This window comes from Thaumasiovibrio subtropicus, assembly GCF_019703835.1.
GTDB lineage: Bacteria > Pseudomonadota > Gammaproteobacteria > Enterobacterales > Vibrionaceae > Thaumasiovibrio > Thaumasiovibrio subtropicus.
The window spans coordinates 576,715-633,764 of sequence record NZ_AP023054.1 but is presented as its reverse complement, the minus strand read 5'-3'; the positions used below and the strand labels follow the sequence as shown (position 1 = coordinate 633,764).

57 protein-coding genes and 1 other RNA gene are annotated in these 57,050 nt (G+C 48.6%); 14 read left to right on the top strand and 44 right to left on the bottom strand.

What is annotated here, in order from left to right:
- Nucleotides 1-31 precede the first annotated feature (31 nt).
- The 3 genes from mazG to rlmD form a co-directional block, all read right to left on the bottom strand.
- Complete coding sequence (gene mazG, locus TSUB_RS03030; RefSeq protein WP_087023779.1) at nt 32-835, bottom strand: nucleoside triphosphate pyrophosphohydrolase; 804 nt, start codon at nt 833-835, stop codon at nt 32-34.
- 106 nt (nt 836-941) lie between these two features.
- On the bottom strand, nt 942-3,158 hold the full coding sequence (relA, locus tag TSUB_RS03025; RefSeq protein WP_087023781.1) for a GTP diphosphokinase: 2,217 nt from the start codon (nt 3,156-3,158) through the stop codon (nt 942-944).
- 81 nt (nt 3,159-3,239) lie between these two features.
- Nucleotides 3,240-4,553, bottom strand: a complete 1,314-nt coding sequence (gene rlmD, locus TSUB_RS03020; protein ID WP_087023783.1) for a 23S rRNA (uracil(1939)-C(5))-methyltransferase RlmD — start codon at nt 4,551-4,553, stop codon at nt 3,240-3,242.
- Nucleotides 4,554-4,666: 113 nt separating this feature from the next.
- Here rlmD and barA point away from each other — a divergent pair, with 113 nt between their 5' ends.
- Nucleotides 4,667-7,444: a two-component sensor histidine kinase BarA gene (gene barA / locus TSUB_RS03015; protein ID WP_087023785.1), complete on the top strand. Its 2,778-nt coding sequence runs from the start codon at nt 4,667-4,669 to the stop codon at nt 7,442-7,444.
- Nucleotides 7,445-7,499: 55 nt separating this feature from the next.
- Here barA and acpS read toward each other — a convergent pair whose 3' ends face one another.
- The 11 genes from acpS to rpoE form a co-directional block, all read right to left on the bottom strand.
- Nucleotides 7,500-7,880, bottom strand: a complete 381-nt coding sequence (gene acpS / locus TSUB_RS03010; protein WP_087023787.1) for a holo-ACP synthase — start codon at nt 7,878-7,880, stop codon at nt 7,500-7,502.
- Nucleotides 7,880-8,611, bottom strand: coding sequence for a pyridoxine 5'-phosphate synthase (gene pdxJ, locus TSUB_RS03005; protein WP_087023789.1), 732 nt, complete (start codon nt 8,609-8,611; stop codon nt 7,880-7,882). Before pdxJ ends, acpS begins: the two co-directional genes overlap by 1 nt.
- Nucleotides 8,608-9,318: a DNA repair protein RecO gene (recO, locus tag TSUB_RS03000; RefSeq protein ID WP_087023791.1), complete on the bottom strand. Its 711-nt coding sequence runs from the start codon at nt 9,316-9,318 to the stop codon at nt 8,608-8,610. Before recO ends, pdxJ begins: the two co-directional genes overlap by 4 nt.
- Nucleotides 9,319-9,326: 8 nt before the next feature.
- On the bottom strand, nt 9,327-10,232 hold the full coding sequence (era, locus tag TSUB_RS02995; protein ID WP_087023793.1) for a GTPase Era: 906 nt from the start codon (nt 10,230-10,232) through the stop codon (nt 9,327-9,329).
- Nucleotides 10,229-10,903 (bottom strand): ribonuclease III, encoded by a 675-nt coding sequence (gene rnc / locus TSUB_RS02990; RefSeq protein WP_087023795.1) that lies wholly within the window; start codon nt 10,901-10,903, stop codon nt 10,229-10,231. Before rnc ends, era begins: the two co-directional genes overlap by 4 nt.
- Before the next feature lie 10 nt (nt 10,904-10,913).
- Nucleotides 10,914-11,816 carry a signal peptidase I gene (lepB, locus tag TSUB_RS02985; protein ID WP_087023797.1) on the bottom strand — a complete coding sequence of 301 codons (903 nt, stop codon included), beginning with the start codon at nt 11,814-11,816 and terminating at the stop codon, nt 10,914-10,916.
- A gap of 13 nt (nt 11,817-11,829) precedes the next feature.
- Nucleotides 11,830-13,626: a translation elongation factor 4 gene (lepA, locus tag TSUB_RS02980; protein ID WP_087023799.1), complete on the bottom strand. Its 1,797-nt coding sequence runs from the start codon at nt 13,624-13,626 to the stop codon at nt 11,830-11,832.
- Between the two features lie 67 nt (nt 13,627-13,693).
- Nucleotides 13,694-14,191: a SoxR reducing system RseC family protein gene (locus TSUB_RS02975; protein WP_087023801.1), complete on the bottom strand. Its 498-nt coding sequence runs from the start codon at nt 14,189-14,191 to the stop codon at nt 13,694-13,696.
- A gap of 88 nt (nt 14,192-14,279) precedes the next feature.
- Nucleotides 14,280-15,266, bottom strand: coding sequence for a sigma-E factor regulatory protein RseB (rseB, locus tag TSUB_RS02970; RefSeq protein ID WP_414718370.1), 987 nt, complete (start codon nt 15,264-15,266; stop codon nt 14,280-14,282).
- Between the two features lie 5 nt (nt 15,267-15,271).
- Nucleotides 15,272-15,898: an RseA family anti-sigma factor gene (locus TSUB_RS02965; protein ID WP_087023941.1), complete on the bottom strand. Its 627-nt coding sequence runs from the start codon at nt 15,896-15,898 to the stop codon at nt 15,272-15,274.
- A 65-nt stretch (nt 15,899-15,963) separates the two neighbouring features.
- The gene (gene rpoE / locus TSUB_RS02960; RefSeq protein WP_087023804.1) at nt 15,964-16,545 is read right to left on the bottom strand and encodes an RNA polymerase sigma factor RpoE; all 582 of its coding nucleotides are present in this window, start codon (nt 16,543-16,545) and stop codon (nt 15,964-15,966) included.
- 446 nt (nt 16,546-16,991) lie between these two features.
- Between rpoE and nadB the strand changes: the two genes are divergently transcribed.
- The gene (gene nadB, locus TSUB_RS02955) at nt 16,992-18,611 is read left to right on the top strand and encodes an L-aspartate oxidase (protein ID WP_087023805.1); all 1,620 of its coding nucleotides are present in this window, start codon (nt 16,992-16,994) and stop codon (nt 18,609-18,611) included.
- A gap of 11 nt (nt 18,612-18,622) precedes the next feature.
- On the opposite strand, the gene TSUB_RS02950 is transcribed toward nadB, so the two are convergent.
- Together TSUB_RS02950 and TSUB_RS02945 are read right to left on the bottom strand one after the other, a co-directional pair.
- Complete coding sequence (locus tag TSUB_RS02950; RefSeq protein ID WP_159064973.1) at nt 18,623-19,051, bottom strand: protein YgfX; 429 nt, start codon at nt 19,049-19,051, stop codon at nt 18,623-18,625.
- On the bottom strand, nt 19,020-19,280 hold the full coding sequence (locus TSUB_RS02945) for an FAD assembly factor SdhE (RefSeq protein ID WP_087023809.1): 261 nt from the start codon (nt 19,278-19,280) through the stop codon (nt 19,020-19,022). Before TSUB_RS02945 ends, TSUB_RS02950 begins: the two co-directional genes overlap by 32 nt.
- A gap of 273 nt (nt 19,281-19,553) precedes the next feature.
- Between TSUB_RS02945 and ygfZ the strand changes: the two genes are divergently transcribed.
- Both ygfZ and TSUB_RS02935 read left to right on the top strand, forming a co-directional pair.
- Nucleotides 19,554-20,522 (top strand): tRNA-modifying protein YgfZ, encoded by a 969-nt coding sequence (ygfZ, locus tag TSUB_RS02940; RefSeq protein ID WP_087023810.1) that lies wholly within the window; start codon nt 19,554-19,556, stop codon nt 20,520-20,522.
- 3 nt (nt 20,523-20,525) lie between these two features.
- On the top strand, nt 20,526-21,008 hold the full coding sequence (locus tag TSUB_RS02935) for an aminoacyl-tRNA deacylase (protein WP_087023812.1): 483 nt from the start codon (nt 20,526-20,528) through the stop codon (nt 21,006-21,008).
- A gap of 9 nt (nt 21,009-21,017) precedes the next feature.
- Here TSUB_RS02935 and TSUB_RS02930 read toward each other — a convergent pair whose 3' ends face one another.
- Together TSUB_RS02930 and TSUB_RS02925 are read right to left on the bottom strand one after the other, a co-directional pair.
- Nucleotides 21,018-21,776: an ABC transporter permease gene (locus tag TSUB_RS02930; protein WP_087023814.1), complete on the bottom strand. Its 759-nt coding sequence runs from the start codon at nt 21,774-21,776 to the stop codon at nt 21,018-21,020.
- Nucleotides 21,776-22,468, bottom strand: coding sequence for an ABC transporter ATP-binding protein (locus tag TSUB_RS02925; protein ID WP_087023816.1), 693 nt, complete (start codon nt 22,466-22,468; stop codon nt 21,776-21,778). Before TSUB_RS02925 ends, TSUB_RS02930 begins: the two co-directional genes overlap by 1 nt.
- A 123-nt stretch (nt 22,469-22,591) precedes the next feature.
- Between TSUB_RS02925 and TSUB_RS02920 the strand changes: the two genes are divergently transcribed.
- Both TSUB_RS02920 and TSUB_RS02915 read left to right on the top strand, forming a co-directional pair.
- Nucleotides 22,592-23,524: a LysR family transcriptional regulator gene (locus TSUB_RS02920; protein WP_087023818.1), complete on the top strand. Its 933-nt coding sequence runs from the start codon at nt 22,592-22,594 to the stop codon at nt 23,522-23,524.
- Between the two features lie 366 nt (nt 23,525-23,890).
- Nucleotides 23,891-24,094, top strand: coding sequence for a DUF1107 domain-containing protein (locus TSUB_RS02915; RefSeq protein WP_087023820.1), 204 nt, complete (start codon nt 23,891-23,893; stop codon nt 24,092-24,094).
- Nucleotides 24,095-24,147: 53 nt separating this feature from the next.
- Here TSUB_RS02915 and gcvH read toward each other — a convergent pair whose 3' ends face one another.
- The 4 genes from gcvH to TSUB_RS02895 form a co-directional block, all read right to left on the bottom strand.
- Nucleotides 24,148-24,540, bottom strand: a complete 393-nt coding sequence (gene gcvH / locus TSUB_RS02910) for a glycine cleavage system protein GcvH (RefSeq protein ID WP_087023822.1) — start codon at nt 24,538-24,540, stop codon at nt 24,148-24,150.
- 141 nt (nt 24,541-24,681) lie between these two features.
- The gene (locus TSUB_RS02905; protein ID WP_087023824.1) at nt 24,682-25,887 is read right to left on the bottom strand and encodes an FAD-dependent 2-octaprenylphenol hydroxylase; all 1,206 of its coding nucleotides are present in this window, start codon (nt 25,885-25,887) and stop codon (nt 24,682-24,684) included.
- Nucleotides 25,888-25,894: 7 nt separating this feature from the next.
- Nucleotides 25,895-27,061 (bottom strand): 2-octaprenyl-6-methoxyphenyl hydroxylase, encoded by a 1,167-nt coding sequence (gene ubiH, locus TSUB_RS02900; protein WP_087023826.1) that lies wholly within the window; start codon nt 27,059-27,061, stop codon nt 25,895-25,897.
- 26 nt (nt 27,062-27,087) lie between these two features.
- Complete coding sequence (locus TSUB_RS02895; protein WP_087023828.1) at nt 27,088-27,660, bottom strand: UPF0149 family protein; 573 nt, start codon at nt 27,658-27,660, stop codon at nt 27,088-27,090.
- A 223-nt stretch (nt 27,661-27,883) separates the two neighbouring features.
- Here TSUB_RS02895 and zapA point away from each other — a divergent pair, with 223 nt between their 5' ends.
- From zapA to serA, 5 genes are all read left to right on the top strand, one after another.
- Nucleotides 27,884-28,186 (top strand): cell division protein ZapA, encoded by a 303-nt coding sequence (gene zapA, locus TSUB_RS02890; RefSeq protein ID WP_087023830.1) that lies wholly within the window; start codon nt 27,884-27,886, stop codon nt 28,184-28,186.
- 50 nt (nt 28,187-28,236) lie between these two features.
- Nucleotides 28,237-28,418, top strand: a non-coding RNA gene (gene ssrS / locus TSUB_RS02885) — 6S RNA.
- Nucleotides 28,419-28,452: 34 nt separating this feature from the next.
- Complete coding sequence (locus TSUB_RS02880) at nt 28,453-29,049, top strand: 5-formyltetrahydrofolate cyclo-ligase (RefSeq protein ID WP_087023832.1); 597 nt, start codon at nt 28,453-28,455, stop codon at nt 29,047-29,049.
- Between the two features lie 164 nt (nt 29,050-29,213).
- Nucleotides 29,214-29,873 carry a ribose-5-phosphate isomerase RpiA gene (gene rpiA / locus TSUB_RS02875; RefSeq protein ID WP_087023834.1) on the top strand — a complete coding sequence of 220 codons (660 nt, stop codon included), beginning with the start codon at nt 29,214-29,216 and terminating at the stop codon, nt 29,871-29,873.
- Between the two features lie 256 nt (nt 29,874-30,129).
- Nucleotides 30,130-31,359, top strand: a complete 1,230-nt coding sequence (gene serA / locus TSUB_RS02870; protein WP_087023836.1) for a phosphoglycerate dehydrogenase — start codon at nt 30,130-30,132, stop codon at nt 31,357-31,359.
- A gap of 110 nt (nt 31,360-31,469) precedes the next feature.
- Here serA and TSUB_RS02865 read toward each other — a convergent pair whose 3' ends face one another.
- Nucleotides 31,470-32,153, bottom strand: coding sequence for an SIMPL domain-containing protein (locus TSUB_RS02865; protein WP_087023838.1), 684 nt, complete (start codon nt 32,151-32,153; stop codon nt 31,470-31,472).
- A 51-nt stretch (nt 32,154-32,204) separates the two neighbouring features.
- Nucleotides 32,205-33,110 (bottom strand): LysR family transcriptional regulator ArgP, encoded by a 906-nt coding sequence (locus TSUB_RS02860; protein WP_087023840.1) that lies wholly within the window; start codon nt 33,108-33,110, stop codon nt 32,205-32,207.
- A 129-nt stretch (nt 33,111-33,239) separates the two neighbouring features.
- Here TSUB_RS02860 and TSUB_RS02855 point away from each other — a divergent pair, with 129 nt between their 5' ends.
- Nucleotides 33,240-33,869, top strand: a complete 630-nt coding sequence (locus TSUB_RS02855; protein WP_087023842.1) for a LysE/ArgO family amino acid transporter — start codon at nt 33,240-33,242, stop codon at nt 33,867-33,869.
- Here the strand turns inward: TSUB_RS02855 and TSUB_RS02850 are convergent.
- The 18 genes from TSUB_RS02850 to epd all read right to left on the bottom strand — a co-directional run bounded on the left by TSUB_RS02850 (nt 33,851) and on the right by epd (nt 50,141).
- On the bottom strand, nt 33,851-34,513 hold the full coding sequence (locus tag TSUB_RS02850) for an OmpA family protein (RefSeq protein ID WP_087023844.1): 663 nt from the start codon (nt 34,511-34,513) through the stop codon (nt 33,851-33,853). The two genes, TSUB_RS02855 and TSUB_RS02850, sit on opposite strands and share 19 nt — an antisense overlap.
- Nucleotides 34,514-34,572: 59 nt before the next feature.
- Entirely contained in the window at nt 34,573-35,844 is a 1,272-nt protein-coding gene (locus tag TSUB_RS02845; protein WP_087023846.1) for a TadE/TadG family type IV pilus assembly protein, read from the bottom strand.
- Nucleotides 35,845-35,853: 9 nt separating this feature from the next.
- Nucleotides 35,854-36,414 (bottom strand): tight adherence pilus pseudopilin TadF, encoded by a 561-nt coding sequence (gene tadF / locus TSUB_RS02840; protein ID WP_159064974.1) that lies wholly within the window; start codon nt 36,412-36,414, stop codon nt 35,854-35,856.
- Complete coding sequence (locus TSUB_RS02835) at nt 36,398-36,901, bottom strand: TadE/TadG family type IV pilus assembly protein (RefSeq protein WP_087023849.1); 504 nt, start codon at nt 36,899-36,901, stop codon at nt 36,398-36,400. Before TSUB_RS02835 ends, tadF begins: the two co-directional genes overlap by 17 nt.
- Entirely contained in the window at nt 36,888-37,628 is a 741-nt protein-coding gene (locus TSUB_RS02830) for a tetratricopeptide repeat protein (RefSeq protein ID WP_087023851.1), read from the bottom strand. Before TSUB_RS02830 ends, TSUB_RS02835 begins: the two co-directional genes overlap by 14 nt.
- Entirely contained in the window at nt 37,625-38,497 is an 873-nt protein-coding gene (locus tag TSUB_RS02825) for a type II secretion system F family protein (RefSeq protein WP_087023853.1), read from the bottom strand. The genes TSUB_RS02830 and TSUB_RS02825 overlap by 4 nt, the downstream gene beginning before the upstream one ends.
- Entirely contained in the window at nt 38,494-39,426 is a 933-nt protein-coding gene (locus TSUB_RS02820; protein ID WP_087023855.1) for a type II secretion system F family protein, read from the bottom strand. Before TSUB_RS02820 ends, TSUB_RS02825 begins: the two co-directional genes overlap by 4 nt.
- A 2-nt stretch (nt 39,427-39,428) precedes the next feature.
- Nucleotides 39,429-40,703 carry a TadA family conjugal transfer-associated ATPase gene (locus tag TSUB_RS02815; protein ID WP_087023857.1) on the bottom strand — a complete coding sequence of 425 codons (1,275 nt, stop codon included), beginning with the start codon at nt 40,701-40,703 and terminating at the stop codon, nt 39,429-39,431.
- An 8-nt stretch (nt 40,704-40,711) separates the two neighbouring features.
- Complete coding sequence (locus tag TSUB_RS02810; protein ID WP_087023859.1) at nt 40,712-41,947, bottom strand: CpaE/TadZ family protein; 1,236 nt, start codon at nt 41,945-41,947, stop codon at nt 40,712-40,714.
- A gap of 6 nt (nt 41,948-41,953) precedes the next feature.
- The gene (locus tag TSUB_RS02805; RefSeq protein WP_087023861.1) at nt 41,954-42,442 is read right to left on the bottom strand and encodes a hypothetical protein; all 489 of its coding nucleotides are present in this window, start codon (nt 42,440-42,442) and stop codon (nt 41,954-41,956) included.
- On the bottom strand, nt 42,439-43,767 hold the full coding sequence (locus TSUB_RS02800) for a type II and III secretion system protein family protein (RefSeq protein WP_087023863.1): 1,329 nt from the start codon (nt 43,765-43,767) through the stop codon (nt 42,439-42,441). The genes TSUB_RS02805 and TSUB_RS02800 overlap by 4 nt, the downstream gene beginning before the upstream one ends.
- Nucleotides 43,768-43,776: 9 nt before the next feature.
- A complete protein-coding gene (gene cpaB / locus TSUB_RS02795) occupies nt 43,777-44,574 on the bottom strand; it encodes a Flp pilus assembly protein CpaB (RefSeq protein ID WP_087023865.1) in 798 nt (265 codons plus the stop codon).
- A gap of 16 nt (nt 44,575-44,590) precedes the next feature.
- Nucleotides 44,591-45,052: an A24 family peptidase gene (locus tag TSUB_RS02790; RefSeq protein WP_087023867.1), complete on the bottom strand. Its 462-nt coding sequence runs from the start codon at nt 45,050-45,052 to the stop codon at nt 44,591-44,593.
- Complete coding sequence (locus TSUB_RS02785; protein ID WP_087023869.1) at nt 45,052-45,267, bottom strand: Flp family type IVb pilin; 216 nt, start codon at nt 45,265-45,267, stop codon at nt 45,052-45,054. The genes TSUB_RS02790 and TSUB_RS02785 overlap by 1 nt, the downstream gene beginning before the upstream one ends.
- Nucleotides 45,268-45,562: 295 nt before the next feature.
- A complete protein-coding gene (gene mscS / locus TSUB_RS02780; protein WP_087023871.1) occupies nt 45,563-46,447 on the bottom strand; it encodes a small-conductance mechanosensitive channel MscS in 885 nt (294 codons plus the stop codon).
- A 178-nt stretch (nt 46,448-46,625) separates the two neighbouring features.
- Nucleotides 46,626-47,702, bottom strand: coding sequence for a class II fructose-bisphosphate aldolase (fbaA, locus tag TSUB_RS02775; RefSeq protein ID WP_087023873.1), 1,077 nt, complete (start codon nt 47,700-47,702; stop codon nt 46,626-46,628).
- 149 nt (nt 47,703-47,851) lie between these two features.
- Complete coding sequence (locus tag TSUB_RS02770; protein ID WP_087023875.1) at nt 47,852-49,015, bottom strand: phosphoglycerate kinase; 1,164 nt, start codon at nt 49,013-49,015, stop codon at nt 47,852-47,854.
- A 91-nt stretch (nt 49,016-49,106) separates the two neighbouring features.
- Nucleotides 49,107-50,141, bottom strand: a complete 1,035-nt coding sequence (gene epd, locus TSUB_RS02765) for an erythrose-4-phosphate dehydrogenase (protein WP_087023877.1) — start codon at nt 50,139-50,141, stop codon at nt 49,107-49,109.
- A 236-nt stretch (nt 50,142-50,377) separates the two neighbouring features.
- Here epd and TSUB_RS02760 point away from each other — a divergent pair, with 236 nt between their 5' ends.
- On the top strand, nt 50,378-52,177 hold the full coding sequence (locus tag TSUB_RS02760; protein ID WP_087023879.1) for a hypothetical protein: 1,800 nt from the start codon (nt 50,378-50,380) through the stop codon (nt 52,175-52,177).
- Entirely contained in the window at nt 52,174-53,211 is a 1,038-nt protein-coding gene (locus TSUB_RS02755) for a glycosyltransferase family 2 protein (RefSeq protein WP_087023881.1), read from the top strand. Before TSUB_RS02760 ends, TSUB_RS02755 begins: the two co-directional genes overlap by 4 nt.
- Here the strand turns inward: TSUB_RS02755 and TSUB_RS02750 are convergent.
- On the bottom strand, nt 53,159-54,835 hold the full coding sequence (locus TSUB_RS02750) for an LTA synthase family protein (protein ID WP_221274553.1): 1,677 nt from the start codon (nt 54,833-54,835) through the stop codon (nt 53,159-53,161). The two genes, TSUB_RS02755 and TSUB_RS02750, sit on opposite strands and share 53 nt — an antisense overlap.
- 92 nt (nt 54,836-54,927) lie before the next feature.
- On the bottom strand, nt 54,928-56,922 hold the full coding sequence (tkt, locus tag TSUB_RS02745; RefSeq protein WP_192867867.1) for a transketolase: 1,995 nt from the start codon (nt 56,920-56,922) through the stop codon (nt 54,928-54,930).
- Nucleotides 56,923-57,050: the final 128 nt, after the last annotated feature.

The window sequence follows — 57,050 nt, the reverse complement described above, 5'->3', positions numbered from 1 at the left end:
TAGCCGTCACGCAATCGAGTGCGTTGTTACATTATGATGCGTTGTTTTTTTCACGCTTTTTCACCGCTTGCCAGTGCGCCTCTAGGGTTTCTAGGTCACACTCATCCAAGCGCTTACCTTGTTCTAGCACATTTTTTTCCACTTGGCGAAAGCGACGTTCAAACTTCTTATTTGCACGAGCAAGTGCCATTTCAGGTTTCACTCCTGCATGACGAGCTAAATTTGCTGCAGCAAACAGTAAGTCACCCACTTCATCTTCTATTCTGTCTGCATCAGGTGACACTTGCATGACTTCCGCCATCACTTCATCGATCTCTTCATGCACCTTATCGACCACAGGCCCGAAGCTATCCCAGTCAAAGCCATGCCTTGCTACGCGCTTTTGAATTTTGTCGGCGCGGATCAATGCCGGAAACGCATTGGGAATGTTATCCAACACGCTCTGCTGCCCTTTCTCTTCTCGCTCAGCCGCTTTTTCTTGCTCCCAACTTGCATTGAGTGCTGACTCATCAGCGAGTTCTCTGTCTGCAAACACATGCGGATGACGACGTACTAGTTTGTCATTTAGATCGGTGACCACATCTTCAAAGCTAAACAGATCATCTTCTTTCGCCAGTTGACTGTAAAAAATAATCTGGAACAGCAAATCCCCCAGCTCTTCACGAAGCTCTTGCCAATCCTGTCGCTCTATCGCGTCAGCCACTTCATACACCTCTTCAATGGTGTGCGGCACAATGGTGTCAAAACGCTGCTTTAAATCCCAAGGACATCCGCCATTTGGGTCGCGCAGTTTGACCATGATTGCCAGTAGTTCATCAATCGGTTTTACAGACATGGTGCTTACCTTTACTCATAATAAAACGGGAAGCGGCTCTAATGTCGAGCTACCTCCCGTTGCTATCCTACTATTTTACTACGCAGTAACGAACTCAATTGCCCCTTTAATGTAACCTGCGCGCTTGAGCAACATCGCGCAATGACTCAATACGCTTCAACACACGACCAAGGGTGTCTAAGTCTTCGAGCTCAATCTCAAAGTCCATCACGGCCAACTGCTTCTTGTTATCGAAGCGGCTCTTCATACCACTGACCGTGATCTTTTCGTTGGCGAGTGTGGTTGTCAGATCTTTTAACAGACCACTGCGTTCATTCGCTAGCACACGTACGGTGATCTTATATCGGCCGCTGAAGTTACCCCAGACCACGTCAATAATGCGCTCAGGGGCGTGGATGCGTAGCTCTTCGAGTTGTTCACAATCGCTTCGGTGCACAGAGATACCGCGCCCTTGGGTGACAAAACCACAAATATCATCACCGGGTATCGGCTGACAACAACGTGCGAGATGTGTCATTAAGTTATCGACACCCTCCACCACAATGGCATCTCGACTCGGCTTTTGGGTCGAGGTCGTAGTGCCACTTTCAGTGAGTTTTTCGAGCAGTTGCTGATCTTCTTCCTCTGCCGTCGGCTTATTAACCAAGGCATTGATATGATTAACAACCTGATTGATGCGTAGATCGCCACTTCCTAAGCCAGCAAACAGTTCATCAGTGCTGTTCACATTGAAGCGTTTTAACGCATACTCTTCTGCGTCTTTTAATGTGGCATTGATTTTAACTAGCTCAATGTCAAGGATCTCTTTCCCCGCGGCGATGTTCTTATCGCGATCTTGCTTACGGAACCAAGCGTGTACTTTGGCACGCGCTCGACTGGAGGTCACAAACCCTAAACTTGGATTCAGCCAATCGCGAGAGGGGTTCGGCTCTTTCTGAGTGATGATTTCAACTTGATCGCCCATTTGCAGCTTATAAGTGAACGGGACAATACGGCCCTCAACTTTTGCGCCAATGCAACGGTGACCCACTTCAGAGTGAATGTGATAGGCAAAATCGAGTGGTGTGGCATCGGCGGGTAGATCGACAACATCCCCCTTTGGTGTAAAGGCATAGACGCGATCATCAAACACCTGACTCCGAAGCTCTTCAAGCATATCACCAGAATCAGACATCTCTTCTTGCCACGCTAGTAGCTTACGTAACCAAGTGATCTTTTCGTCGTAGGCTGAACCTTTACCGCTACCCCCTTCTTTGTACTTCCAGTGCGCAGCGACGCCAAGCTCTGACTCTTCATGCATTGCCTTGGTGCGAATCTGAATCTCGACCGTTTTACCATTCGGCCCCAAAACCACTGTGTGGATAGACTGGTATCCGTTTGGCTTTGGGTTAGCAACATAATCATCAAACTCTTTGGGAAGATGACGATACTTGGTGTGCACTATGCCTAATGCGGCGTAGCAATCTTGAATCTCATCCGCAACAATACGCACCGCTCGCACATCAAACAGCTCATCAAACGCAAGGTTCTTTTTCTTCATCTTGCGCCAAATACTGTATATGTGCTTCGGCCGCCCTTGCACTTCCGCACCAATATTGGACTGTTTCATGGATACGGCAAGATCGCTCACAAACTCTTCAATATACTGCTCGCGATCAATACGGCGCTCAGACAGTTGCTTGGCTATTTGTTTGTAAATATCGGGGTGTTGGTAGCGGAACGCGTAATCTTCAATTTCCCATTTGAGCTGACCAATACCTAACCGGTTGGCGAGAGGCGCGTAGATGTTCGCACACTCTTTTGCCACATTACGGCGAATAGCATCGGGCTCATCTTTCACTTCGCGTAGATGGCAAATACGCTCTGCGAGCTTGATAACCACACAGCGGAAATCTTCCACCATTGAAAGCAGCATGCGACGAATATTATCGACTTGCAATGAGGTCGCCGTATCGCCTGTCGCGGCACTTAGATGGCCAATTGCCGCCATCTGCTCCACGCCTTCGACCATCTCAACGATAACCTTGGAGTGGTTATCATGCAGGGCTTCGTGACTATAGAGGCCCATCTCTACAATCGGGAATAACAAGGCTGAGATCAACGTGCTGGCGTCCATATTCAAGGTCACCAGAATCTCAACCATTTCTCGACCACGCCATAAAACTAATGGCGCATAGTCAGACCCCTCTACCTGCTGCTCACACAGCTGGTAAGTGGCAATAATTCTTTTCTTGGTCTGCTTATCTTGTTGCAGACTCTCAGCCCATTGCGCCAACTCAAATGCGCGATTTTCCGTTAAATGTGCACCGCGTATCGCGACCATTATCCCTTCCCATTATCGCTATAACTTACTGGCCTTTTGGCCAAGTTGTTGCAGTCACGAGTTAATTAAGTTGCCTTTATCTCATAACTTAGTGAATAACGCCATGGACTCTGTATGTCCAGTGTGTGGAAACATATCCATAGTACCGAGTTTGGTTAACTGATAACCGTTTTTCAGTAAGATCTCACTGTCCCGCGCGAGGGTCGCCGGGTTGCAAGATACATAGACCACTTTCTTGGCTGCCAAGTTCACCACATGTTCCATCACACCCGCTGCGCCCGCACGAGCTGGGTCCAGCAGCACTTTATCAAAAGGCTCTGCGGCCCAAACTTGGGTACTGAAATCCTCATCCAAATTCGCTTGATAAAATCGCGCATTACTTAATCCATTCGCTTTCGCATTCTGCGCAGCACGCATCACCATCTCATCCACGCCCTCCACACCGACAACCTCAGCGACACGGGTAGCCAATGGCAATGAGAAATTACCCAACCCACAGAAGAGATCGAGAACACGCTCTTGGCTATCTAGCTCCAACCAATCCAGCGCCTGTCTAACCATATCGACATTGACAGCGCGGTTTACCTGAATGAAATCTCCTGGCTGGAAAAACACCTTACATTGTTCAATTTCATAGTAGGGAGCAGGACCACACAGTTGGGTCGTTACCTTGCCATCAGCAGAGTGGAACAACATCACCTCATTTTGCTCCGCAAACTGTTGCAATGTATTAAGGTGTTGCGGTTTTAGTGCTGCAGTATGCCGTAGCATGACAACAATACCGTTATCCGCATCAATCAACTCGATATGCCCCAACGCACGTGGCTGCTTGAAACGCATAACGCATTTTTTTAACTCAGGGAGCAATGCCATTAGCTTGGGCGAAAGCACCTCACAGGCAACGACATCGACGATCGCTTTACTGCCTTTTTCGCGAAACCCGACTTGCAACTGATTTTGCTTATCAAGCCAAAGACTCAACCGAGCACTACGTCGATATCCTAAGCTGTCACCAATGATGGGCTCAACACGTTCAGCGATTTCGAGATATGGCTGAAACAAACGCTCAACCGCGGCACTTTTTAACCCTACCTGCGCTTGATGCGCCAGATGCTGTAAGTTACATCCTCCACACCGTTGATAGTGTTGACAAAACGGGGGGAGACGCTCAGCTGTGGTTTTTAAAAGTTTGATCAGCTTTGCTTTAGCATAATTTCGTTTCTGCTCGGTAAATTGGATTAGTGCCTCTTCTCCTGGCAGCACCCCATCAACAAAAACGGTTTTACCGTCGAGGTTTCCTACCCCGGCTCCGTGCGCATCCAAACGCGTAACGAGAAGTGATTTATGTTTGGTATCGGCAACTTTACGTCGTTGCGGCTTAAAAAACTGCGCCATTGTGACCTTCATTTGCTTTGTTAAGCGGAGATAGATTGTTCATTAGCCTCGGTTAAATTAAGCTAATAGCGCCAATTCTCCCATAGACAGCAATTATTGCAATTTAACGACGCATGACCAAATACGGACTTCGGGCTCGGGTCTTTACCCTGACATTAGCCCCCACCCTGATTATCGGCTTACTGCTTAGTGGTTTCTTCACCATCAACCGCTATCAGGACCTCGAGACACAACTCTCAGTCACGGGTAACAATATTATAGAGCCTTTAGCGATTGCGACAGGCAATGGGATGAGCACTAACAACCGCGAGTCGGTGCGGTATATGATTAACTATGCGCACCGCAAGCACTCCGACATCATTCGTACCATTGCGGTGTTTGATAAGAACAATGAACTGTTCGTCACCTCCAACTTCCATCGCAATTTTGAATATCTCATGTTCCCGGCTGATGAGCCTTTCCCCACGAACACCCGACTCAAGTGGCATGACAATGCTTTAGTCTTTAAAACCCCTATTATTGTCGAAAATGATTTCACCAACCTGAACCGGGGAGATGAAAACGACAGCATACTCGGTTATGTCGCGCTTGAAATTGACTTAAGCGCGCTGAGGCTGCAGCAATACCAAGAGATGTTCACCGCTGCACTTGTGTTGAGCTTAGGCTTAGCCATTTCAGGGATTTTCGCATATAAACTCACCAAAGAGGTCACAGGTCCCATCACTGACATGGTGGACATGGTGGATCGTATTCGTCGTGGTCATATCGACACCCGAATTGAAGGCCGGATGATCGGCGAGCTAGATACGCTAAAAAATGGTATCAACGCTATGGCGATTTCATTGTCTGACTACCATGGTGAGATGCAGCAGAGTATTGACCAAGCGACATCGGATCTACTGGAAACCTTAGAGCAGCTCGAGATCCAAAATGTCGAGCTCGATATCGCTAAAAAGCGCGCGCAGGAAGCGGCACGCGTCAAGTCGGAGTTCTTGGCAAACATGTCACATGAGCTCCGCACGCCACTCAATGGGGTCATTGGCTTTACGCGTCAGATGTTGAAGACACAACTCACCACCAGCCAACGTGACTACCTACATACGATTGAAAAGTCGGCGAACAACCTCTTAACGATCATTAATGATATTCTCGACTTCTCGAAGCTTGAAGCCGGTAAACTCCTGTTAGAGAACATTCCGTTCGATTTCCATGACTCTCTCGACGAAGTGATGCGTTTGTTGGCACCCAGTGCTCATGAGAAAGGGCTAGAACTTACGCTAAAAGTGGATCACCGTGTTCCTTTTGGGTTAATCGGCGACCCAATGCGCATTCAGCAAATTTTAACCAATCTCATTGGTAACTCAGTCAAATTCACTGAACGCGGTAACATCGATATCTCTGTTGAACTCAAATCAGAACGCGATAACGCCATCGATCTCCAATTTATGGTCCGCGACACCGGCATTGGTATTTCCGAACGCCAACAAGCACAACTGTTTCAGGCATTTAGTCAGGCTGACGCCTCTATTTCGCGTCGCTATGGCGGTACGGGCCTTGGCTTGGTTATCACCCAGAAACTCGTTAGCCAAATGGAAGGAGAAGTCGGTTTTACTAGTCGCCTCCATCAAGGGTCAACATTCTGGTTCTCAGTGCGCTTGATGAAAACCGATTTGCCTGTATCTCAACCGCTAGATATCCATTCACTGCTCGGCAAGAAAGTCTTGCTCATTGAAGCGAACATGCAAGCGGCGTCAATAATCCAACAAAACCTTATCCGCGGTGGTTTGCATGTCACTTATCGCTCAACCATTCCAGAAAAGGTCGAGCCGCATGACTTTGCTATCTACAATTTAACCCCGAGTAACATTCCTGATCTTACCCAGCTTGAAGCAGATATATGCTTACTTGAACAGTTTGCACCGCAGGTCTTTGCGATGCTCCCTAGCACCGAGCTCGCGTTATCAGAACACTTACTCGCGCGAGGCATTAGTGGCTGCTTACCTAAGCCTGTTGCTGCACGTAAGCTATTTGAGCTTCTGATGGATCCGGATATCAGCACCAGTAACTTAAGTGTGGTTCCATCTCTGCCTAACCCTATTGCTCCGCTGCGGATCATGGCTGTGGATGACAACCCAGCAAACTTAAAGCTGATCACCGCACTACTCAAAGAGCGAGTTGAACAAGTCGATAAAGCCACCAACGGCAAGCAAGCCCTCGAATATGCCACACAGCACGAATACGATTTGATCTTCATGGATATTCAAATGCCTGAGATGGATGGGGTCACTGCGTGTAAAGAGATCCGTAAAACACCACTGAATGCCGAGACCCCCATCGTCGCGGTCACAGCGCATGCTATGGCAGGAGAACGTGAGCGCTTACTCAGTGAAGGAATGGATGACTACCTCACCAAACCGATTGAAGAGCATATTTTAGAACAGATATTTGCAAGCTGGATTGATACTTCTGCACTCAATACGCCAACACCAGAGGCTGAACCTCTTCAGGAGCCGCCATCGCAACCCAGCAGCGAGCCCTTGATTAGCGAGAATGGCAGTATCAATTGGTCACAAGCGATGCAGCAATCAGCCGGTAAAGAAGATTTAGCCCAAGATATGCTGCAAATGCTACTCGATTACATGCCTGAAGTTGAGCTCTTGGTCAACGAAGCCCTTGACGGTAAAGATGTTGACCTATGGCCACCAATCCACAAGCTACATGGTAGCTGCGCGTACTCCGGTGTCCCTAAGCTCAAGAAGCTCTGCCACGACATCGAAACCTTGTTGAAACAGGAAACGCCGCTGAGCGATATTGAACCTGAGCTGTTTGAACTAGTTGATGAAATGAATAACGTCGTTAAAGCGTCGCAAGAGTTTCTTGTCGCCAGCTAATCACCTACAAAAAAGGCTGGGATCCCCCAGCCTTTTTTAGTTCCATGAGACCAGCCTAAGCTTCGTAAATCACTGTCGCGACTGCGTATTGCTTTTCATCCGATATCGATAAGTGAATATGTTGACCGGCCATCGCCTCAAAGCGCTTTTTCGCCGCACCTTGCAAAGTAAGTAAGGGCTTACCTTTATCGTCATTGCTAATTTCAAAATCGTGAAACGTCACGCCACAGGCTATCCCCGTGCCAAGGGCTTTCGCGGCGGCTTCTTTTGCCGCAAACCGCTTCGCAAGAAAGCGATGGGCATGGGTACGCTGGTGGAAAACAGCCATCTCTTGGTCAGTAAGAATACGTTTTGCAAACGCCTCCCCTAATCGCGATAAACTGCCTTCTACACGGTCAATCTGACAAATGTCCGTACCAACGCCGAGAATAGCCATTAACGACGCGCTTCCAGCATCTCGACTTTCATGTCCGCGACGGCTTTTGCTAAGCCATCAAAAGCAGCTCGGCCAATGATAGAGTGGCCAATGTTAAGCTCGATCAATTCAGGCAAAGCCGCAATCGGCTTCACATTGTGGTAGGTCAGACCGTGACCTGCATTCACCTTGAGTCCTTGATCATGGGCGTAGGTTGCCCCTGCTGAAATCTTCTTCAACTCATCTTGCTGCTCCGACTCACTGCTTGCTTCTGCATAGTGACCCGTGTGAAGCTCGATGTACGGTGCGCCACATGCTACCGCGGCATCAATCTGAGCACGATCTGGGTCAATGAAGAGAGAAACCTCAATACCGGCAGCCGTCAGTTTCTCTGTTGCGGCTTTCACGCGCTCCAAATTACCCACGACATCCAGCCCGCCCTCTGTGGTTAACTCTTCGCGCTTCTCAGGCACTAGGCAGACAAATTCAGGTTTAACTTCAAGCGCAATCGCCACCATTTCATCCGTCACCGCCATTTCTAGGTTCATGCGGGTTTGGATGGTTTCTCGCAAAATACGCACATCGCGATCGGTAATATGACGACGGTCTTCACGCAAGTGAATCGTAATACCATCTGCGCCCGCGCGTTCTGCGACCTCTGCTGCGTGTACCGGATCTGGGTACTTAGTGCCACGCGCATTACGCAACGTCGCGATATGATCGATATTGACCCCTAGCAGAATTGGATTCATTTTTCGGTACTCCTTGACCGGGGGAGAAATAGCTCCCGGCTCTTTAACGGTTTTGGCCCCAAATACGGCTTCAATGCCATCCGAGTGAAGCGTTTTGCGGCTTGTAATTGATCTTGTGTTTCAAACTGTCTGGCGGCGATGGCTTTTAACTGCCGTCCAGTAAACGTGAGCTGGCCTTGCATTAAGGAAGCGATAAATCCTTGCTGCTCTCGAAAGCGGTACGTCATGGTGTCATCCACTTCTTCACCACTGCCCGCACAGTGTAAGAAATCAATACCATAGCCCAGCTGTACCAACAGTGCTAGTTCAAAACGCCGCAATGCGGGCTCGGGATTTTGAGTTTGCGCCAACTCTCTCAAAGCGTTGAGGTAATCAAGAAAAAGCTGCGGATAAGCGGTGTTGTCTTCTAATACTCTTGAGAGGATTTCGTTGAGATACAGTGCCGAATAGAGCATCGGCCCACTGAGAGGAATGGCCAAGCTGATCGGCTCAGCATGGCGCAATGTCTTCATCGCCCCTTTGCCACTCCACTTCAGCAACAAAGGTGTAAAAGGTTGCAACGCTCCCTTCAATGCCGAGCGCTTACCTCGCGCCCCTTTCGCCATCAAGCTAATCCGACCCACTGATTCACTGAAAAGGTCAATGATCAAGCTGGTTTCACTGTATGGCTTAGCCTGAAGAACAAATCCGCGTTGCAACCCTTCCATGGACGTGTTTATAGGTCGTCGATATATCCAAGACTACGCAGCGCTCGTTCGTCATCTGCCCAGCCGGATTTCACTTTCACCCAAAGTTCGAGGTAGACCTTACGTTCAAACAGATCTTCCATATCCAACCGTGCTTCACGGCCGATGGTTTTAATCTTTTCACCCGCCTTACCGATCACCATTTTCTTCTGACCTTTACGCTCAACCAGAATCAAACCGTTAATGTGGAAGCCGTCATTTTCAGGGTTATAGTCAAAGCGCTCAATTTCTACAGTAATTGAGTAAGGCAATTCATCACCCGTAAAACGCATTAGCTTTTCACGGATAATTTCAGAGGCCATAAAGCGCTGAGAACGGTCAGTCACATACTCTTCAGGGAAGTAGTATTCCCCTTCCGGCAAATGCTCACGCACAATCTCTTCGACACTATCAACACCGGAGCCGTGCTTCGCGGAAACCGGCACCACCGCTTTGAAATCCATCTTCTTAGAGATTTCTTCAATGTGCGGGAAGAGATCGTACTTCTCTTTGACGTTATCGACTTTATTCACCAACAAGACTGTCGGCAGTTCCGACTTTTTCAACTTGTTGAGGACCATCTCGTCATCTTCGGTCCAAACAGTACCGTCGACAAGAAAGAGCACCAACTCAACGTCGGTCAATGAGCTACTCGCCGCACGGTTCATCAAACGGTTGATGGTGCGTTTCTCTTCAATGTGAAGTCCAGGTGTATCAACATAGACCGCTTGGTAGCCGTCACGCGTATCAACACCCATAATACGATGACGAGTGGTCTGTGGTTTACGCGATGTAATTGAAAGCTTCTGACCAACTAGGCGATTCAGCAGCGTTGATTTGCCGACATTTGGGCGGCCAACAATGGCAATAAAGCCACAGTGTGTTTTATCTGTCATGACTCAAGGCGTCCTAGCGCCAATTCCGCAGCAGCCTGCTCAGCCTTACGCCGACTACTTCCTTTACCCACAACAGGTTTATCCAGTCCTGTTACTTCGCACTGTACCGTAAATTCTTGGTTATGTGCTTCACCCTTCACTTGAATCACTGAGTAAACAGGCAAAGGGAGTCGCTTACCTTGTAGCAACTCTTGCAGGCGCGTTTTGGGGTCTTTTTGCCCTACGCCCGGTTGAATACTTTCAAGACGGCTCTGATACCAGCTTAGAACAATTGGACGTACCGTTTCTAAATCACTATCGAGATAGATGGCACCAATAATGGCTTCAACAGCATCAGCAAGAATAGAGTCACGACGGAAACCGCCACTTTTTAACTCTCCAGGGCCCAGTTTCAATACATCACCAAGCTCAAACTCACGCCCCAACTCTGCAAGGGTCTTCCCTCGAACCAAAGTGGCACGCATACGACTCATATCACCCTCATCCACTTTAGGAAAACGGTGATATAAATCGTCTGCAATCACAAAACTGAGGATAGAGTCACCGAGGAATTCTAAGCGCTCATTATGTTGGCTGTTGGCGCTGCGATGTGTCAGCGCCAAATTTAGAAAGTCCACGTCATTGAACGTGTACCCGAGCTTACGCTCTAATCTGTCAGTAGGAGATATCATTGTCTCTCAATTATTCAATGCCACCGATGCGGCTAAAGCGCACACCAGTAGGGACCCAGCTAATTATGCTTTCAGGGTCACGGTCAAACTCAAAACTGATCCAAATGGCCACCGCTTTACCCACAAGATTCGCTTCAGGCACAAAGCCCCAGTAGCGACTATCTGCACTGTTGTCACGGTTATCTCCCATCACAAAGTAGTGCCCCTCTGGTACCACCCAAACACCACGTCCCGGTGTCGGTTGATAAGCCATTTCACGATCCCGCTTTTTCGGGTTAACCAATACTTGATGGCTCAAGTCATCCGTTAGCTGCTCATCAATCTGGATTAATGTGGTGAAGCCTTCAAAAAATTCACTCTCTTGCACATCACTTTGCACAATTTCAGCGCAGCGACTCTCACCTTTTGGCTGAACACAAAGCTGTTTAGTGCGGCTATTGTATTGCACAGTATCCCCAGGTAGGCCAATCACTCGCTTGATGTAATCGATGTTTGGCTGTGGTGGATACTTAAAGACCGCAACGTCACCGCGTTCTGGTTCGCCCGTTTCGATGAACTTGTGGCGGAACACAGGATCGCGAAGACCATAAGAGAATTTTTCTACCAGAATAAAGTCGCCAACCAATAGGGTTGGCATCATTGATCCGGATGGAATCTGGAAAGGTTCATAAATAAAAGACCGCAACACAAGCACAAACGCAATGACCGGAAAAGTCGATGCGGCATTCTCAACCCATGCGGGTTGAGGTGCTATTGACGCTGCGGTTTCTGCATCCACGTCTCCGCCTGCTGCTTCCACGGCAGCCTGAACTTTTAACTGGCGACGCGGCGCCCAGACGTACTTATCTAGCGCCCATACGATACCGGTACCTAGAGTCAGGATCACCAGCAGCAAGGAAAACATGTTAGCCATTCATTATCCCTAATTATTTATCTTTGCCTACGTGCAAAATTGCTAAGAATGCTTCTTGCGGTAGCTCAACGTTACCGACTTGCTTCATGCGCTTCTTACCTTCTTTCTGCTTCTGTAGCAGTTTCTTCTTACGACTCACGTCACCACCATAACACTTAGCGATAACGTTCTTACGTAACTGTTTCACCGTCGAACGCGCAATAATGTGGTTACCAATTGCCGCTTGAATCGCGATATCAAACATCTGGCGAGGAATGAACTCTTTCATCTTCTCTACCAATAGGCGACCACGACTCTGTGAGTTATCTTTGTGCGTAATAATTGCCAACGCATCAACACGCTCACCATTTAGCAAGATATCTACACGTACCATGTCAGACTCTTGATAGTGGTGGAAGTTGTAATCCAATGATGCATAACCACGCGAAGTCGATTTCAAACGGTCGAAGAAATCGAGTACTACTTCGGCCATCGGAATGTCGTACGTCAACGCAACCTGATTACCGTGATACACCATATCAATCTGCGTACCACGCTTTTCGACACATAAGGTAATCACATTACCGAGGTAATCACTTGGCACTAAGATGTTACAACGCGCAATCGGCTCACCAATGGCTTCAATATCATTCACTGGTGGTAGTTTAGCTGGACTATCCACATATAGCACTTCGCTATCTGTCTTCGTCACTTCGTACACTACGGTAGGCGCAGTGGTGATCAGATCAAGGTTATACTCGCGCTCCAATCGCTCTTGAATGATCTCCATGTGGAGCATACCCAAGAAGCCACAACGGAAACCAAAGCCCAACGCCGCAGAGCTTTCTGGCTCATAGAACAGTGATGCATCATTGAGGCTTAATTTGCCCAACGCATCTCGGAAATCTTCATAGTCGTCAGAAGAGACAGGGAAAAGGCCCGCATAGACCTGAGGCTTTACTTTTTGGAAACCTGGAAGGACCTCTTCACTACCGTGTTTTGCTGTGGTGATGGTATCACCAACAGGTGCACCTGTGATGTCTTTCAGGCCACACACAACCCACCCAACTTCACCTGTTTGCAGCTCGAGTGTGTCTTCTTGCTTCGGTGTAAAGATACCCAAGCGGTCAACACCCACGATCTGACCAGTACTCATCACTTTGATCTTGTCATTTTTCTTCAGTACGCCATTTTTGATACGTACCAAAGAGACCACACCCAAGTAGTTATCAAACCATGAGTCGATGATAAGTGCTTGTAATGGCGCTTCAGGGTCACCTTCCGGTGCAGGAATGGCTGCGACGATGTTTTCAAGAACATCTTCAACACCAATCCCAGTCTTCGCTGAACAACGGGTAGCTTCCAGCGCGTCAATACCGACGATCTCTTCAATCTCTTCGGCGACACGCTCAGGATCAGCAGCGGGCAAGTCAATCTTATTCAAGATTGGCACTACCTCAAGATCCATTTCAATCGCGGTGTAGCAGTTAGCCAACGTTTGGGCTTCCACACCTTGACCAGCGTCGACAACCAATAACGCGCCTTCACAGGCAGCAAGAGAACGAGAAACTTCATACGCGAAGTCAACGTGCCCTGGGGTGTCGATAAAGTTTAATTGGTAGGTTTCACCATCATTGGCTTTGTAGTTGAGCGTCACGCTCTGAGCCTTAATAGTAATACCGCGTTCACGCTCTAGGTCCATTGAATCAAGAACCTGAGCTGCCATTTCGCGCTCGGTAAGACCTCCACACACCTGAATTAATCGGTCTGAAAGGGTCGACTTACCGTGGTCGATATGGGCAATAATCGAAAAGTTACGAATGTGCTTCATGAATGGCGTGACTAACTCGTTAATTAAATCGGGATCAATAAGTGCGGGATTCTACCCAATTTCCCCGCTACTCGCTATCTTGATCTGTGGCATTTATCACCAAGTTGGCTGATACCGGGGCACCAAAGACGCGAAGTAGTCGTGGTTTGTATGCACTTTCTTGCTCATATTTCTGTGACAGCCTTTTTATCATGACAAAACTCAAAGCACCAAATCCAAATGCCGAGGCGATGGTGCCTAGCTCGCTACCGTTAGCGAGTTCGACAAACCACCACTGGCCAATAATGGCACCGAAGATCAGTCCTAATAGTGGCACTAAATAAATCATAAACGCCGATCGCAATAAGCTCTCTTCCGGCAAACCAATCTCGACAATATGGCCGACATCTGGACGTGATGGGGTTTCTATTCTGATCTGATGCTGTTTTCCGGGTAGCACTTTACTCACAATGCCTGTCCCGCAGCTGTCACGATTACTGCAGTGACCACAACTACTCTGTTGTTGGCAACTGACAATCACAGCATCTGGTTCATGACCGACCACGGTCGCGAGGGAAGTCATCATAGCGCGCTCTCGTATACATAAAGAGTAAGACAAAAATGGGAGCCTTTCGCTCCCATTGTTTCCACCTGCTTTACTCAGCCATTGCCCGCTACTGAGTACCGACCTTGGGTGTAAACTTCACCGACTCGGCAATCAACTTAGCGGTAGACGGCGGAATATCTCCCACCACCGATACTTCAAAACCTTGGATCGCATGGCTGTGCAAGGTGCGACGCCCTTGGCGGACAAGCTGCTCACGCATCGTAAAATTGTCTGCTTCTGCGACATAGACAGAGAAGCTAAACAAACCATCAGTATACAACTGGCTCTCTACAGGGCGATCTGAATTTATCAGACGATGGCGGTTACCTGCAATGGATTCGAACCCATGCGGTAACCATTGTACCTGCCAATTCAGGTCAGCTTTTGTTCTCGCCGGAAGTGGTACCACGGGTGGGTAATTTATCCCTTCCAGACTAGTCAGCTTATGCTCAAGGCTAGGATCCATGGTATGAGAAACAACGCGATACTGCTCCAAAGGCTCACCATCGCGGTCCAAGAGATCAGCACGCATCACCAAGTGACTATTTTCGTCCACCCATAGTAAGTAGGAGTAACGCTGGCCATCTTTAGGTGCTATACGTACGACATTACAAATCACCCCGGCTTCACGTGCTCGCCCCATAGGAATAAAATCATAACTCTTCGAGAGTGAATCCATGTCCGTCAGCATCACCGGCGGCAATGATGCCACCATTTTATTGCTGCTGATGGTATAAGGTTCAATACCCGGCTCGTAATAACTGACTCTATCGCCTCGCTGAATCACTTCACGCGCAGGGCCACTCAAGTAAGTGAGGTGAGCAACCACACTGTCATCATCCTGAACCATTCGACGAAAACGAATCGGCTCAATACTATTTTGCTTGATGACGATGTAAGAGAGCTCATAACTGGCAGTGCGGCCAGCAGATTCCATCGCATCGAGTACGGCTTCCGCTGACGGCGGCACGGCCGGAATCTCTGACGCGATGCTGGGGGAGATGAAACTTAGGGTGCCTAAAAGGCACCCTATTGAAAGTATGGCGGGTTTCAATCCGATCACTCGCTAACCTGTAACTGTTCTTCCATTATACTGCGATCAATGCTGCCATCGTCAGCGTTTAAGCGCAATTGTAACTCATAGTCTTGAAGCATAGCGTTAATACGACGACGTTGCTCCATAAGCTGCTCTTCTGACGGTGCGGCTTGAACTGTTTCAAACTGTGGTCGAGTATCCAAGCTCACTGGTTGAGCGGCCCCGGTAAAAGGGACAGTTTCAAGTACAGGCACCGCTGCAGGTGGTGCTGCAACAAGGTCTTCACTACCGCCATTGTACTGCTGCACACCGACAATCACAGCAAGCGATACACAGGCTGCCGTCGCAATTTGGCCAAAGTTACGCAACCAACTCGGCATAGTATGACGCACAACATCCGGTTGTGGTTGCGATTCAATCGGTACCACTGGTGCAGGTTGGTGTGCAGGTTCAGCATCTAAAGCTGCGGCAACATTTGCGGCAATGTCCCATTGCGTGGTTTGAGGAGCATCTCCACGCATCACATCCCCGATCAAATGATAGTCTTGCCAGACTGACGACTGCTGAGGGTCATTTGCCACACGGTCTAGTAGTGAGTCATCCTGATACTCACCATCGATTAAGGCAGACAATCGCTCGTTGTCAGTCATCTGATTACCGTCTGTCATGTTGTTTCTGTTTGACATGAAACTAAAGCTCCAGTTATTCGGTGCATCTATCCACGATGCAACAAAGGCTTGATTTGCTTTTCTACGGCTTCCCGAGCACGGAAGATACGCGATCTTACTGTACCTACGGGACATCCCATCACTTCTGCAATTTCTTCATAGCTCAGGCCGTCGAGCTCTCGCAGTGTAATGGCCGTTTTCAAATCATCCGGTAAATTTTCTATTGTACTAAACACAACCCGCTTAATTTCATCTGACAACATCATGTTCTCAGGGTTCGAAATTTCTTTTAGCGCACCACCATTTTCGTAATATTCCGCCTCTTCAGCATCAATATCTGATGCAGGTGGTCTACGACCTTGGGCGACGAGATAGTTTTTCGCTGTGTTTACTGCAATGCGGTAAAGCCATGTATAGAATGCACTTTCACCTCTAAAGCCGGGTAATGCCCGATACGCTTTAATGAAGGCTTCTTGTGCGACATCTGGCACATCACCACTGTTGCTGACATAACGCGCTACCAAATTACACACTTTGTTTTGATACTTTTGTACCAACAAGTTAAAGGCTTGTTTGTCCCCTTGCTGGACGCGCTCTATCAATATTTTGTCAGTTAAATGCTCGCCCATTCGAGCGGGTACTCCTATTGTTATTATCGCTTATGCTCTCAGAACCACTACTCATTAGAGCAAGATTACCCGCCTCTCCCAAGCCATTGGAACCATTGCTTATCTGAATACTTACGAGCAGTAAGCACCTTTTAGGACAGGCATCTTAAGCCTGAGTTCCCTAAAAGATAAAAAAGTCGTCAATTTTTATGAAATTAGACCGAGATTATCAGCAATCGGGGCTCTCGAGTGTTAAAGAGCCGTAAAAAAAACGCTTAACCCTTCGTTTTACTCTCAAAAAGTCGCATACTTCCCCCTCTACGATGCAGTTTAGGGTTATCGTTCGTCGCTATGACGGCACGATCTTATGCGCTGAGCAAACATTTTTGGTTCAGAAAACTATTTGAACCCCGTCTCAGTGTCTTTTGATATTATCGTACAGATTAACACAGGGATATGATATCGACATGAAGCAAAACCGTGAACATTACTGTGATGTGTTGGTGATCGGCAGTGGCGCGGCTGGTCTCTCATTAGCATTGCAGTTGGCACACACTTGCCAAGTAACCGTGCTCAGCAAAGGGCCATATTCAGAAGGCTCAACCTTTTACGCTCAAGGTGGCATTGCCGCAGTTTTTGATGAAGCAGATAGCGTTGACTCTCATGTCGAAGATACCCAGGTCGCTGGGGCACATCTCTGTGATGAAAAAGTTGTACGTTTTATCGCAGAAAATGCCAAGCGCTGTGTTGAATGGTTGATTGATGGCGGCGTACCTTTCGATAAAGTCGAAGGTGAAAACGGCGAGCGTTCTCAATACCATCTCACTCGCGAAGGCGGACACAGCCACCGTCGAATCTTGCATGCCGCAGATGCCACGGGAATGGCGATGCAAAAGTCGCTACAACAAAATGCACTTGAGCATCCCAACATCAACATTCTTGAGCGTCACAATGCCCTTGATTTGATTACCCACCAAAAACTGGGCCACACCCAAGCAGCTAACCGCGTGCTAGGCGCCTATGTTTGGAACCGAGAGATTGAGCAAGTCGAGACCATTCGGGCAAAATTTGTCGTTCTCGCCACTGGCGGGGCTTCAAAAGTGTATCAATACACCTCAAACCCAGACGTCTCATCCGGCGATGGTATTGCCATGGCATGGCGCGCAGGCTGCCGTGTCGCCAACATGGAGTTTAATCAGTTCCATCCAACCTGCCTTTACCACCCAGAAGCACGTAACTTTTTGCTGACCGAAGCGCTGCGCGGCGAAGGGGCTTACCTACGTCGCCCTGATGGTTCACGCTTTATGGAAGACTTCGACCCGCGTAAAGAACTCGCGCCGCGTGACATCGTTGCCCGCGCCATAGACTACGAGATGAAGCGGTTAGGTGCAGATTGCATGTACCTCGACATCAGCCACAAAGACCCAGAATTTATTCAAAAGCACTTCCCAACCATTTACGAGAAGTTGCTGACATTCAATATCGATATCACCAAACAGCCCATTCCGATTGTTCCCGCAGCGCACTATACCTGTGGCGGTGTGATGGTAGACACCGAAGGTCGCACTGATCTTGCGGGTCTCTATGCTATCGGGGAAGTGAGTTACACTGGACTGCATGGTGCAAACCGCATGGCATCCAACTCGTTATTAGAGTGTGTGGTGTACGCGTGGTCTGCGTCTCAGAGCATTTTAAAAACAGCCCATGATGCCCCAGAGCCACCACTGCTACCAAACTGGGATGAGAGCCAAGTCACCAGCTCTGATGAAGAGGTGGTCATTCAACACAACTGGCATGAGTTGCGTTTATTTATGTGGGACTACGTGGGGATTGTGCGCACAACCCGCAGACTAGAGCGGGCACTCCGCCGCATCAATATGTTGAAGCAAGAGATCGATGAGTATTACAGCAACTTCCGCGTATCTAACAACTTGCTTGAACTCCGCAACTTGGTTGAAGTGGCAGAACTCATGGTACTGAGCGCACTGGATAGGAAAGAGAGCCGAGGCCTTCACTACACCCTCGATTTCCCTGAAAAAACCGAAACTAGCCAACCGACAGTGTTAGTGCCGAAGAAGCCTTGCTAAGCAATCCCACCTCAAACACCTCGAGTGGTATTATCGCGCTCGGGGTGCTTTGCCATCAAACTCAAATGATGAAAATCTTCCCGCCGACAACTATCGGCAAATACCCATAACCAACAAGGCTCGCTATCGCACACCAAGCGAAACAACAGTAAACCGGGAAGCAATACTGCATACCCTCGCCAACGGTAATCTTCTCCCTGCCATGCGACAGCGCCTTGGCGTTCAAACTGCAACCGTCCTCGATAAGCTTTCACCTCAGCGATTGCCTGAGGATAAACCCGGCACAACCAAGCAATAAGTATAACCTTAACCAATAGAGGGACAGGAAGCGCAAGAAGAAAAAGTAAGGAGAGTAAAAAAGCGCACCGAGTCACTCGCTGCGCTTGAGAAGAGGGCTGAAGGAGAAGATCAGCGTAGTTTGCTGCGATTATGCGCGACAATTTTATCTGTCATCGCCGCTAGCGCGAGATTATCGCTACGGCCATGTCCCATCATCCAAGTAAAGAGATCTGGGTCATCGCACTTCATCAGAGCGACAAAATCTTGCTGCTCTTTCTCAGTCAGTGACTCAAAACACTCTTCAAAAAAAGGCATAACAATTACATCAAGTTCAAGCATACCGCGACGGCAAGACCACTTAATACGCGCTTTCTCTTCTGCCGAAAACATGGCGATTCCTTCTAATAACAGCCGCACCCCGATTCACTTAAAACGGTAGAGTAAAATGGATGTTAGGCTGGTCAAAAACAGAGCCACTAGTGTAACAGCCCACACCTGACCAGACCATAAACCACATCAATACTCTGTGAGGTCTATCGCGATAGATAGACACACAAATCGCTTAAGGTCGATCGAGTAGAGATACCCCTTCATTTTGTATGCTGACAAACGCCAACATCCCCTTTACCATGGGGCATCTGTTATTCATTTTTTGGAATCACTATGTCAGATTGGTCAGCTGCTGAACGTTTTCAATCTTTGCCTGCGGCGCTTCCTTTACCCGCAGTCGCTCTTTTCCACCTCAGCGAGTGGGACTTCATTACCGCTATCGGGGCCGACGCACGTAGCTATTTGCAAGGACAGTTTACCTGCGATCTTGTCTCTCTTCCGGCAGACTCACCCACCTATGCCGCGCATTGTGATGCGAAAGGGAAAATGCACACCGCCATGCGCCTGTGCACCCTAGAAGGCGGCTATGGCTATCTCCATCGTCGTAGCGTCACTGAAAAACAGCTAACTGAACTGAAGAAATACGCGATTTTTTCAAAGATCGACTTTGCGGTCAGTGAGCAGCAAATCCTGGGGTTAGCCGGTGATGACGCGGATACCCTCATCGCCGAGCTCTTTGATGGCGAAGGCGATGTCAGAACGCGCAATAATGATGTGGCTTTTCGTACCGACAATCGCTGGGTACTTATCGCCTCTATTGAGACCGCAGACAAGCTCGTTGCCCACTCCAGTACCACCCTTTGCGCAGAATCACTTTGGGACTACTTAGAAATCCAAGCAGCCTCACCGCGTGTTGATGCGCAAACTTACGGTGCACATATCCCTCAAGCTTTCAACTTACAGTCAGTGGGCGGGATTAGCTTTACCAAAGGCTGCTACACCGGACAAGAAATGGTGGCGCGCGCCAAGTACCGTGGTGCGAACAAACGCGCGATGTATATTATTGAAGGTAAAGCAAAGAGAGCGCCTAACGCCGGAGATGATGTTGAACGCCAAGTGGGTGAAAACTGGCGCCGAGGCGGTACCATCGTTGCAGGTTGTCGCCTCGATAATGGTGATAGCTATGCCCTTGTCGTGCTACCTAACGATCTAGAGGCCGACACCGCATTACGCCTCAGCGAACAGCCGGACGACCTCTGGACCATTGCACCATTACCTTATGCCTTAGAAGATGATAGTTAAGCAATGAATGAGTCATGGTTACAAACGAGCGTCACCGCGACGCTCGATATTGCGGATATTCCCTATCAAATCTTATGGCATCAACGTCCAGCAACCAGTATTGAAGATGCCGCCGCCCAACGCGGTGTTGAGCCGAAAGTAATGGTAAAAACCATGTTACTTGAGGACATGGGTGGGGTTCGGGCCCTCGCTTGTCTGCCCGGCGATCAACAAGTTGACCCACGAAAAGTACGCGAAGTCCTTGGGTGCCGTCGAATGACTTGTGTCAGTGCTGACAAAGTACGTCAAATCACTGGCTATACACCCGGAACCGTCACACCACTCGCGCTGCCCGTCCCTTTACCCGTTATTGTCGATCCCCAACTGCAACAGCATGATACCGTGACAATAAGCAGTGGAGATCCGATGGCCGGACTCGCCTTGAACAGCAGCGCGCTGTTCGCACTGATTAGCCCTCAGTTTGCTGCGATCTGCCGAGAGACATAACGTTTGCCGTTATCTCATTGAGAGATAACGGCCATAGCCGTCTTTGCCAAGGAAGCTTAAGGCACTTAACGTTAACGCGACAGAGCAAGAAGCGCTGACAAAAATCGCCACCATTATCATGATTTGATACTGCACTGCCTGCATCGGTTCTGCGCCCGCCAAAATCTGCCCCGTCATCATACCGGGTAAACTGACAATGCCTAACGTCGCCATTGTCGCCAGTTGTGGCGCCATCGCTTTCGCTAGAGCCAAGCGTAAAAAAGGTTGTTGTGGCTGTGCAGCGCCCATCGACAAATAGTATTCGTACTCAGCGCGCCCTTGCGTCATACCCTCTCGCCAGCACTGCAACCCGACAATATTAGCCGACAAGGCATTGCCCAAAAGCATGCCAGTGATAGGAATCAGATACTGGGCTTGCCACCATGGCGAAACCTCAACAACCAGCACTAAAATCACGGGTAACAAGCACACTAATATCATCGACAAACTCATGGCAATAACAGGCATTGTCTGCTTCAACGGCAACTTTGCACTGGTTGCAATACTGTGTGCCGCGACAACAATCATGATAGAAAACCATATGCCATTCACCCACAGTGATTGCCACTCAAACAGCGTCTGCAGATAAAACCCGACAACCAGCAACTGCAAGGTCATTCGACTGACCGATAACCACAAGCGTTTTGTAAACGGTAACTGCCATCGAACAAAAATCGCTGTCGGTAGCGCCAATATCAGTAGAAATGCCGCCAGATTCCATAAACTCATCACCCTTCTCCTCGTTGTGAGTGACTCATCGCCCGCATTGAATCGGCGTCATTGTGCTTTTCACAAAGGCATCCTGTATCCACATTAAACTGATGTGTTGCCGACGCAATCCATGTTGGATCATGGCTGACAGAAATGCAGTACCCAGTATGGGCTTGAAACAGTTCAGCAAGCCATTGGCTATTTTGTCTATCTAGCGCGGCGGTGGGTTCGTCTAACAGCCAAATCTCTCGCGCCATCAATAAGCCTCTCGCCACCATCAATCGATAGCGTTCACCACCAGATAAAGCAGCAGTTTCATCCTCGAGGGTCAAAGCCAGTCCCACTTTTTCAAGCACCGTATTCAGCGCATGGCGCTCAGGTACTCCCTTCGATGTCGCATTCAGTTGCCAGGGTAATAGTAAGGCCTCAGCGATAGTCATAACATCCGCGCCATCACCGATAATAGCGTGCTGCGGACAATAGTAGATTTGCTCTCGCCACCAACGCAGTTGCTCCATCGTCACAGGTCTTTCGCCAAGCAATACCCGGCCTTGCTTGGCAGGCTCTAATCCGGCGATCACCCGCAACAAAGAGGTTTTTCCGCTTCCTGAACGCCCTGTCAGTACAAGGTGGCTGCCGCTAGGAAGCTGGACATTGACGGCAATGCCTTCGGCCTCATAACCGGACTGCAAAGAGTGAAGTGAAAGCATATGACCTCCGCTAGCCGTGACATCGTGTTACACATAGTCACACCGATAATAGACAAACTGATTGGGTATATGAGTGTAAAGCGCTACCATGAATTAATCGAATAGATAAATGAAATGTAAATCATGAATAGTATTAATTGGCGTGGTATCGATCTCAATTTACTCGTGGCGTTTGACGCCCTGTATGAAAACCAAAGTGTGACCAAAGCGGCCAATCAACTATCAATGGGTCAGTCCGCGATGAGCCATAATTTATCTCGTCTACGCCAGTTATTAGACGATCCCCTTTTTGAGCGTCAGGGACAGCAGATGATCCCGAGTCAACGTGCCATCGATCTCGCTCCATTAATCCATGACATGCTCTCAACTATCCGTGAACAGATCCTTAAACCCGCACCCTTTGATCATCAAAGCTATCTTGGTGAGATACGTATTGGACTCACAGACTACGCGGAGTTTATCTTTGCTCCCATCATCTACGATGCGATTCATCAACATGCCCCCTATTGTCAATTGAGCTTTCATCAAGTTGATCGCAGTAATTACCAAGATAAGTTTGCCCATCGCCACTTGGATGTTGTTATCGGTAGCTTGCCGAACATCCCCAACGATTATCAGTCACTCCACCTGTATCGAGATAATCACGTCTGTTTATACGATGCAGCCGCTTGTGAAATCGATGGGGATATACCCCTAGAAGCGTATCTCGATATTCCCCATGCACTTGTGTCACCGGATGGCCAACTCAAGAGTCAAGTAGATGCGACACTCGCAAAGCTCAACAAAGCGCGACGTGTCAATGTCGGCTCCGCCAACTTTCTTACCGTCCGCCACCTACTTAAAAAGCGACGACTTCTGTGTATCACCACAGAACTCATGGCAAAGCAGCCCCTTTTCAATGATCAACTCACCTTTTCACCTCCCCCTATAGAGGTCGCAGGCTTTGACATAAGTCTCATTAGCCAACAACGAAATGCCCATCATCCCAAGTGGATTTGGTTGATCCCGCTATTAAAACAGACAATTTGCGAGTATGTGACTGAGATCACCCAATAAAAAAGCTCCGTATTTTCGTCTATCTACAGCCCAAAACGTCGGTTTGCCGAGAGGTTCACAAGTCACGAAAAAAGCATGAGAAACACTAAAATACGAATGTATTCAGCATGTCTATCGGCTAATTGATGAAAAAGAAACCAGCTGATAAAACTTTTCGCCCATCACTGTTGAGCGCACCATCAATGTGCTACACGCAAAGCCACAATTTAACAGGATAAAACTCCACAATGAAACTAGGGATTGAAAGTTAAGTCTGGACAGATGAGTTTTTACCATGGGTTATGCTAGCATAGTCACATTAAGTTCATATGGCGTCAGATATAATACGCTCCGTTAGTTGGTTAACGTTTTATAAGGGAAGAGCTAATGCGCATGTTTAAGCGCTATTCTCCAAAGCTAGTAGCAAAGCACATTACACGTTTGTTTAGCGGACGTATCTACATTCATGGAAGAGGTGGGTACGAATTTGACCAAGGCTTTTTAGTGGTGCCAGATAAACCAGAACAACGCCACTTCAAAACGGTCAACGAAGTAAACACAGAGATCCGACGTATTCGCGTGTTGGATTAAAAAAAGCCCCTCTCGGGGCTTTTTTGATCTTCGCTTACGAATTTAAGACACTGTTAGTCGTCATCGGCGACGCTATCAAGATAACTGTCTGCATCAAGCAGATCACTCACCTCTTCTTCATCGCTCGCTTTGATTTGAAACAACCAGCCGTCCCCATAAGGATCGCTGTTCACTAGCTCAGGACTACCATCTAACTCTTCATTGATCGCCACAATTTGGCCACCAATCGGCGCGTAGATATCCGATGCAGCCTTCACTGACTCAGCCACAGCGCAATCATCTCCCGCATCAACATCGTCTTCAATATCAGGAAGATCGACGAACACCATATCCCCTAGCAAGGACTGGGCGTGATCGGTAATGCCAACGGTATAAATGCCACCACCCTCGGGACGCACCCACTCGTGGCTATCGGTATATTTCAATTCAGCAGGAACTTGACTCATTCTGGAACTTCCTTTTGCCGTCTCGTCTCAGGACACAAAGGAGGATGGCTTGTCGCCATCCCCACAGTAACTTAGACTTACTTTAGAAGGGAGTTTAGTGACCTGCAAACAAACTTTTCAGGAAGGCGAAACATCACAAATTTATTGCGCCATTTGGGGTACAAGCGCATGTCTACCCAAGGCTTTTTTCATCAATGTCGATTTGACGCCTGGCAACGTTGCCGCAGCAACAATCCCCAGGTTTCGAGTAAATCGTTTCACTGGATGACTGCCCGCAAAGAGTTGTTTAAACCCTTCCATCGCCGCAATCATGTGCGCAGCATCAGACTTACGCCAACGTTCAAATTGACGCAATGCCTTTTCATCGCCAATATCCCCCCCATCAGCGAGAATAGCCTGCAAGGTCTCCGCCAACGCAGCTGCATCCATCAGACCAAGGTTCACACCTTGCCCAGCCAGTGGATGGATGGTGTGGGCAGCATCACCTATTAACACACAGCGTCCACGGACGAAATCTCTCGCATAGCGCATCTTCAATGGCACACTAAAACGTTCTCCTTCGAGCTCACACAATCCAAGTTGGTTATCAAAAGCAACCGTCAACGACTGATTAAACGCCGTAGGATCCATTGCCATCAAGGCTTCAGCCTCATTCGGCGGCAAAGACCAAACAATTGAACACAAATTTGGCTCGTCTAAAGGTAGGAAAGCGAGAGGCCCTTGAGGGCAAAAGATCTGCCGTGCTGTCGCATCATGCGGCTCAGCAGTACGAATGTTGGCGACCAAAGCGTGATGGCCGTAGTCCCAGCTCGTCAAGGGAATTTGCTGTTGCTGACGCACCCAAGAATTCGCGCCGTCCGCGCCGACAACCAGTTTTGCTGTCATTTGACGACCATCTTCAAGGGTAATGAAGCTCTCTCGACTCCCCATTGCCATCGACTGACAACGCGCAGGTGCAATCAATGTAACATTCTCTTGCTGCTCAACCTGTTCCCACAATGCCAACTGGATAACGCGATTTTCAACAATATGCCCGAGGTCGGGTTCACCCAATTGATTGGCAGAAAAATCGATTTTACCAAAGCCATCTTTATCCCAGACCAACATATGCTGGTACGCTGCCGCACGGCGATGACAGATGCCTTGCCACGCCCCAATACAGTCCAGAAAACGCTGGCTTGCTCGATTCAATGCGGACACACGGACATCCGGTAATGCCGCGAGGCTAGCCTCAGGCACTTTACCTTCAATAATGGCAATCTCAAGGTCACTGTTTTTCAATGATGCCGCGAGTGCGAGGCCAACCATGCCGCCGCCAACAATGACAATATCTACTTGTTGAATCATAGTTACTCTACCTGATCCCCATAGTGTGCTTCACTAAAGGGGACTGTAATGCTCGACACTGCCCCATCGCCATCAAACCTAGGTTTCGACCGGCCACTAGCGGCAATGCGCAATTGGAAAAGAGGGCAACAAGGCCACTGGTTAACGCAATCGTCGCTTGACGATCTGCTTGGCGATTGGCCTGATATTGCTGAAGAACATGAGGCGCGCCAGGATCATCGCTAGCTGAAATCTGTGCCACCAACTCCGCAACGTCTCTTAAGCCAAGATTAAAGCCTTGCCCCGCAATCGGGTGCAACGACTGAGCGGCATTGCCAATGACCACCGCACGATGTGCGATGACTGATTGACGTTGACGCAATAGCAGCGGATAGCAGTCACGCTTACCCACTTGCGTCAACGCGCCTAATCGCCACCCAAATGCACGCTGAAGTGCCGCAAGAAACGCGCCGTCATCCAGTGCTGCCATTTGCGCAGCCTGTTCTGGTCGTAAGCACCAAACTAACGAACTGCGCCCTTCACGCATCGGCAGCATCGCCAGAGGGCCATTCTCAGTAAATCGCTCAAACGCGCGACCGCCATGGGGCTCTGCTGTGGTGACATTCGCTATTAAAGCAACCTGCTCGAAATCATGGGCATGCTGAGTTAATTTCAGTTGGTTTGATAAGGAAGAGTGCCCCCCATCGGCAGCCACCACCAAACGTGCATGACACAACGCCCCACTCGATAACGTCAGCTGGTACCCCGTATCGTTGGCAGACATCGACGCAATGACGTCAGGACAATAGAAAGTGATCGCCGCGTGACTTTTTAATTGCTGTTGATAGTACTGACCAACATTTGCCAGCTCTACCACATGTCCTAGCGCATCGACACCTTGCTCATCCGCATCGATACGCGTGATACCAGCATGGCCGCGATCAGAGACGTGAATATGCCGAATGGGCTCTGCTTGAGCTTGTAAGCCATCCCACAATCCCCATTGCTTAAGGGTTTGAACTGAGCCACTTGCCAGTGCAATACTGCGCGCGTCATACCCCGGATGAGCTTGCTGCTCACCATCCACAGCTTCTACCACTGCAATCGCTAGTGCAGGGTTTTGCTTCGCCAATGCCAGCGCAAGGGTTGCACCTGCCATTGCGCCCCCTGCGATAACCACATCAAACGATTTCACTCACGTCTCCTTGTGGATCAGTTTTATCAATGTAAGGTAGGTTTACTCTGTTCTTCTTCCGGGCGTTCACCCAGTTCAGCAAAACAGGTCATCGCACACATACGAACATGCTCGATCACTTGCTCGAACAACTGCGCTTGCTCCTGCATGTCATCATCTTCATCAATACCCAACTGGGCAATGTCTTGAAGATCAGCCAGCACCTCATTCACTTCGTTTGATAGTGATTTCGACTTAAGATCCATGAGCCCGATACCGGAAAGAAACGCATTGATCCACTCACCAAGACATTCCGCACGATCGATAAGATCTGCATCGTCATCTGGCAATAATAATGTAAAAGCGAGATCATCACCCGTCAGCTCTTGAACAGCCATCTTAAAGATCAATTGCGTGGTTTCAGACGCAGACTCCGACAATGCCTTACCATCATTGACAAAATCCACCACCGCGTTGATATAGCTAAGATCACCGAAACTGTGTCCGCCACTGATCAAACCGACAAGTAAACCTTGCAACTCGGAAGGAGAAACAGGTAAACCGTGTTGCTTCAAACTGTTTTCAATAGCGACAAATTGGGGTAACTGCACTTCACTCATGACAGATTCTCAGTAAATAGGGGATGTAAAACCTTAATGCTACCACTTCCCCCAAATGGGTGCTAACCAGAGTGGCGATGTTTGCGGCAAGCTGGTTAATTCGTGATTAGTCAGCACTGATTCATCACAAACAGAGGGTCAGATGCTTGATTCCTAGGGTGGCATTACCTATAGTCTCACCCAGTCGCTGCAGACAAAGGACGCTAGCAGGAGCAGAAAACAGATGACGACTCAAGCGGTTGAAATTGAAATCATGGGCAAGGCACTACGAGTGAACTGCCCCGAAGGTGAAGAAGAGGCGCTACGTGAAGCTGCCGCTGACTTTGATGGTCGCCTTCAAGCGTTGTCTGATCGCACAAAAATGACGAATACTGAACAGTTACTCATTTTTACAGCCTTGAACATCTGCCATGAACTGCATAATGAGCGTAAAAGTCACCAAACCGTCGATTGGGATATGTCTACCCGCCTCGGCCAACTAGATGACAAGCTCAGCAAGGCGCTGAAGAAGTCTCTCGAGAAATAGTACTGCAGCATAAAGATATCAACTGTTCGGCAGGACGCTGGGCATAAAAAATTACCCTGGGGTGTACGTCAGTGAATTAACGTCCCCGAGCCGATAAGCAAAAAACCAGGATACACTTTGATCAGCTATTGAGCATGCTCAGCACGACTGAGAAGCCTACGGTTGATGTTGTGAATCCACCTTGAACATCTGGTTCAAGGGCCACAATTCGCAACGGCACTCTGGGGTACCCTCTCTTTTCCAAAGACCGAGCATGGAAGATCCTGATGTCAGGCCAATCAGTCCGCCACACACTTCGCCAACAGATTCGTCAACGTCGACAAGCAATACCGCTTCAAGCGCAGCAAAACGCCGCAAACGCGCTTTTGCAGCGGGCAAAAGCGACGCATGTATTTAGTGACGCAAAACATATTGCCCTCTATCTCGTCAATGATGGTGAGATCGATCCAATGCCCTTAATAGAATGGCTATGGCAACAAGGTAAGTCGGTCTATTTGCCCGTCGTGCACCCCTTTAGTAAGGGGCATTTACTCTTCCTTCACTTCGATCTCAACACGCCACTGGTAGACAATCGTTTTGGCATTCCAGAGCCACAACTCAATGTGCTCCACGTCAAACCGGCACAGCAGTTAGATCTCATCTGCACACCACTTGTTGCGTTCGATGATCGAGGACATCGGCTGGGAATGGGGGGAGGCTTTTATGACCGCACCCTTGCTGCATTACCCAGCACGGCGAAGCCGCAAGTCATCGGGTTAGCTCATGACTGCCAGCAGGTAGAAAAATTACCAGAAGAGAGTTGGGATGTGCCGCTCCCTGCCATTTTGACACCTGCTAAATATTGGCAGTGGGATCATCACTGACCTCGCCCTCCTCTTTCGCCCGGCTCACTTCACGAATTCGTGCAAGATCACTGACACGTCGCTATCTGGTCGATATTTGCAATGAATAGGGCTGGCGAAAACGTTTCACTCCGTTATAATCGCGCACACTAACTCTGGTGGTCTGCCAAACGAAGGTGATAGAAATGACGCAAGACGAAATGAAGAAAGCAGCAGGTTGGGCTGCGTTAGAGTATGTCCAACCTGGAAGCATTGTGGGTGTAGGTACTGGCTCGACAGTGAACCACTTCATCGATGCACTGGCAACAAAGAAAGATGAAATCAAAGGTGCAGTATCGAGCTCTGAAGCGTCAACTGAACGCCTAAAAGAGCTGGGCATTGAAATCTTTGATGCTAACGAAGTCAGTAGCCTCGATGTTTACGTTGACGGTGCAGACGAAATCAACGCAACATTTGACATGATTAAAGGCGGCGGTGCAGCACTGACGCGTGAAAAGATTGTCGCTGCAATCTCAAAGTCTTTCATCTGTATTGTCGACAACACAAAAGAAGTCGACGTATTGGGTAAGTTCCCGCTTCCAGTTGAAGTCATTCCAATGGCACGCTCTTACGTTGCACGTGAGCTGGTGAAGCTAGGTGGTGACCCGGTTTACCGTGAAGGTGTCGTGACAGACAACGGGAATATCATTCTTGATGTTCACAACATGCAAATTACTGATGCCAAAGCACTTGAAACGCAAATCAATGCAATCGTTGGCGTTGTCACCAACGGGCTATTTGCCGATCGTGGTGCCGATGTTCTACTGATTGGCGCACCTGATGGTGTTATCAAAAAGTCAAAATAACTCAGAGACTTAAGATGCACCCAGTTGCATCTTCTGAAAGTTTTCTACCAAAAACGGCGTAAAAACGCCGTTTTTTTCTTATCTATTCCGTAAAATTCTTACCATATTTGCACAAACTTTGTTATTTTGTGTGAACGCAATCGTTAACGTCACTACTCTTCTGCATAAATATGTTGCAGAGATCACTCCCCGACAAAGAGAGCTTGAGTTCGTCGATTGCCCCGCATATGAGCATGTATTTTAAGGACGAAGACCAATGACAAAATTTTCTCTCGATAAAGATAAGATCAAAATTCTCCTACTGGAAGGTGTGCACCCCTCTGCTGTAGAAATTTTCAAGGCCGCTGGATACAGTAATATCGAGTATCACAAAGGCTCCTTATCCGATGAAGAATTAAAGGTAGCTATCTCTGATGCCCATTTTGTCGGTATTCGTTCCCGTACTAACCTTAATGCCAGCGTCTTCGAGCATGCGAAAAAGCTGGTCGCGGTTGGCTGTTTCTGTATTGGTACCAACCAAGTGGATCTGCAAGCAGCAATGGCACGCGGTATTCCGGTCTTCAACGCTCCATTCTCTAACACCCGATCTGTGGCTGAACTTGTATTGGGTGAAATCATCCTATTACTACGCGGTATTCCAGAAAAGAATGCCATGGCACACCGTGGTGGTTGGTTAAAATCGGCGGATCACTCTTTTGAAGCCCGTGGTAAAAACCTCGGCATTATTGGTTATGGTCACATTGGTACCCAGCTCGGTATTTTGGCTGAAAACCTCGGTATGCGCGTGTACTTCTACGACATCGAGAACAAGTTATCACTCGGTAACGCAACCCAAGTCTTCTCAATGAGCGAGCTGCTTAACAAATGTGACGTCATTTCTTTGCACGTCCCTGAAACCGCAGGCACTCAAGACATGATGGGTGCAGAAGAGTTTGCTCGTATGAAGCCGGGCTCCGTCTTTATCAACGCTGCCCGTGGTACTGTCGTCGACATTGACGCTTTGTGCGGTGCACTTGAAAGCAAACACATTGCTGGCGCCGCTATCGATGTATTCCCTGTTGAGCCAAAGACCAACAAAGAAGCCTTCGAATCACCACTCACTCAGTTTGACAATGTCATTCTCACCCCGCACGTGGGTGGTTCAACCCAAGAAGCACAACAAAATATCGGCCTAGAAGTGGCTGGTAAACTGGTGAAATACTCAGACAATGGTTCGACACTTTCTGCTGTCAACGTACCAGAAGTGTCACTACCTGAGCATAAAGATACCTCTCGTCTGCTCCATATTCACGAGAACAAACCTGGTATCCTAAATCAAATTACCACCATTTTCGCCGAAGAAGGCATCAACATCGCTGCACAATACCTACAAACTGGTCCTGAAGTCGGTTATGTGGTGATTGATGTGGAAACCGAGCGTAGTCAAGAAGCACTGGATAAGTTGAAGGCCATCGACGGCACTATCCGCGCTCGTATTCTCCACTAAGCATGCGGAGAGAAAGACTCAAAAGGCTTGCCTCTGGCAAGCCTTTTTTCTATGCCTAACCGAAATAGGACAACATCAAGTCGCACGACAACTCGTTTACCTCAACCACCTTATTTGAGCTTAAAGGTCACAGAAATCGTATCCTGTGTCGTAATCTTGGTATCCTGATAGCTTCCGCTATCTGCCATGGCTTCATAAGCGACGCCACGTGTCATTGGCACTGGATTACTCGAGTGGTAATTGATTTGCCAAACCCCTTCAACCGTCATATTAAAACCTTTCGCGATCTCTTCCGCTTTAAGTTGCGCATCGGCTATCGCCAGTTGGCGAGCCTGCTTTTGATAGACGGCTTCATTGCTGACTTTCATTTGAATATGGTTGATCGCATCAACCCCGTCTCCGAGCGCGGCATTGAGCAGCGGGTTAAGCTGCTCTAGATCCGCCACTTGTACCGTCACCATACGACTTGCGAAAAAGCCAACTTGCTCTCGCTGGCGGTCTTCACCATAGCGATACTCTGGATAAAGGGAAATATTTGCACTTTCAATCGCCTCACGCTCGATCCCCGCTTTCATCAGTCGATCGATAAAGGCATTCACCGTTTGATCGGCTTGTTGCTTTGCCTCTGTCGCCGTTCTCGCTGACTTTCGAACCTCCACACTAAACGAAGCACTGTCAGGCACCATAGCCACTTCACCGTAACCCTGCACCTGGAGATGAGGGAAGCTCGGCTCAGCAACCGTCGTCAATGGTGAAAGCAGTAATGCGCTCGCGAGTAACAACCCTTTTTTCATCTGTTTCTCCTTTTTCCTATTTAGGAACGATCTGTGAACACGAGAGCATACTTAATACACGCCCTCATCAAATCCGCGCTGGGGCAGTGATCGCGCTGCGTCGAGCAAGCATGCTGTCATTTCAGCAACGATCCCCTGCTGTAGGCTCCATCGGTGCCAATAAAGGTGACGACAAAACCCATGTCCGGGGAGCAAATCCACCAGCTCACCAGATGCTAGCTCCCTCTCGATCATCACTTCTGGGATCATCCCGTAGCCAAGATCCAGCGTTGCCATAGTGATAAACGCCTCTGGCGAACGCAGTGTGTGGCAACGCCAATCACCTTGTTGAATATCAAAGTGGTGCGCCAAAAATGCTTGGTGCATTTCGTCATATTGGTCAAACACGATGCCAGGAGCATGACGAATAGCTTCGCTGGTTAACCCGTAGGGAAAGTAACGCGCGACAAAAGAGGGGCTCGCCACACAGCGGTAGGGAAGTTGCCCTAGATAATCAACGCTACACCCCGTGATAGGTTGAGGCTCAACACTGATAGCCGCGATCACCTCACCACGACGTAACTTATCTAAGGTATTTTTTTCATCAGCAAGTTCAATATTAAGTGCAACTTCGTGGCGAGTCAGTAAGGGTTGCAACGCTGGCAGCAACCAAATTGCCAGACTATCGTGATTACTGGCAATCGACAGATCAGTGACCTGACGACCTTCTTTGGGCCACCACTCTCGCTCTAGTAGTTTCACCTGTTGGTAAAGTCCCAGTAAGCGTTGCCCCGCATCGGTCGCGGCGGGAGGACTACTGCGAATCAGCAAAGGCTCCCCTGCCGCTTGCTCCAATTGCTTAATTCGTTGAGAAATCGCCGATTGTGTGACGAATAACCGCTGTGCCGCTAACTCAAATCCACCCGTCGCCAGTACCGCTTCTAACGCCGCAACCGCCTTATAATCAATATGACTCATCGCACACCATCTCTCCTTATCGCATAGTCAAAACATTAGCACTGTTAATGTGCTATTAAAATAATTAGCTTCACTAATCAATCACCAAAATCTAAGCTAGCGGAACATAACGCAACGGCAGGAAGGACGATGAATATTTGGGTTTTACTGCAAGGGTTTGGACTAGGTGCCAGTATGATAATTCCGATTGGCGCACAGAATGCTTTTGTCATTAACCAGGGTATTAAGCGACAACATCACCTTTCGGTAGCTGCAATCTGCAGTGTCTGCGATATCCTCTTTATCAGTGCTGGTGTATTTGGTGGAGGAGCGCTACTCGCCGCAAACCCCACATTACTCAGTGTCATTACCTTGGGCGGTATCGCTTTCCTCACCTTGTATGGTTTTGCTTCTCTTCGACGCGCTTGGCACACGCAAAGCAATCACATCGAAACGGATAGCCGTAAGATGACGTTTCGAATGGTCATTAGCGCTGCATTCGCGGTCACCGTACTCAATCCCCATGTCTATCTCGATACCGTAGTAGTGCTTGGTTCCATTGGCGGGAAATATGCCTATGACGACCGCATCGCCTTCGCGCTTGGTACCATGCTCGCCTCTCTCACATGGTTCTTTGGAATCTCAATACTTGCCGCACGGATGGCCAACGTGTTGAGTCGGCCACGTGTTCAGCAGGGCATTGACATTGTGATTGGCTTCGTAATGCTGGCTATCGCCTTCCAGCTCGCGAAGACCTTAGTTCACATCGATGGGGTTTGAGGTGGTGCAATGATCCACTTCACCGCTACTCGACGATTCTTACTCCGCCCAGCAGCATCTTGATTTGTCATCACTGGCACATTTTCACCAAAGCTCTCAATCTGCAACCGCTGTGAATCAACGCCATTGAGGAGTAGGAAGGCTTGCACAGACTTGGCTCTTGCCATGCCCAAATCAAGGTTATAAGCGTTGCTTCCAATACTATCCGTGTGGCCACTGACAGTGAGCATTTCCGCATCACGTAACAGCGCCATCCGCGCCATCAAGGTCTGCTTGGCTCTTGGGGTAAGGTGCGCCTTGTCAAAATCAAAGTAAACATAGACGACTTGGCTACCATCATCGTTGGTCTCAACGTACATTTCACTGTGTGCCAACACGACCCGGGCACAATGCTCTCCGACTCCTGCGGCAGCAAGCTCTTCGAGTAGGTAACTGTGCCATGCCGATAAAGGGATGTCAGACTCACGCAGCAACACATGACCATCATTCACCACCACTTGACGCAACGACGTCGCTTTCAAACTCACACGATGACTCTGTTGCCCCACTTGGCAATCAAAGTCTATCTGCGCAGCTTGAACAGAAAACGCACTCAGTAGCCCTATGGCAAGGCCGACCCACCAACATTTCGTCATTTGTTTCATGCTCGTTCCTCTGATCGCCTGTTTGGCAGGCAGATCGCTGTCATTGTTTGCCACCAGACTTATTCCACCACATAGTTGCGATAGTAAAGTCGGCCAATTTCCTCAGTGATCAGTTCCAACAACTTGCTATAAACCGCATCCATATCTTCCGCTGTGTAGACATTATCTTCCCCGGCACAATTGGCTAGGTTGGGGTCTGATTCGACATCATAGTCCAGCCCAATCACGGCGATTTTGGCTTGCACCTCTTTACCATAACTGGTCACTTCGGCATTGAGCGTATTGCGGATATTGTCACATAGACCAGCGGCAATGAGCTGCTCCATATGCCACTTCCGATACCAAGGTGAAGGGTCCCAGTCGACACCGTCAGAGAGAATGACAATGAGACGACGCGGATTATCGCCAGTTCGAGCGAGCTGTGCAGCACTGATCAAGCCTTCGAAAGACGCAGTACCGCTGTTTGCCCACATCGCATTCACGGCGCTTTCGAAACTACTCATGTCATCCATCAGGCTGAGGGTTTGATATTGGGTGGTATAACCGATACAACCATCCTTGGTATCCCACATCTGGGCGACGGTTTGATCGTGCTGTACCCAGTCACGGACAGTCCGCTCGGGATCTGAATCTGGATACTGGCTAATAAGGTGAGTTTGATAGCAGGTAGAACCGGGCTTGGTGGTCCAGAAATTAAACGGCACCAGTCCGATGGTATTTTTCTCTTCCGTACGATCGGCCGAATAGCGATGCACTTCATCGGCAACATCCACGATCACCTCTTTTAAGCGGGAAATCTTGGTTTGCCCGTTCCAAGAGTAGTTCATCGACCCGGAGAAGTCTGACACAAAAATCACGTCAACCGCTTCACCTTGGAACTTACGTGCCACGGCTTGGCTTGACACTGACACATTTTCGTTAAAGCCAGCCGGGTTGGTGTCACTTTTCGGAAACCAACTGGTGTGGGTTGTGGTTATCGACACTTCATATTCATTGAAGCGATAGCCTTTTTCATCATACACCCCCGGTGTTCCGCACCCGGCGATCTCTTCACAATCGCGCCGAGTAATATCAATATTGACGCTGTCTTGCGCATCCGGCACTAACGCTTGCACAAATTGCTTCACTATCGCTTCGTTAGTATCTATGTCCTCGCTGTTATGTGCAGCCAGCGCTAACCCTGCCACCTCTGCAACATCGGAAATTCTCGCCTGAGTTTGTAGGTATCGACTACCTTCAATACTCAACGCCATCACGCCAAATAACGCCGGTACCAGCATGACAAACAAAATTGCCGCCGTACCTCGCTCACGGGAAGGCAAACTAACCATCCATGCCTCCTAACGACCAATCATGATGGAGTAAGAGCGAACCAGTCCATAGTTCTCATCCATCAATTCTCCAAACCAGTTTTTCCCCTGATAGCAAATAGTGACCATGTACAAGGTGGCACGACGGTCGAAAGTCGTCACCACAGATAAGCTTTCTCGCTGTCTCAGACTAACCGCGGGCTGGCAGGCTAATGTGCCACGACTAAACAGGTGCACGCCCACTTGTGGTTCAATCGGATCATCATCTTCAGTGAACTTTTGTTGCTCCACATACATGCCAAGCTGGGTCGCATCAAAGCCACCCACTGTGCGACCCAGTGACTGCAACAAGACATCATAAAGCTCATCGACCTGATCGCTATCCAACACATCACCCGCGTTATAGAGTTGCGTTCGCTCTTTGAGGATATTCACCATGGAATAAGACATCCGATCGAGCTTCCCTTTCAGTGACTGATTGAGCACCACATCGGTTGTAAACGCCAACACAAACACCATCACACTGGCGACCAGTGCCATCTCAACCGCAAAAGCGCCTTTTTGCCGAGAACGTCTACTGCTTAAATTCACTGCGCTCATACTCCTGAATTACGATGACTTCACGGGCCAATCCAATGTCACTCGAGAGATCAAACAGCAAGTTAAAAACAGGGTTGTAGGTGTACTCCAAGGTATAGATGGCCAGCGACGAGTTCTTCGCTTCGCCCACTTCATTACAGTCACCGCCCTCACCTTGTTCACAAGGAACAGCAAGGTCGCTGACACTATTGTAGTAACGCGTCGTCATTGACAGGTTATCAATATTGATAAAGTTCCCCCATAAGGAGTTATCTGCTTGAACGACCGCAGTAAATTTCGCTTTGTAATCCTCTTCCTCTGCGTTCTTTGCATCTCGACTCGCTTCAGTAATCGCAAGATCAACAACAGAGGAGACATACCCCATGTAACTCACTTCAACCCAAAACAGAAACATCAACAGAAAGCCGAAAATGCCCAGAGCAAACTCAATGGACACCACACCTCGACTGCGTTTTACACCACGACTACTCTTGGCCATCACCGTCACTCCTCGGCTGACTGGTTGCCAATGCTTGATACAAGTCGATCACCGCAAATTCTTCTCTGTCACTCCCCACGAGGGCACGAAAGTCATCGTATCGCCCTAATTTAGCCATCGCCAACAACATGTTAGCGCGAATCCGGTCGTCTCCTAACCCATTACTCCAAAGCGGCAAAAGACGATTCAACGCTGATTCATAGTCTTGTTGATAAATGTCCAGCACTGCCAAATTGTTCTTGATAGTGACATCATCAAATAGCAAGGCTCTGGCCTGATTAAACGCCGAGCGGGCATCATCAAACCGTCCCTGCTCTGCATCCAACACTCCTAAAAAGTTGTGGGCTTCCGCCATCGCTTCTTCACGCACAATCGCTTCCAAAATGGCATGCCGGGCCTTTAAGTACTCCCCTTGCATCGCTAATGCACGTCCATAGAGGTAATACCCTGTGGCAGACAAACGCTCTTCTTCAATCAAAGGCTGCATGTAGAAAAGCGCTGATTCTGCATCATCAATACCTAAGTATGCTTCTGCGAGTTTATAACGTTCTCGCGGCCCATCCTGTTTCGCCAATTCCGCTTTGTAGAAATCGACTAAGCCTTGCGGATCATTGGTGGTTTTTAAAATCGCTTCATTTTTCTCAATATCCACTTCGCTGTGATTGGCGGTGGTATTGCATCCCACCAACACCGCCATCAGCCATAAGCACGCAAACGCTTTTTTCATCCCATCATCCTCATTACTCCGGGCGCCGCGATCAACACTACAATTGGAAACATGATGAACAGGATCAACGGCACAGACATCTTTGATGACAACTTACCGACGTTTTCTTCCAACTGAAGGATCTGCACTTCTCGAATATCCTTCGCCAAGGTCGTCAGCACGCCATAAACCGAACTGCCGTACTGCAAGCTCTGCGTCAGTGTAAAGACAAAACTACGCATCTCATTCGATGGCACGCGGTGAAGCAACTCGTCAAGGGCGCGATTCAAGCCCACCACTCGGGCGCGATCATCCGTGGTCTTGAGTAGATGAGAAAGATCGCGATCGAAGTCCTTCATCTCGATGGCGATATAAGAGATCGCCGCTTCAATTGTCATCCCCGTTTGCACACACACGGCCATCAGATCGAGTAGATAGGGTAATTGGTTGGAAATACGGCGCGTGAGCTTGTTCTTGCGCGACTCCAAGACCATGTCAGGCAGCACAATCACAATCACCAAACCCAATGCGACAAACATCACTTGCTGAGAGAAGTCCTCTAACCCGACAAAGGTTGGGAAAATGAACCCAAACACAAAAAGTAGAATGGAGGAGATGATCTTGGCAGGCAGATAGAACCACGCATACGTTCCTTCGTAGTACCCCGCTTTAATGAACTTTTCTTTGATCTCTTTACTGCGGTAACTAAAGTAACGTTGCAGCCCTTGCTGAATACGCGCGTGCCAAGGCTGCTTGTTTTGGCTCTGCATTTCAAAATGCTTTAACCATTCGTGGGCACTACTGCGACGAATTAATACCGCCAACATGGCCACTAATCCCAACGCGACCAACAACGCAAATCCAATCCGCATCCACTCGTATTGGCTCATTCCGCCGCCCCCCGCATAAGGAGCCAAATCACAAAGATGCCGATCGACTCACTCACTAATACGTAATAGAGAATCGGTCGCCCCGCTTCATGACTCATGATGAAATCGAAATTTTCAGGGCTCATATACTTCATAAACAGGATGAACAAGAAAGGAATCGCCGCGACGATTTTTGCTGACATACGCGCTTCGGATGTCATTGCCGCTTTTTTCTTTTCAATCGCACGGCTATCGAACATGAGACGGTTAAGCCGCATCATGACCTCTTTAAGCTGACCGCCGCGGTTCATATTGGCGCGCAAAGTGATAATGAAGAAATAGAACGGCTGATAAGGAAAGTGCTGACACGCTTTGGCAAAGACTTCATCGGGAGACTCACCAATTTGCAAACGCTCTCCCATGTACTTAAATTCGCGACCCACACTGTTATCGAGCGACTTACCGACAAAGATGATGGCGTGCATCAAACTCTCACCAGCCGTCACCGCCCCCGTCAGTAAATTCAACGCATCGGGGAACTCTTCATTGAATCGCTTACGCTCGCGTTTTTTCAACCATTGCAGTGCCATGTAAGTGGTAATGAACAGCGCGAGTGGTAACACAAAGTACAGTGGAAATTGTCCAAAGCTCTCATTGAGTTTTATCGCGGCGAAAGAGACACCACAAAAAAACAGCGCGATTTTCATCACCGCACCTTCACCAATCTGGCCCAACACTTGGTGAACGTACTCTTTAACACGCTGCTTTAAACTGCGCCCAATCAGGGTGTGGATATCCAAGGCATCCGTGCTGTGCATGCTATCCACTTGTTTCGATTCTATCTGTGCAGTTTTTAGAAAGTCGATCGGTTTGCTTTTGCGACGAAAAGCCATCCATACACCTAAGAGTGCAAGCAGAATAATACCGACAGACAACAACTGCACGCTCATGACTATGGTCCTCGGTTGAAGGCAGCGTTGAGCTGGTCGACAAGACCAAAGAATCGGGCTTTCTCATAGAGGACAGAACGCTGCATTAAACCTGCGGTGACAAACTCGCCTTGTACTTTACCGTCAACTTGATGTGGCGATGGTTTGAACCGGAAGATCTCTTCCATCACCACATTTTCCCCTTCCATACCGATCACTTCAGCGATACTCATCACCTTACGCGAACCGTCATGGAGGCGGCTAACCTGAATAATGAGATCCACCGCGCTGACAATGGTGCGGCGAATCGCTTCTAAAGGCAGGCTCGCCGTTGCCATCATCACCATACTTTCGATACGGCCCAGCGCATCACGTGGGCTATTGGCATGCAGTGTCGACATTGAACCATCGTGACCCGTATTCATCGCCTGCAGCATCTCGAATGCTTCAGCACCACGGCACTCCCCCACAATGACCCGATCGGGGCGCATCCGGAGTGAGTTGATCACTAACTCTCGCTGACCAATTGCCCCCGTATTCTCGATACCTGCCGTTCGAGTTTCCAAGCGCACAACATGCGGCTGAAGCAAGCGAAGCTCTGCCGCATCTTCAATAGTGACAATGCGTTCGTTTTCGGAAATGTGTTGAGAGAGGGCGTTCAGCATGGTCGTCTTCCCTGAACCCGTACCGCCAGAGATAACTAAGTTGAGGCGACAACGCGAGGCAATTCTCAGTAAGGACGCCATTTCTGGGCTCATTGCACCGAAGCCAACAAGTTGTTCAAAATCAATACTTTGCTTTTTAAACTTTCGAATAGAGATCGACGTCCCATCGATAGCAATTGGCGGAATCACAATGTTCACCCGACTCCCATCTTTCAAACGGGCATCACACAAGGGGCTAGACTCATCGACCCGGCGTCCTACTTGCGATGCGATCCGTTTGGCGATCTCTTGCAATTGAAAATCATCGATAAAGACAACTTCCGATTTTCCCACTTTACCGCCACGCTCAATAAAGACATTATCAGGGCCATTGATCATGATGTCAGAGATCGACTCATCTTCCATCAGGGTCTGCAAGGGCCCCAGTCCCACTAACTCGTCACACAGCTGTTTGACAAAATCATTACGGATCACGGCGGGGATGGGATAGTTTTCTCGCTCGATCAGCAGATCTACCGCGCTCGATAACTGCTTCATCAACTGATCTTTATTGAGATTATTCAGCGCTTCTGCATCGATCGCATCAAAAATACTGCGTCGCAATTTCACGTAAATCTGTTTTGCTTCAAACATGGCTTACCTCACCGACGAGAGAACAGAGACTTTAGCCCTTTCCGTTTACTGTTAGATTCCCCCACCAACTTAGACACCAAAAGTTTGAGTGGGGAAGACATCTTTGTTTTGCCGTTAAACAGCCGCTTTCCTTGCAACACTAAGTCACCCGCATGCGGTTCATACGGTAATGTGACATCGATTTTTTTATCTAAATAGGTTTCAATATCCTTGTCGGATACCGTTTCAAACTTGCTCGCGCGGTGGTGATTGACAACAAGTAGCAAGCGAATGGGGTGGCCTGCTTCGTGGCGGAGTGGATTGACTTTTTCAAGTAGGCGCTCAGTTTCTCGCAATGAAGACACGGTTGGTTCCATCACAATCACAATGATATCGCTACGCTCACACAACCATGCCGCCGATGCCTCAAAGTTAATAGAGGCGGAGACATCCTCAACGATGAAGTTCACATCATGAGACACCAACTCCACCACTGAATCAGTGAAATCACGCACCTCTTGATGTCCCCCCTCTTTGGAGCCAATAGAGAGCACTTTGATCTTCTCAGAGACTTTATCCAATAATGTCAGGGCGGAATTGTGGTCAAGTTTACTGGTTAAGGTGCCGGGCTGGAGTTGACGCTTAGCGAGATCTTTTTTCCCCAACATGATATCGAGGTTGCCGCCACTGTAGTGATGGTCAACCAACAGCGCGGAGGCGTGTTTATCGTCAGCAAGCCCATAAGCAATTTCAGCGCATATGAGGGAGCAGCCAACGCCACCTTTTGATCCCACCACACTGACCCGCTTCCCTTTACGGTTTTGACCAAGGCCTTTTTGTCGCTGGCGGTTTTCATTCACACTCTTAACGAAGTCGATCAGCTCTTGCTTTGAAATAGGCCAAAACAAGTAGTAGAACCCCATGCCTTTCAACTGACGAATGGTAGAGATAGCATCTTCATCACCAATGACAACCACAGAGGCATGGTTCGGAATGATGTGACTAATACGCTCGGCATCCGCTACCACGGAATCGCTATTGTTGAGCTCTAGCAATACCAGTTCGATCTCTTGGGTCTCAACATGCTCGACGATGTGAATGTCTTTATTTTCAAGAATGACAGGTTTGCCCAATCCCTCGAACGCAAAAGCTTCCATCACCAAAGATCGACAAACTTCCGTTTTAAAGAACAAGACGGCCTTGATGGCATTTTCTTGCTGCTCATCGACGGTGTGTTTATTGAGAATATCGACTAAATCAAACATCTATCGCTACTCCCTGTTTGTGTTTAGCATTTTCTCGGGATGCACTAACGACTGCCACCGCGCACTCTCGGAGTAACAGTTAAATGCGCCCGCGCCCAATGCTTCCGCTTTTACTGGCTGGCAGAGTGGCACTTGCACATGATGCGTCGCAATCACAATTTCTAAAGGGCTATTGAGTTCGGCGGCCATCATGGATATCTGCATCGGTGGAACACCGACTTTTAACATCCACTGCTGGGCGGCCTTCGCGAGTTTTTTGCCTTGATTACCATCCCAATAGACGGTCACCGCTTCTTTCAGCAATAAAGGCTTATGCTGCTCCATAAACGCCATCATGGCTTGCGACTGTACTTTATAGCTTTGAGACCCTTCGATACCTTGATAGTGGTAGTCGACCCCAATCACATCAATCGCTACTGGAGTGTAGTGGCCATCAATTTGATTCACACATGCTGTTAACCCCAATGCCCAAAGGCCTATCCAAACTGGCTTCATTGCTTGAATCCTCCGGTCATCAAGATCTCTTCAGCCCATTGCTGTGTCTTGGGAGAGGTGGTGGGTTTGATCCCTAAGAATCGCGATAATGTAGAGGTGCGTTGAATCGTCGGTAACTGAATCTGCGTGGCTTGCACTGGCTCAACCAAATTGACCGTAGCCACAATGATCAGCTCGGTTTTACGCCGCTCTGTTTGGGTATGGCGGAACAGTGAGCCCAAGATAGGCACATCACCAATCAGCGGGATTTTCGACAGGGTCTCTCTATCCTCGGTATTCAGTAATCCACCAAGAACAAAGCTCTGCCCATCACCGAGTTCCACCGTCGTTCTCGCTCGACGAGTACGAAAAGAGGGAATATCGAGGACTTCTGAACGATAAGAGACGTCTACCGCACTCACTTCGGGCATCAGGGAAAGCTTGATCTGATCATCTTCAAGTACCCGAGCAGCGACTTCTAGGCGTATACCGAACTCTTTGTAACTCACGGTATAGGTATCATTGATAAACACCACAATGGGGATTTCACCCCCAACCAAAAAACTCGCGGTTTCTCCAGAAATCACCGACAGATTGGGCTCAGCCAAAATTTGTCCAACACTGTCATCATCTACTGCGGAAATAAACAACGCGATATCATCCGCACTGAAATTGGTAACAAAGTCGGCGAACTGCCCATTACCAGCAAAGGTACCATCGCCGACAATCGACCCCCATCGCACGCCTAACTCTTGAAGAAAGGTGTGTGAAACTTCAGCTATCGATAGCTTCACGTTGACCTGTTTGGTCGTGGCTAGCTCAATGTTATTGACTAAACCGGCATAACGACGGCGCGTCATGAAATCAATCTCTAAACTTTTTTCGCCGATATCCCAGTTGATTTTGTAATCGTCGTAATCCTTACCGAGCAACTCGCCCACTAGCGAGTAGATGGCCTGCCGCTCTCGATCCGATGACACCGTCCCGGTTAACACCACCTGATCACCGAGGTTAGTGACGGTAATTTCTGCATTGGGATGATTGATCGCTATCTGTTGCTGGATATGCGTCAGACTCTTGTTCACCACCAACTTACGGTTCGCTAAGGTGGTTCGATTCGCGCCAAACACCAGCAATGACGCATTACCTACCGCACGTCCAAATACAACAAGGCGTTTTTCATCGATGACTTGGTAATCCGCAATCTCTGGATTGGTAATAAAGACAGTTTCAATGGGCTGTTCAAACACCAATGTCGTGGCCTCATCTTGGCCTAAATTCACAATACGTGCTGCCATTGTTGGGAACACCATGAGTAGCGCAAGAAAACCGATAACTCGTTGCATTACCTACCCTCAATTAATCACGCGTTCGTTGCCACGTAGCTCAGTCACAGAGAAAAAGTCAGGAAGCACATCGCCCGTATTCGCTTCATGTTGCGACTCCGCCGACATGGATTTATGGAGCTCTAATAGGCCGATCCGTTTTGCAATCACCATTTTGGCGACATCTTCTTTGGTCAACTCCAGCACGACATTGACTTCCGTGCGTGGCTTACCGTCAATGCTAGGTTTTTCAACCTGCAGCACCCGTTTCCGTATCAATAACGGATGGACAGTCACCCCCCGAAAGTCAGTCATCACTTCGCCATGCGCCAAGTTTTGCTTGAGCGAGGTCAAACTCACGATATCGACATAGTCACCAGACTTAATCAGTCCGCCAAAGACCGCTTCCGTACTCGCTTGATAGGAGTAAGGAATATACCCTGGCTCAATCATCAAGTTGATATACTCAGGTGAATCTGGGTCGACGATAAAATTCGCTTTAAAAGGATGTCCCGCACTCAAGGCCGTGCGTACGACAGAACCAGGAACAATGGCAGGCTTGGGCTCTGACGCCAATAACCAAAGGTTTGCTTCCGCATCTTCTTCTGGCACTTGACGTCGAACAACATCGACCACGGAGACCGCATCCTTTGCTTCAAAATCGCGTCCAAATGCCCAGACAGTCGTCAGCTTGACTTGCGGTGCTTGCTCAATCACTTCGACTTGTTGTGGTGGCGGTGCGGGCTCTTTAAAGAGGTTGCCAGTTAGCCCGTAGACACCAATACCAATGGCGAGAAAAGCGATTAGCAAGATGACTTTTTGTCCCATTGCGTCCCTCGATGCGCTATAACGTTGAGAAAACTACACCAGTAAACCCTGCTAACGCGATGGGAATACCGTATGGAATACCCCGCGATTTTAACTGTTCCCATTGACGAGACTTCCATGCCCACAGCACCAAAATTAGCGTTACAACTCCACCAATAATGGCTGCCAAAAGTAGCGTAGGAAGCAAAATATCCGCGGTGATGGCAATGCTGTAAGCAGCGAGAAGTTTTACGTCGCCAGCGCCTACAATGCCCCAGTAGAAAAGAAAAAGGCCTGTCACCAGAACAGTTGCTGTCCCAACAAGTGCGTTCCAACCGATACCGAATTGCAGGTTAATGACCATACAACTTATCGACACCACGCCAATCCACGTGTTCGGCAAAAGGCGATGTCGAATGTCATAGACACACAACAGCAGAGACAGCACCAACAAGATTGACCATGCCGATACTTGTTGGAGCGTCTCGCCGCTGAACATCAGTTTGCGTTGTTAATTTGCGTTTCTACGTCCGCCATTGCGTTGTTCAACGCATTCTGAAGTGGGTTACCACCAGACGAGAAGACAGCAACAACAACCGCAGCAACCGCTACCGCAATAACAGCATATTCAATCGCAGTTACCCCACGCTGATCGCGACGGAAGGCTTCCATAACATAGATCGCTTTTGCACCGAGTTTGTTTAACAAAGACATCGTAAATCCCTCATACCTACCACACTCGTGGCATACAACACACTTATGCACTCACATTGAGTTGCAATACACCTATCAGGAAAGAAACAATCAATTGCATAAACAAAATTGTGATCCTTACCCAGCATTTATAGGTATAGCGCATACTGTTATATTTACAAGGCATTGTTAGAAGTATTCATAAAACAAATGACATGGCGCAAAAAATCACAAATTCGAGGATAAAAAAAAGGCACATAACTGTGCCTTTTTTAAGAAATTGCTTTGTAAATCAAACAGTTTAATCTAGAGAAAACTATTCAGGTTTTGAGACATGTACATCCATTTGCGGGAATGGAATCTCAATCTTCTCATCATCAAGACGCTCCTTGATCGCTTGTAGCAAGTCAAAGTAGACATCCCAGTACTGATCGGTCTTAACCCAAGGACGAACCACAAAATTGACAGATGAGTCGGCAAGCTCAACCACACCCACTTGTGGCGCGGGCGATTTCAGTACTCGCTCATCGCTTGCACAGACTTCTTCTAACACTGCTTTTGTCTTTTGTAGATCAGCACCATAAGAAACACCAATCACGTAATCAATACGGCGCACTCGGTGACGAGAGTAGTTAGTGATCGGGCTGCCAATCACACTGCCATTCGGCACCACCACCATTTTGTTATCTGGCGTTTTAAGTACGGTTGAGAAGATTTGAATAGACTCAACAGAACCCGCAACACCCGAGACTTCAACATAGTCGCCTGACTTGAATGGACGGAACGCGACAATGATGACACCCGCAGCGAAGTTCGACAGTGAGCCTTGAAGTGCCAGACCAATCGCAAGACCTGCCGCACCCAACACCGCAACGACAGACGCTGTTTGTACACCGATACGCCCTAATGCAGCAATCATGACAATGGTAAACAAGGTATAGCGGACAAGCGCTGACACAAAATCCACTATTGCTTGGTCAAACTCACGCTTGAGAAGTACTTTACCCACACCGCGTGAAATCGCTTTCACAAAAATGTTACCAAAGAAAAGAATGAGCAGTGCTGAGAGTACATTGACACCGTAGCTGATTAGCAGCTCTTGATTATCAATCACCCAGTTACCGGCATCCATGACACCTTCCGTTATTTCATTGTTTACCAAAGTGTCGACAACGACTTGGCCCGCAGTCTCTTCACTCATAGATATACTCCTTATAAAGCATTGGCCGATAAATTCGCGCAATGATAATCAAATTTCACTTCGCTCAGTAAATATATTTTACAAATCAGCTATATCTATAGTGCAATTTCTTATTATTTAGACAAAAAAAACCCCGCCAATGTGGCGGGGTTCATATCTCTAGCTATTAAAGCCTGAATTATAGTACGTCGATCGCGTTAAGGTCTTTGAACGCTTGCTCAAGACGGTTAACCATACCAGTCTGACCAGCACGTAGCCATACGCGAGGATCGTAGTATTTCTTGTTTGGCGCATCTTCGCCAGTTGGGTTACCAATTTGACCTTGTAGGAAATCACGGTTTTCAGCTTCGTACGCACGAACGCCATCCCAAGTTGCCCACTGAGTATCAGTATCGATGTTCATTTTGATAACACCGTAGCCGATTGACTCTTCGATCTCTTCTTGAGTCGAACCAGAACCACCGTGGAATACGAAGTTTAGTGCGTTAGGTGCAATACCGAACTTCTCAGCACAGTGTGCTTGAGAATCACGTAGGATAGTTGGAGTCAGTACAACGTTACCTGGCTTGTAAACACCGTGTACGTTACCGAAAGAAGCAGCGATAGTGAAACGTGGGCTGATAGCAACCAGTTTCTCGTATGCGTATGCTACGTCTTCTGGAGAAGTATAAAGCTCAGACGCGTCCATGTGAGAGTTGTCTACGCCATCTTCTTCACCACCAGTACAACCTAGTTCGATTTCTAGGGTCATACCTAGCTTAGCCATACGCTCTAGGTACTGAGCAGAGATTTCGATGTTCTCTTCTAGTGACTCTTCAGATAGGTCAATCATGTGAGAAGAGAATAGAGGCTTACCTGTTTGAGCGAAGAACTCTTCACCCGCGTCTAGTAGGCCGTCGATCCAAGGAAGTAGTTTCTTAGCAGCGTGGTCAGTGTGAAGGATTACTGGTACACCGTAAGATTCAGCGATAGCGTGAACGTATTTTGCACCCGCTACAGCACCTTTGATTTGTGCTTCTTGACCTTCTAGCTTCAGGCCTTTACCTGCGAAGAATGCCGCACCGCCGTTAGAAAACTGAACAACAACTGGCGCTTTCACTTTCGCCGCAGCTTCAAGTACAGCGTTGACAGAGTCAGTGTTAACTACGTTAACTGCTGGAAGAGCGAACTTGTGCTCTTTAGCAACTTCAAAAACTTTCTGTACGTCGTCGCCAGAAATAACACCCGGTTTTACAAAATCGAAGATCTTAGACATGACAATAGTCCTATTTACTTGTTGTCTGTGTTGGCTCACAGGTTGCAATCGTTTGCTTGGGCGCCATTTTAGTCAAAGCTGATCCAATTCACAAACGATAAACAAAAAATAATAAAAAAGGCGGTGTGAATCACACCACCTTAAAAACTTTACGCTTTTGCACGCTCTTCTAGCATGGCAACGGCTGGAAGTACTTTACCTTCAACGAACTCAAGGAAAGCACCGCCGCCAGTAGAGATGTAAGACACATCTGCTTTAATACCGAACTTGTCGATAGCGGCTAGGGTGTCACCACCACCGGCTACAGAGAAACCAGCAGACTCAGCGATTGCTTTAGAGATGCCTGCAGTACCTGCTTCGAAGTTCTTGAACTCGAAAACGCCTACTGGGCCGTTCCAAAGGATAGTCTTCGCGTTACCGATGATTTCAGCAAGCGCAGCCGTTGAATCTGGACCTAGGTCGAAAATCATGTCGTCGTCAGCAACTTCAGAAACGTGCTTGATTTCAGCTTCTGCGTTCTCATCAAATGCTTTTGCACACGCAACGTCAGTGGCGACTGGGATAGAACACTCTTTCATTAGCTTCTGAGCTGTTTCAACAAGGTCTGCTTCGTATAGCGACTTACCGACGTTGTGGCCTTCAGCGGCGATGAATGTGTTCGCGATACCGCCACCCACAACGAGTTGGTCTGCCACTTTAGATAGCGACTCTAGCACTGTTAGTTTAGTAGAAACTTTAGAACCGCCCACGATAGCAACGAGTGGACGCTCTGGGTTGTCCATTGCTTTACCTAGTGCTTCTAGCTCAGCGGCTAGTAGAGGACCCGCACACGCGACAGGCGCGTTCATGCCAACACCGTGAGTAGACGCTTGAGCACGGTGAGCCGTACCGAATGCATCCATGACGAAGATGTCACAGAGTGCTGCATATTTCTTAGATAGCGCTTCTTCGTTCTTCTTTTCGCCTTTGTTGAAACGAACGTTTTCAAGAACAACAAGCTCACCCGCGTTTAGCTCAAGACCATCTAGGTAGTCTTTTGCTAGTTTAACGTCGCAGTCTAGAGCGTCGTTTAGGTAGTTAACCACTGGTTGTAGAGAGAACTCTTCTGCATACTCGCCTTCAGTTGGACGACCTAGGTGAGAAGTCACCATTACTTTTGCACCCGCTTCTAGGCAGTGCTTAATGGTTGGTAGTGATGCCAAAATACGCGCATCAGACGTTACTTTGCCTTCTTTTACCGGTACGTTCAGGTCAGCACGGATGAATACGCGCTTGCCAGCTAGGTCGAGATCAATCAATTTGATAACAGACATTCTTTGTCCTCTACTCAAGTTATCCAAAAGTTTAATGTGCCTATTCCATGTTGCTAGGCACGCAAATTTCAATGTTGCTTTATCGCATCCTTCACGGTTGCGAAGAGTGGTACATCGCCAATGCGGTATCTAGCATTCGGTTTGCAAATCCCCACTCGTTATCACACCACACCAACATCTTGACCAAGTGCTGATCGCTCACTCGAGTTTGAGTGCCGTCTACAATGGCGCTATGGGGGTCGTGATTAAAATCTATCGAGACAAGCGGTGCCTCGGTGTAATCCACAATGCCGTTTAATGTACACTGTGATGCTGTGATCAATGCTTGATTTATGTCATTAACTGTAACATTAGTGTTGACAGTGACACTCAAGTCCATCGCGGTAACGTTGACTGTTGGCACGCGAACAGAAATCGCCTCAAACTTTTTAGCAAACTGCGGGAATATGCGACCAATCCCCAAATGCAGCTTGGTATCTACGGGAATAATAGAAGCACTCGCGGCGCGCGTACGGCGTAAATCCGTATGATAAGCATCGATCACTTGCTGATCATTCATCGCGGAGTGGATAGTGGTGATGGTGCCCGAGTTGATGCCAAATGCCTCATCCAAGACCTTGATGACGGGTACAATACAGTTGGTTGTACAGGAGCCATTTGACACAATGCGATCGTCGTCTTGGAGTGTGGTGTGGTTGACACCGTAGATGATAGTGTTGTCGATATCTTGCGAAGCGGGATGAGAGAAAAGTACCTTGTTGGCCCCCACTTGAATATGCGCAAGGCCATCGTCGCGCGAGCCATAAACCCCGGTACAGTCGAGCACAATGTCAACGTCGAGGTCTCGCCATGGTAATAAAGAGATGTCGCTCAAGTGCAAGATGCGGATCGAATCGATATCACCTTTGCCATGGTCAATGAACAGGTGCTCTTGGTCGTGAGTAACAGACTTGTGGAATCGGCCATGGCTAGAATCGTATTGGAGAAGATGCGCCATAGCTTCAGGTTGTGCCAGTTCATTGACGGCAACGACCTTAATCTGTTGATGTTTGCCGCTTTCATAGAGCGCGCGTAGTACGCTGCGTCCGATGCGACCAAACCCGTTAATTGCGACTTTCAGTGTCATATCCATGCAAGATGATTAAAAAGCACGTCGATTCTACCCCAAGTTGTGTGGCTAATCACGTCAAATGTGAGGGCTGACACACTTTTGTTGTTTTATTCCTACTTAACAAAAAAGGCCGTTCTACCGCGGGCTCTTAACCATATTGGCCACTTTCTCATCGTTAAGGCGATAAAAACCCCACCAAAACATACTCTTGAAATATAATTAAAATAACTTTTATTCTTTTGGGTGATTTCATGGCAAAGACGGATGTCTTCCCGCCCGTTAAACGCGCTCAGCAAAATAGCTGGCTAGGCTTCACATTCGTTGCGTGGTGCTGTGTATCGGCTGCACTGCTTTTCACCCAATGGGATGCTGTCTCCCTCAGACAATTTGCTGACAATGATGATTACCTGCGCTGGGTGCAATTTACCCAATGGTTAGAGACACCTTCGTGGTACCTGCAACCTCTTCCGCGTTTTAATCCAACCGATGGCCAGATCATCCATTGGTCTCGTTTTCCTGATCTTCCATTGGCAGCCGTCACGTGGTTACTCAGCCATCTCATGGATGATGCCATTGCCGCCACCTTGTCAATCTCCCTTATCCCACTGCTTTATCTTCTCGGGCTGCTTTTCGCGATTGGGCACCTGACGGCCCGTATGACAGATAATCACACCGCAAGTCTCGCGATTGTCGTCACTTTGCTTTCCCCTCTCCTTTCACCTTTCGTGCCTAGCGCCATTGACCATCACGGTTTACAACTTTGCCTTCTTGCTTGGATTATCGCACTCACCCCATTTCATCGCGAGGAGTGCAGATCCTCCAACCCGCTTCGTCTCCAAGCCATACTTATCGCGTTATCACTGTGGGTCGGATTAGAAAACATCATCGCCTTTTTGCTGCTGCTACTCACACTTTGCATTATCGGCTATCGTCATCAGGCTTTTCTCTATTACTGCCAAAGACTTTGCTGTTATCTGCTTGGCTTAGTTCCCATCGCCATCTTGTTGAGCCGCCCGTGGGAAGACTTTCTTCACACCCACAATGACCAAATCTCCATCGCTTTAGTGACACTCCTTGCCTGTGGCTGGCTATTTTGCACCTTGTCCTTGTGGTGTTTTCGTCGCCTTGAGGGGAATAGCCTTGCCCTTCCCTTACGCTTTCTCTTCCTCAGCCTGATAGCCATCTCGCCATTTTTAGCATTGCATCCCACATTCTTACTCGGCCCTTACTATCAGTATCCTGACCTATTGGCGCAGTTTTGGTTAAACCATGTCTCTGAGGCGATGCCGATCATCGATTACCTATACAGCAAAGGTGTGTGGATTAGCCAAAACTATCTCTTCGTCTATGCCCCCGCGCTACTGGCATGTTTCTGGGGACTAAAAACACCACAGTTAAAAGTTGTCTATGGCTTGATGCTGGTGGCGATGGCGCTCCCCCTCTTTTGGCAACTTCGTACCATTTACACCGCCTCTCTCATCGTCATGCCGTTGTATGCCTACAGCTGTATGCAGTTTCTCTCGCACCTTCCGTTACAGAGTCGTCACGCCAAATTTGCGGCAAGTCTCTTACTTACGCCATTGGCAATCCTTTATCTCATGCAAAGCCTCAATAAGTGGACAGATGGCCCTTCGGATCCCGCTCTACGAACGTCATTAAGCGGAACCGAAAAAGTACAGCCTCTACTCGATAGCAATATTCACGATGCCTTGATCTTGGCACCTGTTTCCTATGGCACACCCATACTGGCGCTCACAAACAATCGTATTCTCGCGGCGCCGTATCACCGAAATGTCGCTGGAAACCTCTTCGTTATCCGCTTATTAACCAGTAGCAACCAAGAGGAGGCATATCAAAAACTCCTGAAGGCAGAGGTCGACTACCTGATGTTCGGTTCCGAAGATGCAAGCCGCATCCTCCTGAAGCAGAGCCCAGAGACGGCGCTTATCCACCAGCTACATACCAACCAACTGCCCTTGTGGCTTACTGAAATCGCACACGCTCACGATCACATCCGCCTACTCAAATTCACCCCGGAGAAAGCACAATGAATCACTATCACATTGCCGTGCTCTTACCCTGCTTTAATGAAGCGGGTGCTATTGGTGATACCGTACGCAGTTTCCAGCATGCCCTGCCCGGCGCGGCCATCTACGTCTACGACAATAACTCGACCGATGACACCATCCATGAAGCGAAGCAAGCTGGCGCTCTGGTCTTTAGAGAGCGACGTCAAGGGAAGGGGGAAGTGGTCAAGCGCATGTTTGCCGATGTCGAAGCGGATATTTACGTGCTGGCTGATGGAGATAATACCTATGATGCCAATGCTGCCCCGACACTGATTCAAACCCTCTTGGATGAAAACCTCGATATGGTCACGGGCACTCGCTCTATCTCTGACGACGCCTACCCAACAGGCCATATCATCGGTAACCGCTCATTCAGTGCGTTGATCAGCCTGTTCTTTCAATCAAAGCTCAATGACGTCTTCTCTGGTTACCGAATTATGAGCCGTCGCTTTGTCAAATCGGTGCCCGTTCTCAGCAATGGGTTTGAGATTGAAACCGAGTTAAGTGTCCATGCTTTACATCACCGCTTAGCAACAAAAGAGGTCTCGACTTTATATCGAGCCCGCCCTACCGGCACAGCAAGTAAACTCAACACATTTCGAGATGGCCTGAAAATCCTCAACTTTATTCTTTTTCTGCTCAGAGACGTCAAACCACTCGCCTTTTTCACCAGCTTAAGTCTGTTCAGTGCCTTTCTCTGTCTTGCAATCGGTGTCCCGGTTATCGTTGATTTCTTCGCCACTGGGTTGGTGGAACGATTCCCAAGTGCCATCCTCGCCAGTGCACTCGGCGTCATCAGTGTCTTATGCCTCTTTACTGGATTGATTCTCGACAATGTCAGCCGAGGACGCCTCGAGGAGAAGAATCTCAGATATCTCGCTTTTCCCTCAGTGAAAGGCACAGCGGTGAACCTACAAAATAAGCAACCTCTCAGGGCTTCGGAGACGATAGAAAAAGCGCCCCCTAACGAGATGGATCAACCGCCGACCGCCTCTTCCCGCTCCGAGTGGCATTAATGAAGTCAACAACGCGCTGACTCCAGTCATTGTCTTCTAACGCGCGGGTGTTATCGCCTGCGAGTCGCACATCAAACTGTGAAGAGCGGCATTGGGCAGTGACTCGGGAGCGATCATCGCCGCGAACATAGATTTGACAGTTTGCCGGCTTTGTCATCGTCAGAGGAAACAAGGCGCCACGAAAATCGGAAGAGCACTGCTTACCGGCTAACCAATCGACCAAGGAGGGTAAGATATCCGTGTGCTGTATTGGAGCATCAATCACCCTCTGCTTCCCTTGCCAATAGACAAACCCCGGTATCGCCGCCGCTGCCATTCTCCCGCTCTGCGCCGCCTCACTGGCAGTAACACGGCTCATCGTACGGTGATCACTCATTACAATGACCAAGTTATTACCTACGGCAATCTGTTGTATCAGCGTCGCTAGCCATCGGTCACTGTAACCAAACGCCTCTTCTTCCCCACGCTGTAGACGCCCAGAAGCGTCTGGGTAGTAGTAAGGACTATGAGTCGTCACATTCTCAATCACAACAAACTGATCGCGCTTGCCATGCAGGGCCTCGACCTTCTTAAGCAACAGTGCATCGGGCGGCGAATCAAACAGCAATCGCTGCCCTTGATAGTCAAAGTCATCACTATCAAGCAAGGTTTGAAAGCCAATGGCGCTCAACCAACTCGCCTTATCAAGAAAGTTTAAATCACCGCTCGTAATAAACTGGCTATGATAACCGTGAGCATTGATAGCAAGCAGTACGCTTCGTTCATTTGACACTTCCGCCAATGACACCTTTCCCGACAGGTTCGTCTGTGGAAAGAGGGGCAGTTGCCCGGTAAAAATGGCATAAAGGCTGGCTTCTGTGGTGAACCCATTGCTGAACAAACGAAGCAAACTATGGTTAGCGGCTGCCAATGCATCCAGTTGCGGCGTCCAGCTCGGCTGCCCTCCCTCCATAAAATAGCCACTGTGATATCGAGACCAAGACTCGACTAAGACAACATAGATATTGTCAGGGCGTGCGGGTTCCACTGACGTGCACGTTAAACCATCGTTGTAGTTCAAACTATCAATAAAGCTCTGACTGTAAGGTTCTCGTTCAGTCGAGAGCCAATTGGCCGCATAAACATTGCGAAAAAACACCGCTCGCGAGGAGTCGCCATGAATTGGCTCTGCGACACTAAGTAAAAAACCGGCGCAAACGACACAGCTAAAGACTGTGGCTGAGCGTTTTCGGCGCGGAAACCAAATCAAACGATGACACCAAAACAGCGCTGCGATAAGAGCGAGACTCGCCAGCAGTAACAAGAACACTGGCATACCGACAGCATGAGAGACTTGCCCCCCGTAGTGCAGCGCATCTTGCCAATATAAACGTGTCGAAAAGAGAAGTATCACCGCGATATCAACGACATAATAGAGGTACAACAACAAGGCTAGTAGCGTGAAAAACCCACGCATCAACCCTCGTTGTGGACTGTTGCCCAATAGACAAACAAGGGCCAGTAAAATCGCAATATCATTAAGAAAGAGGTAGAAGTGGCTTAGCGGTTCATCCGCAGCAAAGGTTTGGCCCAATGTCACCAAGCGATAGAGAAATGGAGTAACAAGCACCACCCAAAGCAGCATAGTTTTCACCACATAAATCATAAGCTTAGATTGGCACATAAAAAAAGCCAGCTCATCGAGCTGGCTTTCTATCATTCTGTCGCTAGGTCAAGTTAAGCAAGCAACTCTTTTGCAGTGCTCACAACGTTCTCAACGGTGAAACCGAACATTTTGAACAGCTCACCCGCTGGCGCTGATTCACCGAAGGTCGTCATGCCAATGATACGACCGTCAAAACCAACATACTTGTACCAGTAGTCAGCAATACCCGCTTCTACGGCAACGCGCGCAGTCACGTCAGAAGGCAGTACAGACTCACGGTACTCAGCGTCTTGCGCATCAAATACATCCGTTGAAGGCAAAGATACAACACGTACCTTATGGCCAGCTTCTGTCAACTCAGCGTGTGCTGCCATCACTAGCTCAACTTCAGAACCCGTTGCGATAAGAATCAACTCAGGTTGACCTTCGCTGTCTTTTAGGATGTAGCCACCCTTGGCAATGTTAGCCAGTTGCGCGTCATCGCGTGACTGCTGTGCTAGGTTCTGACGAGAGAAGATCAATGACGTAGGGCCATCTTTACGCTCAATCGCGTGCTTCCAAGCGACCGCAGATTCAACTTGGTCACATGGACGCCATGTGCTCATGTTTGGTGTAACACGGAGAGAAGCGATTTGCTCAACAGGTTGGTGTGTTGGACCATCTTCACCCAAACCAATTGAGTCATGCGTATACACTTGGATATTTTGCACTTTCATCAATGCAGCCATGCGCATTGCGTTACGCGCGTACTCCATGAACATCAAGAAAGTTGCACCGTAAGGTACAAAACCACCATGCAACGCAATACCGTTGATGATCGCTGTCATACCGAACTCACGCACACCGTAGTGGATATAGTTACCAGCGGCATCATCAGCCGTTAGCGCTTTTGAACCAGACCACATGGTAAGGTTTGACGGCGCAAGGTCTGCAGAACCGCCCATGAACTCAGGTAGCAGTTTGCCAAACGCTTCTAGTGCATTCTGAGACGCTTTACGTGATGCAATCGAGGCTGGGTTTGCTTGTAGCTCTTTGATGTACTCGTTCGCTTTCGCTTCGAACTCAGCAGGTAAATCACCCGCGACACGGCGCTTAAACTCTGCAGCGAGTTCAGGGTAAGCCGCTTCATAGGCTGCCAACTTCTCTTCCCATGCAGACTGCTTCGCCGCACCGGCTTCTTTCGCATCCCATTCTGCATACACGTCAGCGGGGATTTCAAACGGACCGTGTTCCCAACCAAGGAATTCACGTGCTGCAGCAATTTCGTCGTGACCAAGTGGTGCACCGTGACAATCATGAGAACCGGCCTTGTTTGGCGAACCAAAGCCAATGATAGTCTTACAACAGATGATGGTAGGTTTGGTCGTTTCTGCTTTCGCTGCTTCAATAGCGGCATTGATTGCATCACTGTCATGACCATCAACCGCTAGCACGTGCCAGCCATATGACTCAAAACGCTTCTGCGTGTCGTCGGTAAACCAACCTTCGACTTCGCCATCGATTGAGATGCCGTTGTCATCCCAGAAGGCAATCAACTTACCTAGGCCCAGCGTACCTGCTAGCGAACACGCTTCGTGCGAGACACCTTCCATCAGACAGCCGTCACCCATGAAGACATAAGTGAAGTGATCAACCACATCGTGACCATCGCGGTTGAACTGTGCCGCGAGCGATTTCTCAGCCAGCGCCATACCAACAGCGTTGGTAATACCTTGACCAAGTGGACCAGTGGTCGTTTCTACACCTGGTGCATAACCATATTCTGGGTGGCCTGGTGTTTTAGAGTGCAGTTGACGGAACTGCTTAAGATCGTCAATCGACAGATCGTAGCCCGCTAGGTGGAGCAGAGAATAGATCAGCATAGAGCCGTGACCATTCGACAGTACAAAACGGTCGCGGTCAGCCCACTCTGGGTTCTGTGGGTTATGGTTTAAGTGATCACGCCATAGTACTTCAGCGATATCAGCCATACCCATAGGCGCACCCGGGTGACCAGAGTTAGCTTGTTGAACACCATCCATGCTCAACGCACGGATTGCATTAGCAAGTTGTTTACGAGACGACATGTCTGCTCCTGAGTGAAAAACAGTGTTAGTAGGGTTTCTCGCCATTCTTTTATAGAGAAACTGCATTTGGCGGGGCGGTATTGTCGCAAAGCGAGTAAATGACTGCAAACATTTTACGGAGCAAATAG

What these genes read in the sequence shown, in the direction of transcription:
- mazG (WP_087023779.1), bottom strand. Translation starts at nt 835, where the DNA reads ATGTCTGTAAAACCGATTGATGAACTACTGGCAATCATGGTCAAACTG.
- relA (WP_087023781.1), bottom strand. Translation starts at nt 3,158, where the DNA reads ATGGTCGCGATACGCGGTGCACATTTAACGGAAAATCGCGCATTTGAG.
- rlmD (WP_087023783.1), bottom strand. Translation starts at nt 4,553, where the DNA reads ATGGCGCAGTTTTTTAAGCCGCAACGACGTAAAGTTGCCGATACCAAA.
- barA (WP_087023785.1), top strand. Translation starts at nt 4,667, where the DNA reads ATGACCAAATACGGACTTCGGGCTCGGGTCTTTACCCTGACATTAGCC.
- acpS (WP_087023787.1), bottom strand. Translation starts at nt 7,880, where the DNA reads ATGGCTATTCTCGGCGTTGGTACGGACATTTGTCAGATTGACCGTGTA.
- pdxJ (WP_087023789.1), bottom strand. Translation starts at nt 8,611, where the DNA reads ATGAATCCAATTCTGCTAGGGGTCAATATCGATCATATCGCGACGTTG.
- recO (WP_087023791.1), bottom strand. Translation starts at nt 9,318, where the DNA reads ATGGAAGGGTTGCAACGCGGATTTGTTCTTCAGGCTAAGCCATACAGT.
- era (WP_087023793.1), bottom strand. Translation starts at nt 10,232, where the DNA reads ATGACAGATAAAACACACTGTGGCTTTATTGCCATTGTTGGCCGCCCA.
- rnc (WP_087023795.1), bottom strand. Translation starts at nt 10,903, where the DNA reads ATGATATCTCCTACTGACAGATTAGAGCGTAAGCTCGGGTACACGTTC.
- lepB (WP_087023797.1), bottom strand. Translation starts at nt 11,816, where the DNA reads ATGGCTAACATGTTTTCCTTGCTGCTGGTGATCCTGACTCTAGGTACC.
- lepA (WP_087023799.1), bottom strand. Translation starts at nt 13,626, where the DNA reads ATGAAGCACATTCGTAACTTTTCGATTATTGCCCATATCGACCACGGT.
- TSUB_RS02975 (WP_087023801.1), bottom strand. Translation starts at nt 14,191, where the DNA reads ATGATGACTTCCCTCGCGACCGTGGTCGGTCATGAACCAGATGCTGTG.
- TSUB_RS02965 (WP_087023941.1), bottom strand. Translation starts at nt 15,898, where the DNA reads ATGACTGACAACGAGCGATTGTCTGCCTTAATCGATGGTGAGTATCAG.
- rpoE (WP_087023804.1), bottom strand. Translation starts at nt 16,545, where the DNA reads ATGGGCGAGCATTTAACTGACAAAATATTGATAGAGCGCGTCCAGCAA.
- nadB (WP_087023805.1), top strand. Translation starts at nt 16,992, where the DNA reads ATGAAGCAAAACCGTGAACATTACTGTGATGTGTTGGTGATCGGCAGT.
- TSUB_RS02945 (WP_087023809.1), bottom strand. Translation starts at nt 19,280, where the DNA reads ATGTTTTCGGCAGAAGAGAAAGCGCGTATTAAGTGGTCTTGCCGTCGC.
- ygfZ (WP_087023810.1), top strand. Translation starts at nt 19,554, where the DNA reads ATGTCAGATTGGTCAGCTGCTGAACGTTTTCAATCTTTGCCTGCGGCG.
- TSUB_RS02935 (WP_087023812.1), top strand. Translation starts at nt 20,526, where the DNA reads ATGAATGAGTCATGGTTACAAACGAGCGTCACCGCGACGCTCGATATT.
- TSUB_RS02930 (WP_087023814.1), bottom strand. Translation starts at nt 21,776, where the DNA reads ATGAGTTTATGGAATCTGGCGGCATTTCTACTGATATTGGCGCTACCG.
- TSUB_RS02925 (WP_087023816.1), bottom strand. Translation starts at nt 22,468, where the DNA reads ATGCTTTCACTTCACTCTTTGCAGTCCGGTTATGAGGCCGAAGGCATT.
- TSUB_RS02920 (WP_087023818.1), top strand. Translation starts at nt 22,592, where the DNA reads ATGAATAGTATTAATTGGCGTGGTATCGATCTCAATTTACTCGTGGCG.
- TSUB_RS02915 (WP_087023820.1), top strand. Translation starts at nt 23,891, where the DNA reads ATGCGCATGTTTAAGCGCTATTCTCCAAAGCTAGTAGCAAAGCACATT.
- gcvH (WP_087023822.1), bottom strand. Translation starts at nt 24,540, where the DNA reads ATGAGTCAAGTTCCTGCTGAATTGAAATATACCGATAGCCACGAGTGG.
- TSUB_RS02905 (WP_087023824.1), bottom strand. Translation starts at nt 25,887, where the DNA reads ATGATTCAACAAGTAGATATTGTCATTGTTGGCGGCGGCATGGTTGGC.
- TSUB_RS02895 (WP_087023828.1), bottom strand. Translation starts at nt 27,660, where the DNA reads ATGAGTGAAGTGCAGTTACCCCAATTTGTCGCTATTGAAAACAGTTTG.
- zapA (WP_087023830.1), top strand. Translation starts at nt 27,884, where the DNA reads ATGACGACTCAAGCGGTTGAAATTGAAATCATGGGCAAGGCACTACGA.
- TSUB_RS02880 (WP_087023832.1), top strand. Translation starts at nt 28,453, where the DNA reads ATGTCAGGCCAATCAGTCCGCCACACACTTCGCCAACAGATTCGTCAA.
- rpiA (WP_087023834.1), top strand. Translation starts at nt 29,214, where the DNA reads ATGACGCAAGACGAAATGAAGAAAGCAGCAGGTTGGGCTGCGTTAGAG.
- serA (WP_087023836.1), top strand. Translation starts at nt 30,130, where the DNA reads ATGACAAAATTTTCTCTCGATAAAGATAAGATCAAAATTCTCCTACTG.
- TSUB_RS02865 (WP_087023838.1), bottom strand. Translation starts at nt 32,153, where the DNA reads ATGAAAAAAGGGTTGTTACTCGCGAGCGCATTACTGCTTTCACCATTG.
- TSUB_RS02860 (WP_087023840.1), bottom strand. Translation starts at nt 33,110, where the DNA reads ATGAGTCATATTGATTATAAGGCGGTTGCGGCGTTAGAAGCGGTACTG.
- TSUB_RS02855 (WP_087023842.1), top strand. Translation starts at nt 33,240, where the DNA reads ATGAATATTTGGGTTTTACTGCAAGGGTTTGGACTAGGTGCCAGTATG.
- TSUB_RS02850 (WP_087023844.1), bottom strand. Translation starts at nt 34,513, where the DNA reads ATGAAACAAATGACGAAATGTTGGTGGGTCGGCCTTGCCATAGGGCTA.
- TSUB_RS02845 (WP_087023846.1), bottom strand. Translation starts at nt 35,844, where the DNA reads ATGGTTAGTTTGCCTTCCCGTGAGCGAGGTACGGCGGCAATTTTGTTT.
- TSUB_RS02835 (WP_087023849.1), bottom strand. Translation starts at nt 36,901, where the DNA reads ATGGCCAAGAGTAGTCGTGGTGTAAAACGCAGTCGAGGTGTGGTGTCC.
- TSUB_RS02830 (WP_087023851.1), bottom strand. Translation starts at nt 37,628, where the DNA reads ATGAAAAAAGCGTTTGCGTGCTTATGGCTGATGGCGGTGTTGGTGGGA.
- TSUB_RS02825 (WP_087023853.1), bottom strand. Translation starts at nt 38,497, where the DNA reads ATGAGCCAATACGAGTGGATGCGGATTGGATTTGCGTTGTTGGTCGCG.
- TSUB_RS02820 (WP_087023855.1), bottom strand. Translation starts at nt 39,426, where the DNA reads ATGAGCGTGCAGTTGTTGTCTGTCGGTATTATTCTGCTTGCACTCTTA.
- TSUB_RS02815 (WP_087023857.1), bottom strand. Translation starts at nt 40,703, where the DNA reads ATGTTTGAAGCAAAACAGATTTACGTGAAATTGCGACGCAGTATTTTT.
- TSUB_RS02810 (WP_087023859.1), bottom strand. Translation starts at nt 41,947, where the DNA reads ATGTTTGATTTAGTCGATATTCTCAATAAACACACCGTCGATGAGCAG.
- TSUB_RS02805 (WP_087023861.1), bottom strand. Translation starts at nt 42,442, where the DNA reads ATGAAGCCAGTTTGGATAGGCCTTTGGGCATTGGGGTTAACAGCATGT.
- TSUB_RS02800 (WP_087023863.1), bottom strand. Translation starts at nt 43,767, where the DNA reads ATGCAACGAGTTATCGGTTTTCTTGCGCTACTCATGGTGTTCCCAACA.
- cpaB (WP_087023865.1), bottom strand. Translation starts at nt 44,574, where the DNA reads ATGGGACAAAAAGTCATCTTGCTAATCGCTTTTCTCGCCATTGGTATT.
- TSUB_RS02790 (WP_087023867.1), bottom strand. Translation starts at nt 45,052, where the DNA reads ATGTTCAGCGGCGAGACGCTCCAACAAGTATCGGCATGGTCAATCTTG.
- TSUB_RS02785 (WP_087023869.1), bottom strand. Translation starts at nt 45,267, where the DNA reads ATGTCTTTGTTAAACAAACTCGGTGCAAAAGCGATCTATGTTATGGAA.
- mscS (WP_087023871.1), bottom strand. Translation starts at nt 46,447, where the DNA reads ATGAGTGAAGAGACTGCGGGCCAAGTCGTTGTCGACACTTTGGTAAAC.
- fbaA (WP_087023873.1), bottom strand. Translation starts at nt 47,702, where the DNA reads ATGTCTAAGATCTTCGATTTTGTAAAACCGGGTGTTATTTCTGGCGAC.
- TSUB_RS02770 (WP_087023875.1), bottom strand. Translation starts at nt 49,015, where the DNA reads ATGTCTGTTATCAAATTGATTGATCTCGACCTAGCTGGCAAGCGCGTA.
- epd (WP_087023877.1), bottom strand. Translation starts at nt 50,141, where the DNA reads ATGACACTGAAAGTCGCAATTAACGGGTTTGGTCGCATCGGACGCAGC.
- TSUB_RS02760 (WP_087023879.1), top strand. Translation starts at nt 50,378, where the DNA reads ATGGCAAAGACGGATGTCTTCCCGCCCGTTAAACGCGCTCAGCAAAAT.
- TSUB_RS02755 (WP_087023881.1), top strand. Translation starts at nt 52,174, where the DNA reads ATGAATCACTATCACATTGCCGTGCTCTTACCCTGCTTTAATGAAGCG.
- TSUB_RS02750 (WP_221274553.1), bottom strand. Translation starts at nt 54,835, where the DNA reads ATGCTGCTTTGGGTGGTGCTTGTTACTCCATTTCTCTATCGCTTGGTG.
- tkt (WP_192867867.1), bottom strand. Translation starts at nt 56,922, where the DNA reads ATGTCGTCTCGTAAACAACTTGCTAATGCAATCCGTGCGTTGAGCATG.